General features: G+C 46.1%; 69 protein-coding genes, 1 pseudogene and 1 riboswitch (1 of these 71 only partly in view). Of the genes and pseudogenes, 66 read left to right on the forward strand and 4 right to left on the reverse strand.

Features of this window, described 5'->3' with window-relative positions; translation table 11 throughout:
- The 8 genes from Tfer_RS16820 to Tfer_RS16085 all read left to right on the forward strand — a co-directional run.
- Positions 1–188: hypothetical protein (locus tag Tfer_RS16820; protein WP_207642451.1), on the forward strand; the 188-nt coding region annotated here is incomplete at its 5' end.
- 236 nt (positions 189–424) lie between these two features.
- Entirely contained in the window at positions 425–913 is a 489-nt protein-coding gene (locus Tfer_RS11435; RefSeq protein ID WP_052218525.1) for a hypothetical protein, read from the forward strand.
- Positions 914–1,029: 116 nt separating this feature from the next.
- The gene (locus tag Tfer_RS16600; RefSeq protein ID WP_160315561.1) at positions 1,030–1,179 is read left to right on the forward strand and encodes a hypothetical protein; all 150 of its coding nucleotides are present in this window, start codon (positions 1,030–1,032) and stop codon (positions 1,177–1,179) included.
- Between the two features lie 51 nt (positions 1,180–1,230).
- Positions 1,231–1,965 carry an IS110 family transposase gene (locus Tfer_RS11440; protein ID WP_052218526.1) on the forward strand — a complete coding sequence of 245 codons (735 nt, stop codon included), beginning with the start codon at positions 1,231–1,233 and terminating at the stop codon, positions 1,963–1,965.
- Positions 1,966–1,970: 5 nt separating this feature from the next.
- Positions 1,971–2,333, forward strand: coding sequence for an IS110 family transposase (locus tag Tfer_RS17320; RefSeq protein ID WP_052218527.1), 363 nt, complete (start codon positions 1,971–1,973; stop codon positions 2,331–2,333).
- Between the two features lie 513 nt (positions 2,334–2,846).
- Entirely contained in the window at positions 2,847–3,467 is a 621-nt protein-coding gene (locus tag Tfer_RS11450; RefSeq protein ID WP_052218528.1) for a hypothetical protein, read from the forward strand.
- 127 nt (positions 3,468–3,594) lie between these two features.
- Positions 3,595–4,488 (forward strand): hypothetical protein, encoded by an 894-nt coding sequence (locus tag Tfer_RS11455; protein WP_052218529.1) that lies wholly within the window; start codon positions 3,595–3,597, stop codon positions 4,486–4,488.
- A gap of 40 nt (positions 4,489–4,528) precedes the next feature.
- Positions 4,529–4,657 (forward strand): ATP-binding protein, encoded by a 129-nt coding sequence (locus Tfer_RS16085; RefSeq protein ID WP_200901031.1) that lies wholly within the window; start codon positions 4,529–4,531, stop codon positions 4,655–4,657.
- Between the two features lie 540 nt (positions 4,658–5,197).
- On the opposite strand, the pseudogene Tfer_RS11465 reads toward Tfer_RS16085, so the two are convergent.
- Positions 5,198–5,617, reverse strand: a pseudogene (locus Tfer_RS11465) (integrase core domain-containing protein); the annotation flags it as partial.
- 82 nt (positions 5,618–5,699) lie between these two features.
- Here Tfer_RS11465 and Tfer_RS11470 point away from each other — a divergent pair.
- Together Tfer_RS11470 and Tfer_RS11475 are read left to right on the forward strand one after the other, a co-directional pair.
- The gene (locus tag Tfer_RS11470; RefSeq protein ID WP_052218532.1) at positions 5,700–6,014 is read left to right on the forward strand and encodes a hypothetical protein; all 315 of its coding nucleotides are present in this window, start codon (positions 5,700–5,702) and stop codon (positions 6,012–6,014) included.
- Positions 6,014–6,211: a hypothetical protein gene (locus Tfer_RS11475; protein WP_052218533.1), complete on the forward strand. Its 198-nt coding sequence runs from the start codon at positions 6,014–6,016 to the stop codon at positions 6,209–6,211. Before Tfer_RS11470 ends, Tfer_RS11475 begins: the two co-directional genes overlap by 1 nt.
- A 52-nt stretch (positions 6,212–6,263) precedes the next feature.
- Here Tfer_RS11475 and Tfer_RS11480 read toward each other — a convergent pair whose 3' ends face one another.
- Both Tfer_RS11480 and Tfer_RS11485 read right to left on the reverse strand, forming a co-directional pair.
- A complete protein-coding gene (locus Tfer_RS11480; RefSeq protein WP_052218534.1) occupies positions 6,264–6,683 on the reverse strand; it encodes a VOC family protein in 420 nt (139 codons plus the stop codon).
- A 75-nt stretch (positions 6,684–6,758) separates the two neighbouring features.
- Complete coding sequence (locus Tfer_RS11485) at positions 6,759–8,780, reverse strand: thioredoxin domain-containing protein (RefSeq protein ID WP_052218535.1); 2,022 nt, start codon at positions 8,778–8,780, stop codon at positions 6,759–6,761.
- 220 nt (positions 8,781–9,000) lie between these two features.
- Between Tfer_RS11485 and mntA (Tfer_RS11490) the strand changes: the two genes are divergently transcribed.
- The 6 genes from mntA (Tfer_RS11490) (at position 9,001) to Tfer_RS11520 (ending at position 12,633) form a co-directional block, all read left to right on the forward strand.
- On the forward strand, positions 9,001–9,480 hold the full coding sequence (gene mntA, locus Tfer_RS11490) for a type VII toxin-antitoxin system MntA family adenylyltransferase antitoxin (RefSeq protein ID WP_083436928.1): 480 nt from the start codon (positions 9,001–9,003) through the stop codon (positions 9,478–9,480).
- Complete coding sequence (gene hepT / locus Tfer_RS11495; protein ID WP_152909044.1) at positions 9,470–9,880, forward strand: type VII toxin-antitoxin system HepT family RNase toxin; 411 nt, start codon at positions 9,470–9,472, stop codon at positions 9,878–9,880. Before mntA (Tfer_RS11490) ends, hepT begins: the two co-directional genes overlap by 11 nt.
- Positions 9,881–9,960: 80 nt before the next feature.
- Positions 9,961–11,127: an MFS transporter gene (locus Tfer_RS11500; RefSeq protein WP_052218538.1), complete on the forward strand. Its 1,167-nt coding sequence runs from the start codon at positions 9,961–9,963 to the stop codon at positions 11,125–11,127.
- A 176-nt stretch (positions 11,128–11,303) separates the two neighbouring features.
- Positions 11,304–11,368, forward strand: a riboswitch (Fluoride riboswitch).
- Positions 11,369–11,468: 100 nt separating this feature from the next.
- Complete coding sequence (crcB, locus tag Tfer_RS11510; RefSeq protein ID WP_052218540.1) at positions 11,469–11,858, forward strand: fluoride efflux transporter CrcB; 390 nt, start codon at positions 11,469–11,471, stop codon at positions 11,856–11,858.
- 44 nt (positions 11,859–11,902) lie between these two features.
- Entirely contained in the window at positions 11,903–12,274 is a 372-nt protein-coding gene (gene crcB, locus Tfer_RS11515; RefSeq protein ID WP_052218541.1) for a fluoride efflux transporter CrcB, read from the forward strand.
- Between the two features lie 11 nt (positions 12,275–12,285).
- Positions 12,286–12,633, forward strand: a complete 348-nt coding sequence (locus Tfer_RS11520) for a DUF190 domain-containing protein (RefSeq protein ID WP_013119481.1) — start codon at positions 12,286–12,288, stop codon at positions 12,631–12,633.
- Positions 12,634–12,678: 45 nt separating this feature from the next.
- Here the strand turns inward: Tfer_RS11520 and Tfer_RS11525 are convergent, their stop codons facing one another.
- Positions 12,679–13,173, reverse strand: coding sequence for a Csac_0668 family 2Fe-2S cluster-binding (seleno)protein (locus Tfer_RS11525; protein WP_306729411.1), 495 nt, complete (start codon positions 13,171–13,173; stop codon positions 12,679–12,681).
- Between the two features lie 217 nt (positions 13,174–13,390).
- Between Tfer_RS11525 and clcA the strand changes: the two genes are divergently transcribed.
- From clcA to Tfer_RS11765, 50 genes are all read left to right on the forward strand, one after another.
- The gene (clcA, locus tag Tfer_RS11530; protein WP_052218542.1) at positions 13,391–14,962 is read left to right on the forward strand and encodes a H(+)/Cl(-) exchange transporter ClcA; all 1,572 of its coding nucleotides are present in this window, start codon (positions 13,391–13,393) and stop codon (positions 14,960–14,962) included.
- A 54-nt stretch (positions 14,963–15,016) separates the two neighbouring features.
- Entirely contained in the window at positions 15,017–15,352 is a 336-nt protein-coding gene (locus tag Tfer_RS11535; protein ID WP_052218543.1) for an SWIM zinc finger family protein, read from the forward strand.
- Between the two features lie 64 nt (positions 15,353–15,416).
- Positions 15,417–15,776 (forward strand): type VII toxin-antitoxin system MntA family adenylyltransferase antitoxin, encoded by a 360-nt coding sequence (gene mntA / locus Tfer_RS11540; RefSeq protein WP_052218544.1) that lies wholly within the window; start codon positions 15,417–15,419, stop codon positions 15,774–15,776.
- A 210-nt stretch (positions 15,777–15,986) separates the two neighbouring features.
- A complete protein-coding gene (locus tag Tfer_RS16955) occupies positions 15,987–16,874 on the forward strand; it encodes a Wadjet anti-phage system protein JetA family protein (RefSeq protein ID WP_052218545.1) in 888 nt (295 codons plus the stop codon).
- Entirely contained in the window at positions 16,811–16,963 is a 153-nt protein-coding gene (locus Tfer_RS17325) for a hypothetical protein (RefSeq protein WP_427916565.1), read from the forward strand. Before Tfer_RS16955 ends, Tfer_RS17325 begins: the two co-directional genes overlap by 64 nt.
- 30 nt (positions 16,964–16,993) lie before the next feature.
- Positions 16,994–17,125 carry a DUF6920 family protein gene (locus Tfer_RS17145; RefSeq protein ID WP_282432070.1) on the forward strand — a complete coding sequence of 44 codons (132 nt, stop codon included), beginning with the start codon at positions 16,994–16,996 and terminating at the stop codon, positions 17,123–17,125.
- A 185-nt stretch (positions 17,126–17,310) separates the two neighbouring features.
- On the forward strand, positions 17,311–17,544 hold the full coding sequence (locus tag Tfer_RS11550) for a hypothetical protein (RefSeq protein ID WP_052218546.1): 234 nt from the start codon (positions 17,311–17,313) through the stop codon (positions 17,542–17,544).
- A 46-nt stretch (positions 17,545–17,590) separates the two neighbouring features.
- Entirely contained in the window at positions 17,591–17,764 is a 174-nt protein-coding gene (locus Tfer_RS16605; RefSeq protein ID WP_160315562.1) for a hypothetical protein, read from the forward strand.
- Between the two features lie 1,166 nt (positions 17,765–18,930).
- Positions 18,931–20,190, forward strand: coding sequence for an urea ABC transporter substrate-binding protein (gene urtA, locus Tfer_RS11560; RefSeq protein WP_052218548.1), 1,260 nt, complete (start codon positions 18,931–18,933; stop codon positions 20,188–20,190).
- Between the two features lie 129 nt (positions 20,191–20,319).
- On the forward strand, positions 20,320–21,225 hold the full coding sequence (gene urtB, locus Tfer_RS11565; RefSeq protein ID WP_052218549.1) for an urea ABC transporter permease subunit UrtB: 906 nt from the start codon (positions 20,320–20,322) through the stop codon (positions 21,223–21,225).
- Between the two features lie 39 nt (positions 21,226–21,264).
- Positions 21,265–22,407 carry an urea ABC transporter permease subunit UrtC gene (gene urtC / locus Tfer_RS11570; protein ID WP_052218550.1) on the forward strand — a complete coding sequence of 381 codons (1,143 nt, stop codon included), beginning with the start codon at positions 21,265–21,267 and terminating at the stop codon, positions 22,405–22,407.
- On the forward strand, positions 22,367–23,125 hold the full coding sequence (gene urtD, locus Tfer_RS11575) for an urea ABC transporter ATP-binding protein UrtD (RefSeq protein WP_052218551.1): 759 nt from the start codon (positions 22,367–22,369) through the stop codon (positions 23,123–23,125). The genes urtC and urtD overlap by 41 nt, the downstream gene beginning before the upstream one ends.
- Positions 23,112–23,807: an urea ABC transporter ATP-binding subunit UrtE gene (gene urtE / locus Tfer_RS11580; RefSeq protein WP_052218552.1), complete on the forward strand. Its 696-nt coding sequence runs from the start codon at positions 23,112–23,114 to the stop codon at positions 23,805–23,807. Before urtD ends, urtE begins: the two co-directional genes overlap by 14 nt.
- Positions 23,808–23,935: 128 nt before the next feature.
- Positions 23,936–24,238, forward strand: coding sequence for an urease subunit gamma (gene ureA, locus Tfer_RS11585; protein WP_013119499.1), 303 nt, complete (start codon positions 23,936–23,938; stop codon positions 24,236–24,238).
- A 10-nt stretch (positions 24,239–24,248) separates the two neighbouring features.
- Entirely contained in the window at positions 24,249–24,641 is a 393-nt protein-coding gene (gene ureB, locus Tfer_RS11590) for an urease subunit beta (RefSeq protein ID WP_052218553.1), read from the forward strand.
- A 20-nt stretch (positions 24,642–24,661) separates the two neighbouring features.
- Positions 24,662–26,380, forward strand: coding sequence for an urease subunit alpha (ureC, locus tag Tfer_RS11595; protein ID WP_152909045.1), 1,719 nt, complete (start codon positions 24,662–24,664; stop codon positions 26,378–26,380).
- A 36-nt stretch (positions 26,381–26,416) separates the two neighbouring features.
- Positions 26,417–26,869 (forward strand): urease accessory protein UreE, encoded by a 453-nt coding sequence (locus Tfer_RS11600; RefSeq protein ID WP_427916564.1) that lies wholly within the window; start codon positions 26,417–26,419, stop codon positions 26,867–26,869.
- On the forward strand, positions 26,835–27,551 hold the full coding sequence (locus tag Tfer_RS11605) for an urease accessory protein UreF (protein ID WP_013119503.1): 717 nt from the start codon (positions 26,835–26,837) through the stop codon (positions 27,549–27,551). The genes Tfer_RS11600 and Tfer_RS11605 overlap by 35 nt, the downstream gene beginning before the upstream one ends.
- Positions 27,552–27,658: 107 nt before the next feature.
- Entirely contained in the window at positions 27,659–28,294 is a 636-nt protein-coding gene (gene ureG, locus Tfer_RS11610; protein WP_052218580.1) for an urease accessory protein UreG, read from the forward strand.
- Positions 28,288–29,193, forward strand: coding sequence for an urease accessory protein UreD (locus Tfer_RS11615; protein WP_052218554.1), 906 nt, complete (start codon positions 28,288–28,290; stop codon positions 29,191–29,193). Before ureG ends, Tfer_RS11615 begins: the two co-directional genes overlap by 7 nt.
- Positions 29,194–29,399: 206 nt before the next feature.
- Entirely contained in the window at positions 29,400–29,840 is a 441-nt protein-coding gene (locus tag Tfer_RS11620) for a DUF1097 domain-containing protein (RefSeq protein WP_052218555.1), read from the forward strand.
- Between the two features lie 137 nt (positions 29,841–29,977).
- Positions 29,978–31,192, forward strand: coding sequence for an acetate/propionate family kinase (locus Tfer_RS11625; protein WP_052218556.1), 1,215 nt, complete (start codon positions 29,978–29,980; stop codon positions 31,190–31,192).
- Positions 31,193–31,269: 77 nt separating this feature from the next.
- Positions 31,270–32,523, forward strand: a complete 1,254-nt coding sequence (locus Tfer_RS11630) for a sensor histidine kinase (protein ID WP_052218557.1) — start codon at positions 31,270–31,272, stop codon at positions 32,521–32,523.
- Positions 32,516–34,102, forward strand: a complete 1,587-nt coding sequence (locus Tfer_RS11635) for a response regulator transcription factor (RefSeq protein ID WP_052218558.1) — start codon at positions 32,516–32,518, stop codon at positions 34,100–34,102. Before Tfer_RS11630 ends, Tfer_RS11635 begins: the two co-directional genes overlap by 8 nt.
- 222 nt (positions 34,103–34,324) lie before the next feature.
- Entirely contained in the window at positions 34,325–34,603 is a 279-nt protein-coding gene (eutM, locus tag Tfer_RS11640) for an ethanolamine utilization microcompartment protein EutM (RefSeq protein ID WP_052218559.1), read from the forward strand.
- Between the two features lie 29 nt (positions 34,604–34,632).
- Positions 34,633–35,421: a propanediol utilization microcompartment protein PduB gene (gene pduB, locus Tfer_RS11645; protein WP_052218560.1), complete on the forward strand. Its 789-nt coding sequence runs from the start codon at positions 34,633–34,635 to the stop codon at positions 35,419–35,421.
- Between the two features lie 56 nt (positions 35,422–35,477).
- Positions 35,478–37,148 (forward strand): propanediol/glycerol family dehydratase large subunit, encoded by a 1,671-nt coding sequence (locus Tfer_RS11650; protein WP_052218561.1) that lies wholly within the window; start codon positions 35,478–35,480, stop codon positions 37,146–37,148.
- A gap of 19 nt (positions 37,149–37,167) precedes the next feature.
- Positions 37,168–37,839, forward strand: a complete 672-nt coding sequence (locus Tfer_RS11655) for a propanediol/glycerol family dehydratase medium subunit (protein WP_052218562.1) — start codon at positions 37,168–37,170, stop codon at positions 37,837–37,839.
- Between the two features lie 18 nt (positions 37,840–37,857).
- Positions 37,858–38,415 carry a diol dehydratase small subunit gene (locus Tfer_RS11660; RefSeq protein ID WP_052218563.1) on the forward strand — a complete coding sequence of 186 codons (558 nt, stop codon included), beginning with the start codon at positions 37,858–37,860 and terminating at the stop codon, positions 38,413–38,415.
- Between the two features lie 8 nt (positions 38,416–38,423).
- The gene (locus tag Tfer_RS11665; protein WP_052218564.1) at positions 38,424–40,256 is read left to right on the forward strand and encodes a diol dehydratase reactivase subunit alpha; all 1,833 of its coding nucleotides are present in this window, start codon (positions 38,424–38,426) and stop codon (positions 40,254–40,256) included.
- Between the two features lie 2 nt (positions 40,257–40,258).
- Positions 40,259–40,654, forward strand: coding sequence for a glycerol dehydratase reactivase beta/small subunit family protein (locus tag Tfer_RS11670; protein WP_242843591.1), 396 nt, complete (start codon positions 40,259–40,261; stop codon positions 40,652–40,654).
- Between the two features lie 15 nt (positions 40,655–40,669).
- Positions 40,670–41,293, forward strand: coding sequence for a BMC domain-containing protein (locus Tfer_RS17150; RefSeq protein WP_152909046.1), 624 nt, complete (start codon positions 40,670–40,672; stop codon positions 41,291–41,293).
- A gap of 74 nt (positions 41,294–41,367) precedes the next feature.
- Entirely contained in the window at positions 41,368–41,646 is a 279-nt protein-coding gene (gene pduA, locus Tfer_RS11680) for a propanediol utilization microcompartment protein PduA (protein WP_013119518.1), read from the forward strand.
- Positions 41,647–41,726: 80 nt separating this feature from the next.
- Positions 41,727–42,428 carry a phosphate propanoyltransferase gene (locus Tfer_RS11685; RefSeq protein WP_152909047.1) on the forward strand — a complete coding sequence of 234 codons (702 nt, stop codon included), beginning with the start codon at positions 41,727–41,729 and terminating at the stop codon, positions 42,426–42,428.
- A gap of 31 nt (positions 42,429–42,459) precedes the next feature.
- A complete protein-coding gene (eutJ, locus tag Tfer_RS11690) occupies positions 42,460–43,242 on the forward strand; it encodes an ethanolamine utilization protein EutJ (protein ID WP_242843592.1) in 783 nt (260 codons plus the stop codon).
- Positions 43,243–43,262: 20 nt separating this feature from the next.
- Entirely contained in the window at positions 43,263–44,003 is a 741-nt protein-coding gene (locus Tfer_RS11695) for a flavoprotein (protein WP_242843593.1), read from the forward strand.
- Between the two features lie 20 nt (positions 44,004–44,023).
- The gene (locus tag Tfer_RS11700) at positions 44,024–44,344 is read left to right on the forward strand and encodes a EutN/CcmL family microcompartment protein (RefSeq protein WP_013119522.1); all 321 of its coding nucleotides are present in this window, start codon (positions 44,024–44,026) and stop codon (positions 44,342–44,344) included.
- Positions 44,341–45,336, forward strand: a complete 996-nt coding sequence (locus Tfer_RS11705; protein ID WP_052218567.1) for a cob(I)yrinic acid a,c-diamide adenosyltransferase — start codon at positions 44,341–44,343, stop codon at positions 45,334–45,336. Before Tfer_RS11700 ends, Tfer_RS11705 begins: the two co-directional genes overlap by 4 nt.
- A 22-nt stretch (positions 45,337–45,358) precedes the next feature.
- Positions 45,359–46,807 (forward strand): aldehyde dehydrogenase family protein, encoded by a 1,449-nt coding sequence (locus Tfer_RS11710; protein WP_052218568.1) that lies wholly within the window; start codon positions 45,359–45,361, stop codon positions 46,805–46,807.
- A gap of 18 nt (positions 46,808–46,825) precedes the next feature.
- Positions 46,826–48,148, forward strand: coding sequence for a 4Fe-4S dicluster domain-containing protein (locus Tfer_RS11715; protein WP_052218569.1), 1,323 nt, complete (start codon positions 46,826–46,828; stop codon positions 48,146–48,148).
- Between the two features lie 13 nt (positions 48,149–48,161).
- Complete coding sequence (locus Tfer_RS11720; RefSeq protein WP_052218570.1) at positions 48,162–48,710, forward strand: BMC domain-containing protein; 549 nt, start codon at positions 48,162–48,164, stop codon at positions 48,708–48,710.
- A 41-nt stretch (positions 48,711–48,751) separates the two neighbouring features.
- Complete coding sequence (locus Tfer_RS11725; RefSeq protein ID WP_013119527.1) at positions 48,752–49,852, forward strand: glycerol dehydrogenase; 1,101 nt, start codon at positions 48,752–48,754, stop codon at positions 49,850–49,852.
- On the forward strand, positions 49,827–50,291 hold the full coding sequence (locus Tfer_RS11730) for a CidA/LrgA family protein (protein WP_242843590.1): 465 nt from the start codon (positions 49,827–49,829) through the stop codon (positions 50,289–50,291). Before Tfer_RS11725 ends, Tfer_RS11730 begins: the two co-directional genes overlap by 26 nt.
- Entirely contained in the window at positions 50,288–50,977 is a 690-nt protein-coding gene (locus Tfer_RS11735) for an LrgB family protein (protein ID WP_052218571.1), read from the forward strand. The genes Tfer_RS11730 and Tfer_RS11735 overlap by 4 nt, the downstream gene beginning before the upstream one ends.
- Positions 50,978–51,141: 164 nt before the next feature.
- Positions 51,142–51,837, forward strand: coding sequence for a Crp/Fnr family transcriptional regulator (locus Tfer_RS11740; RefSeq protein WP_083436931.1), 696 nt, complete (start codon positions 51,142–51,144; stop codon positions 51,835–51,837).
- Between the two features lie 177 nt (positions 51,838–52,014).
- The gene (locus Tfer_RS11745) at positions 52,015–52,401 is read left to right on the forward strand and encodes a pyridoxamine 5'-phosphate oxidase family protein (protein ID WP_200901032.1); all 387 of its coding nucleotides are present in this window, start codon (positions 52,015–52,017) and stop codon (positions 52,399–52,401) included.
- A gap of 495 nt (positions 52,402–52,896) precedes the next feature.
- Positions 52,897–53,676, forward strand: coding sequence for a histidinol-phosphatase HisJ family protein (locus Tfer_RS11750; RefSeq protein WP_052218573.1), 780 nt, complete (start codon positions 52,897–52,899; stop codon positions 53,674–53,676).
- A gap of 252 nt (positions 53,677–53,928) precedes the next feature.
- On the forward strand, positions 53,929–54,774 hold the full coding sequence (locus Tfer_RS11755) for an Mrp/NBP35 family ATP-binding protein (RefSeq protein ID WP_052218574.1): 846 nt from the start codon (positions 53,929–53,931) through the stop codon (positions 54,772–54,774).
- Between the two features lie 31 nt (positions 54,775–54,805).
- Positions 54,806–55,195, forward strand: a complete 390-nt coding sequence (locus Tfer_RS11760; RefSeq protein ID WP_052218575.1) for a NifB/NifX family molybdenum-iron cluster-binding protein — start codon at positions 54,806–54,808, stop codon at positions 55,193–55,195.
- A 182-nt stretch (positions 55,196–55,377) separates the two neighbouring features.
- A protein-coding gene (locus tag Tfer_RS11765; RefSeq protein ID WP_013119535.1) for an NAD(P)/FAD-dependent oxidoreductase crosses the window boundary here: on the forward strand, positions 55,378–56,529 show its 5' portion. Its footprint extends 285 nt past the window's final position; the window shows 1,152 of its 1,437 coding nt (coding positions 1–1,152); it begins with the start codon at positions 55,378–55,380; its stop codon lies beyond the right edge, outside the window.

Genomic DNA, 56,529 nt, shown 5'->3' on the forward strand with positions numbered 1-56,529 from the left:
GGTATGACTCAAAAAATGATCGGTCTTATTGGAAGACAGGTTTTAGTTGGTCATGGAGTAGTAAACCTCTTTACTTAAGTACTGACATTATTGGGGCAGGCTGGGCACCTACAATGACTTTACTTACAGCAGAATCTTATAATGTTGTAACATATAAAGCAACAACAATAGGAGAGATATGCAAATGAGAATAGCTTATGGACATACCCAACTAGATATTTCAAATCCTTCCGTGTCTTATCCGTGGGGCATATCTTTTTCATGGATAACTGGTGTTAATGAAGAAGCAAGTGAGACGGTATCATATTCTAATTAAAAGTGATGGGCAGATATTATTCTGCCCATCATTAGCATTTTATTTGATCTTTGGGTGGTCATTGATAATATTATATTATTATACTGTGCATTAGTTTGGGAGGCTACAATGAAAAACAGAAAATTGAAAACTATTATATTGTTGTTATTAATAAGTATCTTATTATTATCAGCGCTTAGTTACGGTTTGTGGAAAAAACGGGAGCAATCGGCAGTTAATGATTATAAAATGTACATGGCTAAACAATATGATATACTTAACTTCTTACAGGATTCTCTTGATGTTAGGAATAATACTTCTGATTTTACAAATAAATTGATGTTAGCTAAAGGAGAGTTTACGTATTTAGATCCAATAATAAAACATGTCTCCATGCCTAAATCATTGATAGAGTTTCATAACGAAGGGAAAAACCTAGTAGACATAATCTTGTTTAAAGCTTCGAATGGTGAAATGGTTGAAAATGACATTTCAAAACTTGAAGATTACACAAAAAAACTTCGTCGAATGGTGCGCACTCTAGGCCCATCTATCGTCGAAGCTGAGTCGGCTGCAGTTATTTTTAAGCGTCTTGATGAGATTGGTAAAACTTTGTGATAAAAAAAGAACCCGGTGGTAACCCATAGCTTTGATTTGTTCGAAGATGCCCTGACAGTTAAGTATTCCATCATTTATCAGAGCGTTAACTTAATTCTTGAAGGGGTCCAGTTTTGATGGCCTACTTGTTCGCGGCGGTGACAAAAATCCTAAATTCCATCAAAGTCAATGAGCTTAAGGACGATTTTTGTTTTGTTCAGATAACTATTGTTCTGATTTTCGAGAGGCTACAGGATTGTATAAGGAGCATTCCTGTAATGAAATAAAATGAGGTTTGAAAAAGAGAATATGAAAGATTTGCGAAGTTTGACCGATGGGTGGCAGAAAATGCACGTTTACATGGTAAAAAAGAAGTTATTGTAGGTATGGAACCAACAGGGCATTATTGGTTTAGCCTGGGTTTTCACCTGTTAGAAGGCCAGGTAAAGATAGCCCTAGTCAATCCGTTCCATGTCAAACGAACCAAGGAACTGGATGACAACAGCCCGACCAAGAATGACCGGAAGGATCCCAAAACTATTGCAATGCTAGTCAAAGATGGCCGGTACCTGGAACCGTATCTACCGGAAGGTGTGTACCGTGAACTGCGGGTGGCCATGGAAGTTTATGACCGGCATGTAAAGCGGTTATCCGAGATAAACAACAAGGTAAGGCGCTGGCTGCATATATATTTTCCAGAGTTTGTTCAGGTATTTAAGGATTGGCGGGGAAAGGCGGCTCTTCTGACACTAAAATCCTTCCCGACGCCGCAAAAGGTTTTAGAAACCGGTTTAGAAGGTATCGTAAGTTGCTGGAAGGCCGAAATTAAGCGGGCCATAGGGTTTAAGCACGCAATTAGGTTACAGGAAGCAGCCAAGCGAACCATTGGGGTAAAAAAAGGCCTGCGGGCAGCAACCAGCGAGTTACAGATGCTTTTGGAAGAATATGAAATGGTTAGCCGCCAGATGGCAACCAATATGGAATTAGTGAAGGAATTGCTGATGCAGGTACCAAACGCCCAGAAAATACTGGCTATTAAGGGCATCGGGGTTGTTGCAGTACCATTTTTATAGCATCAGTGGGAGAAATCAAAAGGTTTGCGCATCTGCGGCAAATTCAGAAACTGGGAAGGCTGAATCTTAATGAAAACAGTTCAGGTAAGCACAAAGGTAAAATAACATTGAGTAAACGTGGCAACAAGAATCTGCGACGGGGCCTATTCCAGGCAGTGATGCCGCTCGTGGCCAAGAATCCAGAATTTCGGGAGTTGCATAAGCACTATACTACTCGGGAGAAAAATCCTTTAACCAAAATGCAATCCCTGATGGCCCTGTGCTGCAAACTAATCCGAATTTTTTATGCACTTTTAACCAAAGGTACAACATATGACCCGCAAAAGATGCTAAGTGATATCCGCAGGCCAAAAATGTTAGTGGCTTAGAATTACACTGCAGCAGTCAATTATACACCGCACTTCCTCGCCTGTTAAGGGCGAAGCGGAGCCGCTGAAGCGGCCCTTGACTGGCTCGTGACCGCGGCGTTAAGGGCAGCCATGTGGTGAGCAGCGGTACATTTATGTAATACCGTAACCAAGATTGATTATAGATTTAGATCTTTGACAATTTAGAGCTGGGATAGTCAGGTTGAATTTTATCCATACGGGCAAAGACCCTGCTTAGGAGCATGACTGACATTCCACCTCTTGGAGAGGCAGAACGAAGGAATTTAGGGCATTGACCCTGTGAGACATGGGAGGGTTCCCACCGGAGACAATGTGGAATCCCAACGGCCGTAAAATACAAACAACCAGCGGTCTGGTTTACTCCACATACGTACATTCAATATTATACTGCTAAGCATTAATTATCCAAGAGACTCTAAATTGAAAAAGTGAAAATCTATGATTAAGCGAGCAAAAAGGAGATATCAAAAGATTATTGAGGGAGATTGTTTTATGAGAGAAAGAAAATTGTTTGTGGTCCTTTGTCTAACGGTGTTTTTAATAACTAATTTGACAGGTTTGGCATATGCAAACGAAAAAATCGTTGATTTTGATCCCATTAAGGAATTTTCAGCAGATGGACCGTTTTATGAGAAAGGAAAAGACCAAAAGAATGTTAAAGTAGCTGATAAAAACAATGTTGAAACAGATGCGATTTATTATACTTATTATTGGAAGATAACCGGTTTATCAGGTCCTACTAAGTACTATGGAGAAAAATATACCTTAGTTTCAGGGGCAGGAGGACCTAATGGTAGTACTTTAGGTGCAAGTATACAAGCTAGTTGGTCTGATAGTATAGGGGGAACACTAAAAGTTCCTATTAATGATGTAGAAGTTCAAATTGGAAGAACCTTAACTAATAGCGGTACAGTAACAGTTAGCTATTCTATTAATGTTCCAGCTAACAAAAATGCTACTATTTATTGGCAGAGAATGTGGGATAGATGGTATGTATATCAGAGTGAATATCGATACATATATTATAATATGCCCCATGAATTTACGGGGAATACTGCTACCGCAAGAGCTTATGACTATCGCGGGATATACTATTCCTATAGCATCTGGTGATATAAGTCAATAACATGGTGTGTCATTTTTATTGATACACCATGTTAAAACTTTTCTTTTACTGTTAATTTTATACCAAGTAATTAATGGTTATATTTGTAACGGATTCTTAAAGGAGTTATAGGCTATGAATACAAGAATTTTAGTGAGGCTAACCTTAGTAGTTTTTTGGTTTGTTTGTTTAATGATGCAGTCAGGCTGTGGTTTGGCTCCACAAAAGGATCAAAAAAATGGTAGTTTATCTGATTTAAAAGGATTTTTATTTTTACAATGGGACGGTTATTTTTCGGGTGAAGTAGGGGAGATAATTAACGTAGAGATACCTTTTTTCGACTTTAATTCGGATAAAGTGAAATCAATAAATATTATCCATCCTCCAATTCCAAACACTCAAATCAGTGTATCTGTTGCTCGGTTTTCCACAACTAAGGCATACGCTCAAAATACTATAAGTTTAGAAATACGCTTTAACAAACCTGGGTTTTATAAATTAAAAAATATCGAATTTGAGGTTAACGGCGCAAAAACTAAATATAAGGCTCCTGTTGGCGAAATCATTTTTGATATAAAACCGAAAACCTTAGAAAAACATTTAACTGCCATGGGAGGAACGGGCATTAACCCGGAAGTAAATGATTATATATATGCAATAACACTGAAAAATATATCTAAACAAAAAATAAAGATAAATGATTTAGAGTTTAAAACAAAGGAAAAAATCAGTGCTAAAAGAATGTATTTTCAAAACGGAAAATTTGAACTCGCAGGAAAATGGTACGAATGGACAGATTCCAGTGTCGTACTTTCTCCCGGAGAAATTAAGACAATAAGAATGGATTTTACCGCAAGAGATTTTGGGGAACCAAAATTTAAACAAATAAAACCAATAATAAAATATATTCCGGATAAAACAATAGTTGAGCAGAATTTCCCAGGGCACGTTACAATCTATTCGCCTAATCTTACCGAAGAACAATTAAAATTATTATATAGAAGATACGGGATAAAATCAAATGAATAACTAAGCTTTCTTGATTACACGGAAAAACGACTTAGAATATTTGAGGCCCAAGATACTCGTAGTAGACGAGGTCTGCTACCTGCCTCTGGACAGCCTGGCCGGTAGCTTGTTCTTCCAGCTTGTCAACTCCTGGTATGAAAAGGGAAGCATCATCCTGAGGCAAATGTAAATAACAATACTGCAGAAATGTCCGCAATTGTTCCGGCTTTATAATAGCTAAGCAAAGATGGTTCTATTTCTTAGGGCTGGCCGGTTTTTCTTGGAAAAGAGAAAAACCGGCTCTTATAATTCATATATTAAAAAATAAAAGGAACATTCAAATTGAACTAGAAGAATAACCCGAAGGGAGGAATTTTAAATGTTTTCTTTAAAGCGGTTTTTGCTTGGATTAGCGATAAGCTTTTTATTTTTGACATGGTTAAGTACGAAGTGGATACCATACGATTATCCTACTGCACCTTTTTGGGTAGTATGGTATTGGAAGGCCAGAGATCAACTATTTAGAGTTCATAATTACGGTCTCATTTTTTTGCCTATTTCAATTATAATTGGCTTATTTCTAGGATACTTATCCAAAATAAAAAGCTTTATATTTAAAAAAAAGTAACAACATAAACTAGGATTCTGTCCGAGAATTAATTTCATACAACAAAGCAGTACGAAATATCGTATTTTATATTGTGTACAGCTAAACTTCTTGCCTAACACTTCAATCTGACTTTGATTCCATTTTTTCCAGATATACGGTTATGGTTTCTATGGGGCCTTTGCCCATATTCCGGTAACCTCTGTGGGGCCTTTTGGTATTGTAATGATGCAGCCAGTTATCCAGATCAGCCTGAAGTGCGTCGATGTTATCAAAGAATTTTTCACGGAATGCTTTGCGGAAAAACTCATCCAATACCGTCCTGTTGAATCTCTCCACGAATCCGTTTGTCAGGGGCCGACGCACTTTAGTTCTGCGGTGTTCTATGTCATTTAAAGCCAGATACAGTTCGTAGGGATGAGTCTCTGTTCCGTTGTACTCCCGCCCATTGTCGGTAATAATTGCAGATATGGAGAGACCACGTTCCCGGTAGAAAGGAATTACATCGTTATACAAAACTGCCACAGCACACTCAGGTAGTTTTTTACACCGAAAAGGCGATAGGAATCATAAGACGGATTAATGGCGCATAATTTTTTCCTGAGAATAAATTTGGAGGGATAAAGTGCAAATCATCATCTGGCGGGTAAATCAAAAAAATTCCCTGTTTTTTCTCACCGGGGCCCTGTTTACAGTACTTTTAAGCCACCTTTGCTGTATCGCCTCGGCTTTGCTGCCCCTGGGTTTGAACGGTTTGACAGTCTTTCTGGAAAAGACCCTTGGCGAACTACAGCCCTGGCTCTCTGTTTTACCGGGAATACTGCTAATCTTCTCCGGTTGGCGGATTTACGGGAACCCCAAGAGCCACCTGATAGAAAAGGTGCTATTCTGGATATCGGCATTAATTGTGGCGGGGATGTTGTACTTGCAAAAACAGTGATGTTCCAGAGGGGTACCAAGGTAGCCGTAGATTCCATGCAGGTTGGTACTACTGAAGTGGAACAGGGAGTCGTTCTGGCCCCGGAGGCAGGAAATTTCGTGAAAGAAATAGTGGATGGTTCGTTCCCGGCAAATGTGCCGGGTGCTGGACCTGTTTTAACAACTGCCTCCAAAGGGCCATTTATACCAAACGGATAAGGGGCAGGGGACATTATCAGGGGCCCATCGAAGCGTATAGAAAAATTTTTTATTATTTAGCTTTACACACCAGTTGCCAGGTCACGCCAAACCGGTCTGTTAATTTGCCGTACAACGGGCTGAAGAAGGTTTCCTGCAGCTCCATTTCCACTTGTCCTCCCTCAGACAGCGCTTCAAATGTTAAGCGTGTTTCATCTTCTGTATCAAATTCCAGTGAAAAAGAAATATTATTTCCTGCTCTGTATGGCGCATCCGGGGAAGTATCCGAAAAACGAATTACATGACCGTCTTTTCTTAACTCAGCGTGAAGAACAAGATTTTTCATATGGTCAGGCACTGGAAATGCCGGATTGGGCGGTGCATCATCAAAACGTAATATTTGCATTTCTCCGCCTAAGACCTTTTGATAAAACTTCACTGCTTCCTCACAGTTGCCTTTGAATGTAAAATACGGGATTATCCAGTCACTCATTAAAAACCCTTCTTTCTCTATTAATTTTGGTATACTGTGTAGATATGGTCCTTATCTTCTTAATAATTTTTGCAGTTACAGCAATTTTTCCAATTCATCTGCATCAGTGACGGGCGGGTGACAGGAATAGTTTTTGCAGACATAGGCCGTGGCTTTTCCGTTAACGGCTTGCCTGTCCCTGAGAAAGGCCACTGCCTGAGCAAGTTTTTCTCCTTCCGGTCCCGGTGGTTTTAGGATCACCGTTGCTTCCGGCATGAATCTGCTGTTTACGGTGGCAAGCAATTTTTCTGTGTCGCCTGCCTTCCGGTTGCCGACTACAGTTATGTCCACAGGCGGTGTCAGGTCCAACCATACAGCCATTAAGAAGTGAGAGTGACCCATGGGCGATTCTGCCACACTTCCCCCAAAGGCTTTGAGTTGTTCCCGGGCCCTTTCTGCAAGTTGCCGGTCACCTGTTAACCTGGCCAGCCTGAAAAGGTTCACGGCTGCTACAGAATTACCGGCAGGCAGAGCGCCGTCATAGATTTCTTTCGGCCGGGTGATAAGATTTTCGGCATCGTTACCATAGAGGAAAAGGCCGCCGTTTTCTTCATCCCAAAAAAGTTTCAGCATATCGTTGTTCAGCTCCAGGGCCTGTTCCAGGTATGCAGGCTCAAATGTAGCTTCATACAGTTCAATTAAACCCCAAACATAGAAAGCGTAGTCATCCAGATAGCCAAGGAATGCCGCCTCGCCGTCTCTAAACCGTGCTAAAAGCCGCCTATCTTCTCTGCGCAGGTTTTTGTTGATAAAGTTCACCGTATTGGCAGCAACTTCGGCATACTTTTTTTCCCCTAAGGCCCGCGCGCCATAGGCCATAGCGGCAATCATTAAACCGTTCCAGGCGGTCAGGATTTTGTCGTCTTTAAAGGGGTGCACCCGCTGCTCACGTCGTGCAAAAAGTTTTTTCCTGGCTTCTTCATAGCCTTCTACGTAACCTGTTTCAATCAGGTTGGGTATACTTTTGCTTTCAAAATTACCCTGTGCAGTAATGTCGTAGTCGCGGCAGAAATACCGCCCAAGATTATCACCCAGCACTTCTTTCACTTCTTCGGGCGTCCAGACGTAAAATTTGCCTTCCTCTCCTTCTGAATCGGCGTCTTCCGCCGAATAAAAACCTCCTTCCGGTGATATCATGTCCCTTTGCACATAAGTAAAAATTTCCTCGGCTGTTTTGGCATATTTACGGTTTCCTGTGGCCTGATAGGCTTCCAGGTATGCGATGGCCAGAAGGGCGTTGTCATAAAGCATTTTTTCGAAATGGGGCACCAGCCATTTCCTGTCGGTGGAGTACCGGGCAAAACCGAAACCTATGTGGTCGTAAATCCCACCGAGGTACATGGCATCGAGGGTCTTTTCCACCATTTCCAGGGCAGCGCCGTTGCCCGACATTTTCCAGTAACGCAGGAGGAAAGTCAGGTTGTGAGGAGTGGGGAACTTGGGCGCTGCACCGAACCCGCCATAAAGGCGATCAAAGTTTTCTTCAAAGTAGGCAAAGGCTTTGTCCAGCATCTCTTTTGAAACATCTCCGCCGGTATGGGAAAATAAATGGCTGTTTACAGCTTCCGTTATTTTTTCTCCTGATTCTGTCAGTTCTTTTTTTCTTTCCCGCCACAAATCGGCTATCTGAATCAGGATGTCTGTCAGGCCAGGCATTCCCCGGGCGCTTTTTTTGGGGAAGTATGTTCCTGCAAAAAAGGGTTTTTTATCAGGAGTCATGATAACGGTCAGCGGCCATCCGCCATGTCCGGTCATAGCCTGGCAGACGGACATGTAGATGGTATCTATATCGGGGCGTTCTTCCCGGTCCACTTTTATTGAGACATAGTGTTTGTTAAGTATGGCTGCTACTTCTTCATCCTCAAAGGATTCCCGTTCCATCACATGGCACCAGTGGCAGGTGCTGTAGCCTATGCTGAGAAAGATGGGCTTATCTTCTTTTTCTGCTTTTCGGAAGGCATCATCGCCCCAGGGGTACCAATCCACTGGATTGTGGGCGTGCTGGAGAAGGTAGGGGGATTTTTCGTTGATAAGACGATTGGTATAGGTTGTCTGCATGTTTGCACTTCCTTTAACTTGTTATATCTGTTATATTATTTCAAAATCAACCCAAAAAAATAGCAGTGCGAAGGGTAGAAATTGCAAAGAGTTCCTTGAATGAACACAGGATGCTGCTTCCATCAGATTTTGAGAAATACCTGATATAAAAAACTCGTGGCGGTTACAGAAAATGGCAGGAAATGACACGTCAAATGAGGTATAATAATTTAAACAGTGTATGGAGGGACTTTTATTGACCACGGATAACATTTTTCCAATAGAAAAACTGAGGTCGAGACTGCAAAAGTTCATAAATACAATCAGAGACAGTGGTCAAATAATTGCCTTTTACCTCTTCGGCTCTTACGCCGTCGGCAGGGCAACACCACAGAGCGATATTGACTTGGCTATCCTGTTTGACAAGTCTGTTGAACGGGAGCGCTACCTTCCCGAGAGACTCAGGTTAATGGGTGAACTGTCAATAGTTCTTGAAACAGACAGGGTTGAACTGGTTGTGCTTAATGAAGCGCCTCCTGCATTGGCATACCGTGTTATTAAAGATGGAGAATTGTTATTTGCCCGGGACGAAAGGAAAGGCCAGTTGGTTGACTTTAAAGTGAAAACAATGGACCTGTATTTTGATTTTTTACCTGCCCAACGGATATTTTCCGAAGGTTTGGCAAGGCGTATAAGGGAGGGGAGTTTTGGTGGTGGATAAAGAGAAAGTGGAACAAAGGCTGATAAAACTTGAGCAGGCCGTACGCAAGTTGAAAGAGATAGCTATGTGTTCATGGGATGAATACAGCAATAATGAGGCGCTCAGGGACAGGGCGGAACGCAATTTGCAGGTTGCAGCTCAAGCCTGTATAGATATTGCCAACCATATTATAGCTGACAGGGGTTATCGCACTCCTCAGGGGTATGCTGATAGCTTTGCAGTATTGTCGGAGGAGGGTCTTATTCCCGTTGAATTGGCCACGAAAATGAAAATGGTGGCAGGATTCAGAAATATTCTTGTGCACGATTACCTGGAAATTGACAACAGGATTGTATATAAAAGTCTCAAGGACCTGAACGACTTTATAGAATTTGCTAAACATATCTATCATTTATTATAGCGAAAATTCCTAAATGTTTTCAAAATCACTTAACCTCCCCTTACCGTGCGGTGTATTTGGGAACTGAAGGTGGGAGAAAATTGTACAATGTAATCATATTGGGGATAGTAAGTTTTCTGACCGACATCAGCAGTGAAATGGTGTATCCACTGGTGCCTATTTATTTAACAACCAAACTGGGGGTTGCACCGGCCATCGTCGGGATTATTGAAGGGATTGCTGAGAGCCTGGCCAGTCTGCTAAAGCTCTTTTCCGGATATATCTCTGATAAATTCAGGCGCAGAAAACTGTTGGCTATTGGAGGTTATGGTTTTTCGGCAGCCGGCAAGGTGCTGCTGGTAGCGGCCAATTCATGGCTTTGGGTCTTATGGGCCAGGGTTGCCGACCGTTTTGGCAAAGGCATAAGGACTGCCCCTAGAGATGCCCTGATTGCGGAAAGTTCTCAACGCGGACGTTCCGGTAAATCTTTTGGGCTGCATAAAGCCCTTGATAATTTGGGCGCTGTAATCGGAATTACTCTTGCTTTTTTCTTTGTTACTTATTATGAGGGGGACTATCAGCCCGTTTTTCTTGTATCAATTGTTCCCGCTGTATTGGGTGTGGCAGCGCTGTTTCTGGTCCGCGAACATAAAGTAAACTCAACCTGTACGACCAGGAATTTAAAATTTCAATGGAATACCCTTGACCGCCGACTGAAACTGTTTTTGATTGTAACGTTTATCTTTACCCTGGGCAATTCATCCAACCAGTTTTTGCTCCTGAGGGCAAAAGACCTGGGTTTCAGCACAGGGATGACCATTCTGTTGTACCTTGCTTTTAATGTTATCTCCACCTTAGTATCTTATCCCGCGGGGAGATTATCCGATAAATTCGGGCGGCGAAACTTTTTGGTTTTTGGATACTTGTTTTACGGGCTTGTCTATTTGGGTTTTGCTCTGGTTACAGAAAGACAGTGGCTGTGGCTCTTGTTTGGGGCTTATGGGATTTATGCCGGATTAACTGAATCGGTGGAAAAGGCATTGGTTTCAGATATCGCCCCGGAAGACCGGCGGGCAACACTGATAGGTCTGCATGCTATGCTGGTAGGCATAGGCTTGTTACCGGCTTCCGCTCTTGCCGGATTTCTGTGGACAAGCTTCGGAGCAGCGGCTCCTTTCTACTTTGGCGGATTTATGGGTATCTTTGCCGGAGTTGCTTTGTTTGCTGTTCTAGCTCCGGGGAATAAAGTTGAATATGATAAAAGTTGAATGTTAATGGATATGGGGGAGGACTCTGGATTTTGCCATTATTATAATTGTTTTGTAAGTTTTCCAAGGGATCTAAGTTCAAGCAATTGTTCATTCTCCAACAGCAATTTTTAGGATTTTGGGAGACCGGCAGGAATTGCTTGTTTTATGTAGAATATGTATCATTTAAAATATATTACAAAAAAGGCGATGGGGCTCGCCTCGAACCGCTGTTTTTACAGATGATGGCTCCTACTGGCTTAACGCCGGTAGGAGTTTTTATTCTGTAACGCAATTTTTGATATTCAGATTTACAATTTTTTACTTTATAATATAGTTTAACCAAGGCAGGTGTTTGGTTTGTGGATTATATTGCCGTAGGTTTGGCCGGGTTTTTGGGTGCCGTTAGCCGGGTATTACTTGGGAAAATAATTAATACATGGCTTGGCTGGTCTTTTCCGGTCAATACCTTAATCATAAATCTGACGGGATGTTTTGCATTAAGCTTTTTTCTCACTTTAACCCTGGAACGGCTGGAAATAAACCCCAGATTGCGTTTAGCGATAGGTACCGGATTTCTGGGGGCCTATACCACCTTTTCCACCTTTGCTGTCGAGTCAATTAATTTAATTCGGAACCAACAGGTTTGGCCGGCACTGGTTTATCTCCTGGCCACGCCACTGGGCTGTGTGATACTGGCCTGGGCCGGTTCCGTTGCAGCGATGGCATTGGCCCAACGGCAGGCTGGTTAGGAAGAACCTTCAGAGTTATAATAATATAGTGAGGGAATCTACTTATGGAATATTTGTTTGTAGGCATAGGAGGAATTTTTGGGGCTGTTTCGAGATACGGGATAAGCAAATGGGTAGGCCGGCGTTGGAAAGGGGATTTCCCCCTGGCCACTTTCTGTATTAATATTACCGGTTCCTTTATGTTGGGCCTGCTCTCTGTCCTGTTGACCAAAGGCGGGGCAACTCCGGCCTGGTTGAAGTCCGTAGCCACCACCGGTTTTATGGGGGCATATACCACTTATTCCACTTTTGCTTTTGAAATTATAAATCTGATTCAGGACGGGGAAAAAGGAATTGCGGTCAGGTACCTTTCAGGCAGTGTTATACTGGGGTTATTAGCGGCATGGCTTGGCCTGACTTTAGGTGAATATGTATAGGAGGATTGGGCATGGATATTACGGGAAAAGGTAAATTATTGAAGATTTATCTCGGGGAAACAGAGAAATGGAAGGGAAAATCGCTGTATCACCAACTGGTACTGAAATTAAAGGAAGAGGGGATAGCCGGCGTAACCGTTTACCGGGGGATAGAAGGTTACGGAGCCGACAAAGTGCTGCATTCGGCCAGAATACTGGACCTGTCTGCCGATCTGCCCATGATTTTGGAGGCAGTGGATTCGGCAGAAAACATAACCAGGGTGCTGCCGATGGTCCAGGAAATGGTGCCCCGGGGTCTTATTATGGTTGTAGATGTTGACATTGTCCGGTACGGACCATTCCGGGTAAAGCAGGCTTAACCGGTAGCAACAGTCTTAAACATAAACCGCGCATTGGGTTCCCTGCTATTTCTGCAACAGGACATTGTCAATTATTTGCTGGATGACGGGGCCACAGCATTTCCCTGTAGGGTTGTTCAGTAAGCATTGACCGTTTTTCATTGCTCCTGTGAGCCTTGCAACATCCTTTACGGTGCGGGCATTACCGTTAATAAGAGCGTTTTCGATTTGCTCCTGAGTAACCCTGTTACAATAGCAAATGTACCTGGGGTTGGCATTATTCTTAAACCAAACAGGGACGGTTAAATCATGCCTGTAAAAGACAATATCGTGTTTGAAATATACCACGTCGCAGTCTTCGGTCATACATAAATTGTAATCATGTGACCCTACGCTTTTTTTCAAATCATTCTTAACCAGGTGCCTGACAGTTTCGTTTTTGACGCCGGCGCCCTGTTTACCGCAAACGGGACACAGATTATCATTTGATATAAGTTTATCTTCAGGAGCCACACGGGCAGGTTCGCCGGAAGCTCAACAGGATTTTTGTTTATCAGGCATAAGCATTCTCCTTTCATCCTTATTTGCTGTTATCTGTAATACAACCATCCATAGCCGTTTGTTTTATTCTCTTATATTCTTGTATATTGGCCCCAAATCCTGCCAGTTTGGGGCAAGATTTTGCAGGATAACCGTGTTTGACGGAAATGACAAGAAGGTTTAAGATAAATATATTGAAAAGTTTTACTTTCTTGTAAAGTCTGTGGAGTGAAGGTTTATGGGAAAAAGTCGTACATACAGGGTATTAAGTCACTGGTGGGATTTTCGCCTCAAGCTTTTTGTGGAAGGTATACTAAGTGGTATTGTGGCTGGACTGTTGGTAGTGTTTTTCCGTTTCATGCTGGAAAAAGCTGAAGTATTACGCGATTACATATACCCTGTCTTACAGAATAACGCTTGGTGGCCCAAAGCAGTATTCTTTCTGACACTCATTGTCATAGCTTTTTTATTAGGCAAAATTGTACGGTATGAGCCAATGGCGGCCGGAAGCGGCATTCCGCAGGTAGAGGGGTACTTATCGGGGCAGTTGACGATGAATTGGTGGAAGGTTATACCGGCCAAGCTGGCAGGTGGGATTATGGCCATTGGAAGTGGACTTTCATTGGGCAGGGAAGGGCCTTCCATTCAGCTTGGCGCTGCCGCCGGGCAGGGAGTCAGTCGTGCCCTGAGAAGATTGAGGGTTGAGGAAAAATATCTTGTTACGAGCGGAGCGAGCGCGGGTTTAGCTGCTGCCTTTAATGCTCCTTTGGCAGGTGTCATTTTTGCTCTTGAGGAAGTACACAAAAATTTTTCCTCGGTGGTTTTAACTGCCGCTATGGCGGCATCGCTTACAGCCGATTTGGTGTCACAAAATTTTTTCGGCCAAAAGCCGATTTTTCATTTTCATGACCTGCAAGTTTTGCCTTTGAAGTATTATTTCCTCCTGGTAGTTCTAGGGGTAATTGCCGGGGTTTTTGGTGTTTTTTTCAACCGTTCGCTGGTATTTACGTTAAACATGTACGGAAAGGTGAAGGTGGTACCGGAAATTGTTAAACCTTTGCTTCCTCTGATGGCAGGGGGCGTGCTCGGGTTTTACCTCCCGGAAACTTTGGGTGGGGGACACAGGTTGATTGATTCATTGGGAAGTGGGCATTATTCCCTGATTATGTTATTTGCGCTTTTGGCGGTGAAGTTTGCTTTTACCATGCTCAGTTACGGTTCGGGCGTGCCCGGTGGTATATTCTTGCCCTTACTTGTGATTGGCGCTTTAACGGGGGATATATTCGGCAGTATTGCAGTGAATTTGTTTCATATAAATCCACAATACTTGAACAATTTTATTGTCCTGGCTATGGCTGCTTATTTTACTGCCATTGTCAAGGCTCCGGTAACGGGCAGTGTATTAATTACGGAGATGACAGGCTCCTTCAGTCACTTGCTGGCGCTGATTACTGTTTCCATGACATCATACATGGTTGTTACTTTATTGCGGTCTGAACCTGTATATGAGCTTTTACTGAAAAGGATTTTACAGAACCGTGATAATGCACCTCATCAGGACAGGGGCACAAAGATCATCCTTGAAATACCGGTGTGCCTGGGTGCGCTTGTTGCCGGCCGCATGGTCAAAGAAGTTGAATGGCCCCAAAACTGCCTTTTGGTGGGCTTAAAAAGAGGAGAAACGGAGATCATTCCCCGGGGCCATGTAGAGATACTCCCGGGAGATTACCTGATTGTTCTTACCGAAGGCGACCGGACGGTCGAAGTTAAGGCAGCCCTGGAAAAACTTGCCGGAGAAACGGAAATGTAGCCACCTTTTCTCAACTGCCAATCTTATTTATCAAAGGCTGGGAGGAATCCTGGAATGAAGGACATCTCCCTGGCTGACAGCGAAATGAGGAATTATGCTCGCAGTTCGTCTGTTTATCTGCGGGGATACACTTACTATGTGGAAAACAGGGTGAAGGGGCTCCCGTTTGATGTGGAAGACCTTGCGGTTTATGCGACGGTTCTGGGGAAAGAACCCTATGATGTGGAAATTACTTTATCTCCGGAGGGCGACTTATACAGTTGTTGGTGTGACTGCCCCGCTTTTGCCGGTTATGACGGTATTTGCAAACATATTGTGGCAGTATTGATAGCCTTCCAGCGTAACCTTCGGAAAAATGGCTTAATTATCCCAATGGAGGGCAATATTTGAGATATAAGTACCTGATAGCTTCGACAATTTCCAGACATTGACATGAAGGCAACTCACTGATAGAATGGGGGTAAAATCAGGGAGGCTTTCATACGGCACAGAATATCAGACTGCCTTAAGCGACATAGACTTTGCTGTTTTGTTTGACAAAAAACTTGGTATTGCGGAGGAAGCGGCATTTTTAAGCCGCCTTTCCGAAATTCTCGGCACCGACCGGGTTGATCTGGTCAATCTGAACAAGGCCCCTCTGAACCTGCAGTTCCGGGCAATTTCGGAGGGGAAAATCATTTACGAGCGGGATTATATAACTACCTGTGATTACATGGAAAAAGTCATGGACCTCTACCAGGATTATGCCATAGACCTGCATTATTTTTACAGGGAGTATGATAAAGCCCTCAAGGAGGCTTATACCGATGGTTGATAAGGAAAAAACAGCCGGAGCAACCATAGCTCACGCGGAGGTTTTTGCAGGATAGAGCCTAGACGGCTCTTTCTTCTTTTGAGGTTGATAGTGCCAATGTTTTTATTTCCATGCGGGGTTTGAACCGGCGCTTTATCTGCAAAACGTTTTACAGGATTCGGCCGTAAAATGTCGAAGTATACAATAACAAAGATGAACCGGGGATAAACCATGCAGTTGTTTAAGATTATTCGCAATCCTCACTTTTTTTCCCTGCTGGCCTCTCCCAACAGGGAGATATACGTGGAGGCTCTGTTTGTCGTTTACAGGTGTTATAAGCAGGAATTTATGATCAAAAAAGAAGAGCTGGTCAACATGCTTATCGCCACTCTGGAAAACCGCATGTTTGAACTGGCTGCGGAGGAAGGCGAAGAGCTGGATGATTACTCCCTGTCCGGCCGGGCCCACTGGCTTGTCCGCCGGCTCCTGGCCACCGGCTGGATAGAGCTGGACCCGCTGGTTCATTCCGTTGATGAATATATAGCGGTGCCCGACTACAGCGTGAAAATCCTGCAGGTACTTTATGAAATCAGCGAGGACAGGCCCAAAGAATACAATTCCCTGGTATATTCCACCTATTCCAATCTGAGCAAAGCCCAGGAGGAAAGAGGAGACTACGTGGCGGAGGCGCTGATGGCCGCCTACAGCTTAACCGACCGCCTGGTGGATAGCCTGAAAAGCCTGCTCAACAACATGCGCAGCTATTACCTTACTCTCCAGGAACAGGAGGAGGTTAGAGAGGTATTGCGGGAGCATTTTGACCGCTACCAGGTGTTAATCTCCGATAAGATATATCACCCGCTCAAAACCTTTGACAGCGTGCCCCGGTTCCGCACCAGGATTCTCTCGATTTTACGCCAGTGGCTGGTTGACGGGGAGCTTATTGAAAAAATTACTGCACAACTGGTCCGCAAGGGGCGGTTTGCCGATGCGCCGCCCGGGGGGACTATAAATACAACTCCGACATCGACCTGGCTGTTTACTGTGAGGGAAAACTGCCCGCCGGGCTATGGCTGGATTTGGATGAGGCGGCGGGAATATATAAAATCGATGTTATAGACATGAACAGCGCTGTGGATGAAAAGCTACGTCAAAGGATTGAGGAGCAGGGTGTGGAAGATATACCGGAGGGAATAAAAACCTATTAACATTGACGCTGCGTAATGGTTTATAGTGAATTGAAACAGCAAGGCTTGATGCGCATAAAGGAAGATGGTCTATGGATGCAGGCTCAGGCTGAGCAGTATTTCACTGCTGATGAACCGGGATTTATCTGGAAAGCCAGGGTCAATATGAACCCGTTTCTGTAGTTTGCAGGAATGGATAAATATCAAAGAAGGCAAAGGACATATGAATATAAAGATACTTTCCACCGATGTTGAATATAATAACCCAACTATTTATCCGGAAGTGTAGAATGCCCTGTTATTTTATTAATGAAAAACCGTAAAGGGAGACATATTAGAAAGGGAAACGAAAGGAGGGGTGATAGCCAATGGTTCGGAAAGCGCCTGCTACTACCAAGCATAAAGGTAGCCAGAAAAATGAGACATATATGCCCGGCATCACCGAGGCCACCGATATGATTCAGCAAATGGGAGATTTGCAGGGAATAGCCCTTGATGAAGGAATAGCGAAAGCTGTAAGAGAAAAGAGCGTTTCTGAGGTAATGGATACCCCCATTGGAGGTTTAAACAATGATATTGCGGCTCCCGTAAATACGGAATAGGGTGTGAGCGGGTTAGGGGCCTAATACTTTTAAGGAGTGTTTTTGTTTGAAGGACAGGAAACAAAAAGAAAAAAAGAATTATGATCACGGAAAATATATCGGGAAAACCAATATCCCTGATTACGGTGTACCCTCAGGTGTGCAACTGACGGAAAAACTGAATGAAGAAATAGCGGAAGCAGCTCAAAAGAAGACTCCGGAGTTACTACCGGAAAGATAGGAAGTAATCCGATAACAAATTCCGGGTCCCTAAAAAAGGGAGCCGGCATTTTTAAAAATGTCTGTCAGGGCCAGGATTGTGCCCCAGTTTTGAATTCGGGTTGTCAGATTTCCTAGCAGAGGACGGTTCTGCCATTCACGAACGACCGGTGAAAGTTTATCAGTGACATCGAAAATTAAGGTTGGTGAAAAACCAGGAAAGTTTAGTAAAAATCATTTTATAATAAATTTTGAAAGCCAAATCTCTCGTAGCCCGGCGGGTGAGACTACCAGTAAAACATACAAGAATAAAGACGGAATTGTGGCTTACTTTTTTCCAGGTTAAGAAATGCAACCACTGTACGCTAAGAGAGCAATGTACCAAACACAGTAAATGACGAATAGCAAATGTTAATTCCGAGGTAGACACACGAAGGCAAATCTTCAAAGAAATCTCCACCCACGAATTTTGTTAGTTTTACCGTAGATGCCTTTTGGTAAAACGGAAATGCGCATCTGATTCGGCACGGCAAGCTGAAGGCGCGGTATATTGGATTAGCGAAAACAGGTTTGCAGGTAGCTTTTACAGCGGTCGTTAATGGAGATTATTTAAGCGGTTTTGCAACGGATTTCTAGATGATATTAAAGACTTGTATTTGTATTGTCAGTTATTGGGAAAAATTACTTGATTTCTGGGTTGACAATACCAGCATTGTACTGTATTATGAAATTACATAGTTTGACGCCGACTATATTATTTTTCAAAAATTATACCCAGGGTATATTGACTATTATAATTTTGCATATTATTATCAATTCCTATTATTACTATCAATTATTGATAAGGTTTATCAAAGTAAAAGTCGGAGGTCATGCTACCTTCGGTTTTTCTATTCCCCATAATTTTTCTATTCCCCATAATAAGTGTGCAACGTTGCATACCAGGCATTGCGGCCTTTTCGACATTAATATTGTCGAAAAGGCCTTTAATTTTTTAACAAACTTAGCCGGGGATTTTTCAAAACAAAATAGATAACACCAAAGAAGATGCCGAGCAAAGACGCTTTTAGTAGGGTGTAATAACCTTGCTTTAAGTGTCTTTTTTAATTTGAAGGGAGGTGGTAGATTAACCAGGAAACAATATCAATTTCGTTGAAAGCAAAATCAATTAACAGGAGGAGAAATAATATGAAAAGGAAGTTTTTTTACCAGTTGTTACCCATTATGGTTCTTTTGCTGACATTAGGCCTGTTGGTAACGGGTTGTGGGGCCAGTAAAACGAAAGAGAATAAAGAGGGTGAAAAGTCTACCCGGAGTTCGGAAGACACGATTAAAGTTGGCATTCTGCACTCTTTGAGTGGGACGATGGCTATCAGTGAAGTTTCTGTCAAGGATGCTACATTAATGGCTATTGAGGAGATCAACGCGTCGGGCGGCCTGTTAGGCAAGAAAATAGAGCCTATAATTGAAGACGGTGCTTCCGATTGGCCCACTTTTGCAGAAAAAGCAAAAAAACTTTTGCAGCAGGATAAAGTGGCCGCCATTTTCGGTTGTTGGACTTCCGCCAGCCGAAAGGCAGTTCTGCCTGTTGTTGAAGAATATAACGGATTGTTATGGTACCCCGTTCAATACGAAGGACTGGAAGCATCCAAGAACATTTTCTATACCGGGGCTGAGCCTACTCAGCAAATTGTACCTGCAGTAAGCTGGCTGATTAAAAACAGGGGCAAAGACTTCTTTCTTTTGGGTTCCGATTATGTTTTTCCCCGTACAGCCAATAAAATCATAAAGGCCCAGCTCAAGGCTGAAGGCGGTAACCTGGTAGGCGAAGAATACACTCCACTGGGCCATACTGATTACAGTACTATTATCAATAAGATTAAAACCGCCAGACCCAAAGTTATCTTCAATACCTTAAACGGGGATAGCAACGTGGCATTCTTTAAGCAGTTGCGTGATGCAGGCATTACTTCCAAAGATATCACTGTCATGTCCGTAAGCGCTGCTGAGGAAGAAATAAGGGGAATTGGCGCTCAAAATATGGCCGGTCATTTGGCTGTATGGAACTACTTCCAGTCAACCGATACTCCCGAAAACAAGGCTTTTGTTGAAAAGTATAAGGCTAAGTATGGTCAGGACCGCGTAACCGACGATCCTATAGAAGCAGGATACTTTGGGGTATACCTTTGGGCTGAAGCAGTGAAAAAAGCGGGTTCCACCGATGTAGACAAGGTCAGGGAAGCTGCCAAGAGCGGTATTGAATTCAAAGCTCCCGAAGGATTAGTAAAAATTGAGCCTGAAAACCAGCACACTTGGAAGACGGTCCGGATCGGAGAAGTTCAGGCCGACGGCCAGTTCAAGGAATTATGGAGTACAGGCCGGCCTATCAAGCCAGACCCGTTCTTGAAAGGCTACGATTGGGCTAAGGGTTTGAGCGCTGGGCAGTAGTAATATCACCGGTGGTGCTGCCCCTGCTCCTTTAGAAACTTGGCTGAAAAGTACAGGTTAATTTAAGGAGTGGCGGGGCAGTACCCCTTTTCAATCCCGGTCCATCGAACCATAAGGGAGGGAGAACAGTTGGATACGTTGTTACTGCAGATCTTTAATGGTATAAGCGTAAGTTCAATTCTTCTATTGATAGCTCTTGGCCTTTCCATTACTTTCGGATTAATGAATGTCATCAACATGGCCCATGGGGAATTAATCATGATTGGAGCTTATGTGGCCTATGTCACCCAATTGGTATTTAGCAGATACCTGCCGAAAGAGTTATTTGGACTTTATTTTATTGTAGCCATCCCGTTAGCTTTCGCAGTCACTGGACTATTAGGGCTACTTTTGGAAAATGTGCTGATCAGGTTTTTGTACGGCCGGCCTCTTGACAGCTTGCTGGCCACATGGGGAGTCAGCATGATACTCCAGCAGTTAGCCCGCAATATTTTTGGCGCGCCTAATGTGGATGTGGTCAGCCCCCAGTGGCTTAACGGAGGGCTCCAGGTAACAGCGGGCCTTCAGCTACCTTATAAACGTTTATTTATTATTGGGCTGGTACTAATATGTGTGGCTGGTATATATCTGTTTTTTTACCGGTCGGGATACGGGCGAAAAATTCGTGCCGTTATGCAGAACCGCAACATGGCATCCTGCCTTGGCGTACCCACCCGCAAAGTGGACTCATATACCTTTGCCCTGGGGTCTGGGCTGGCGGGTATTGCTGGTTGCACATTGACATTGCTTGGGTCTATTGGGCCAACTCTAGGTACATACTATATTGTTGATGCATTTATGGTTGTTGTTCTTGGCGGTGTAGGAAAAATCATTGGCACTGTAGCCGGTGCGTTGGCAATAGGTATCCTAAATACCGCGTTGGAGTATAGCACAACGGCGTCAATTGGAAAGGTCCTGGTCTTTGCCATTGTGATAGCTTTTCTGCAGTTGAGGCCGGCAGGGTTATTTTCAATCCGGACGCGGGCTCTTGATTAAACGGGGAAATCCCTTAACAGTTAAAAGGGAGGGGAGATTATGGGAAAAATAAGTAAGCATCTCATATCCTGGGAAAATTGGTTATTTGTATTTACGGCATTTCTGTTGCTTGCTGTAGCGCCATTGACCCTTTCGGAGTTCAGACTTAACCTACTAGGAAAATTTCTGGCTTATGCCATCTTGGCCCTGGGAATTGACCTCATCTGGGGATACACAGGAATCCTCAGCCTTGGCCACGGAGTCTATTTCGGGCTAGGAGCTTACAGTATGGCCATGTATTTAAAATTAGAAGCATCGGGCGGGCAGCTTCCGGACTTCATGTCCTGGAGCGGCCTGACAGAGCTTCCCTGGTTCTGGAAGCCATTTCAACATGCCTGGTTTGCTGTTCCCATGACGATAATTTTGCCAGTTACTCTGGCCGTTATCTTAGGGTTCCTGACCTTTCGAAACAGGATTAAGGGAGTGTATTTTTCAATTTTATCCCAGGCTCTGGCCATTATTTTTGTTACCCTCTTCATCGGACAGCAGCCCTATACCGGTGGAACCAACGGCCTGACCAGCTACAAGACCATATTTGGTTTTTCGCTGGCCAGTTCCAAGACTCAGATGACACTTTACACAGTTACCGTATTGGTTCTTGGGTTAGCTTTCCTGTTTTGCCGCGGACTTACCAGGGCTAGGTTCGGCCGAATTTTAATGGCCATTCGGGATGGGGAGAATAGGGTACGCTTTACAGGTTATGATCCTACAGTGTATAAGGTTTTCGTTTATGCTGTTTCAGCTGCCCTGGCCGGGATTGCAGGCGCGCTTTTTGTAACCCAGGTTGGTATTATCTCCCCGGCCATGATGGGTATAGTACCATCAATTGAAATGGCTGTCTGGGTCGCCGTCGGCGGGCGCGGTACTCTGGTGGGGGCTGTTGTGGGAGCAATCCTGGTTAATGCGGCCAAAAGCAGTTTCAGCGAAACCTTTCCTGATGCCTGGTCATATTTCATAGGGGCTTTGTTTGTTGGAGTAGTTTTACTATTCCCCGATGGGATGATGGGACTGCTTAAAAAGATCAGGGGAAGATTTGAAGCGAGCGGGACGCACACAAATACGGTTCAGACAGGGACAATAAATACAAAGGAGGGAAGGTTATATGGCGGGTACGATACTGTACTTGGAAAACGTTACCGTTGATTTTGACGGGTTCAAAGCCATCCAAAATCTGAATTCCTATATTGAGTATGGCGAGCTTCGTTTTCTTATAGGGCCCAATGGAGCAGGCAAGACAACCCTGCTGGACGTGATTTGCGGAAAAACAAAGCTCACCGAGGGGCGGGTAATTTTCGACAATACCGAAATCACCAGGAAGAGTGAGCATGAAATCGTAAAAATGGGCATCTGCAGAAAATTTCAAACCCCCTCCGTTTTCAACAACCTCACTGTTTTTGAAAACCTTGAGTTAGCCGTACAAAAACACCGGGGGATTTTGGCATCGTTATTTCGCAACCTGACTGCTGAACAGGCCGAAAAGATTAATGCTACTCTGGAAAACATCGGTCTTGCCGATCAAGCTGGTGTCAAAGCGGGCTCCTTGTCCCATGGGCAAAAACAATGGCTGGAAATTGGCATGCAACTGGTACAGGATCCGGAACTCCTGCTTTTGGATGAGCCCGTTGCCGGAATGACCAAAAAAGAGACTGAAAAAACCGGACAACTACTCCGGGAAATTGCCAAAAACCGGTCTGTGCTGGTAGTCGAACATGATATGGAATTTGTGAGGAATTTTGCCCAAAAGGTCACAGTTATGCACGAAGGTAAAATTCTTTGCGAGGGGACCGTTGATAAAGTGCAGAGCGACCCTAAAGTGATTGAGGTCTACTTGGGACGGGGGCGGGAAAATGTTAAACATTGAAAATTTGAATGTTTACTATGATGAAAGCATTATCCTTCGCGATGTTGACCTGCGGGTTCCGGCCGGACAGGTAGTTTGCCTGATGGGCAGAAACGGTGTGGGTAAAACAACGTTGCTTAAGACAGTAATGGGCCTGCTGCGGCCGAAAACGGGAAAGATTGAGTTCAGCGGGAAAGACATTACCAGAAAGACCCCTGATAAAAGGGCTAAAGCAGGCATAGGTTACGTACCCCAGGGACGGGATATTTTTCCCCTTTTGACAGTTGAAGAAAACCTTTTGCTGGGCCTGGAAGCAGGAACTGAAAAAAAGAAGGGCATCCCGGATGACGTTTTTGAAATGTTTCCGGCTTTAAAAGAAATGCTGAACCGAAAAGGCGGAGACTTAAGCGGCGGGCAGCAGCAGCAGTTGGCAATTGCCAGGGCCCTGGTTTCCCGCCCAAAGATGCTGATTCTGGATGAACCGACGGAAGGTATTCAGCCTTCTATCATTCTAGATATTGCCAAGGCAATCAAGGTCATTCGCGAAAAAAGCGACGTTTCCATCCTGCTGGTGGAACAATACCTAGAGTTTGTGTTGGAACTGGCAGATTACTACTATGTAATGGAAAAAGGGTCCATTGTAACCCAGGGACCTGTAAAGGAAATGAACGAGGACATGGTCAAGAATTACCTGACCGTTTGACCCGAATAATACATTGACTTTTAAAAAAATGGTATTCTTTTTGACTGAGTTATTCTGTTGAATACGGCAATCTTTTTGGTTATACCTGAACAATACGTGCAATCTTATCTGGTTAGGAGTGACAAGTTATGCGTTTGACTCCCCGTGAGCAGGAAAAACTGTTGGTTTACTTGGCTGCCCAACTGGCCTGGGAGCGGAAAGCAAGGGGACTCAAGCTGAACTACCCCGAGGCGGTGGCAATTATTACATCGGCTATTCAGGAAGGGGCCAGGGACGGCAGAACCGTTGCCGAACTTATGCAGTATGGCGCCCAGATTTTAACCAGCGAAGACGTTATGCCAGGCGTCAGTGAAATGATTCATGAAATACAGGTGGAAGCTACTTTTCCTGACGGCACAAAACTGGTAACAGTACATAATCCGATAAGGTAGGTGAGGATCTATGATACCTGGAGAGTATATTTTGGGTGAAGGTGAGATTGAAGCAAACAAGGGCAGGAAAACGGTGCAGATTACCGTTGCCAATACGGGTGACAGGCCGGTACAGGTAGGTTCACATTTTCATTTCTTTGAGGTGAATAAGTTCCTGGAATTTGACAGGGCCAAGGCTTTGGGGATGCGGCTCAACATTCCGGCGGGGACTGCCGTGAGGTTTGAACCCGGAGAAGAAAAGGATGTTACACTGGTGGAAATTGGCGGTAAAAAAACAATCTACGGGCTTAACGGCCTGACTGAGGGGGCGGTCCGTTCCGCGGCGACGGCGGACTGCGCCATTGAAAAGGCGGTTAGAGGGAAATTTAAGGGTGCGCAAAAACCCTGCCTTGGCAAAAAGTAGCTTGAAGAGGTGAGAAAATAATGAGTTTGAAAATGACGCGCCGGGAGTATGCCGATATGTTTGGACCTACGGTGGGAGACAGGGTGCGCCTGGCTGATACTGATATTATCATTGAAGTTGAACGCGATTTTACGGTTTACGGAGACGAGTGCAAATTCGGCGGGGGTAAGGTACTGCGGGACGGGATGGGCCAGTCCCCGAACGCCACCAGGGAAGAGGGGGTTTTGGACCTGGTCATCACTAATGCACTGATCCTCGACCACTGGGGTATTGTTAAGGCCGATATCGGTATCCGTGACGGAAGAATTGTCGGTATAGGCAAGGCTGGGAACCCTAACCTGATGGACGGGGTTGACCCCGGTATGGTTGTGGGGGCTGCTACGGAAGTTATTGCCGGGGAAGGGATGATTGTAACACCCGGGGGGATAGATACCCACATTCACTTTATTTCCCCGCAGCAGGTAGAAACGGCCATTGCCTCCGGAATCACAACCATGATTGGCGGGGGCACAGGTCCGGCAACAGGGACCAATGCCACTACCTGCACCCCGGGAGCCTGGAATATTCATAAGATGCTGGAAGCCGCGGAAGAGTTTCCGGTGAACATGGGTTTTCTGGGCAAAGGCAACTGTTCTTTTGCAGCCCCTTTGATCGAACAGGTTATGTCCGGGGCTATGGGCTTAAAACTTCATGAAGACTGGGGGTCCACACCCGCAGCCATTGACAAGTGCCTGCGTGTTGCCGATGAATACGATGTACAGGTAGCCATCCATACCGACACCCTGAACGAAGCCGGGTTTGTGGAAGATACAATTGCCGCTATCAACGGGCGGACCATTCACACTTACCATACTGAAGGCGCGGGTGGCGGCCACGCCCCCGATATCATCAGGATTGCCGCCGAACCGAACGTGTTGCCTTCATCCACAAACCCTACGCGCCCTTTTACAATTAACACTGTCGACGAGCACCTGGATATGCTGATGGTCTGCCATCACCTGGACAGCAAAGTACCTGAGGATGTTGCCTTTGCAGATTCGCGGATAAGGGCCGAAACCATTGCCGCCGAAGACATTCTTCATGACCTGGGCGTTTTCAGTATGTTCAGCTCTGATTCTCAGGCTATGGGCCGGGTAGGTGAGGTTATTATCCGGACCTGGCAGACAGCGGACAAGATGAAAAAACAGCGCGGGCCTTTACCTGAAGATAGCAGCAGGAATGATAATTTCCGGGCCAAGCGTTATATTGCCAAATACACCATCAATCCGGCCGTTACTCACGGGATCAGCAGGTATGTGGGTTCTATTGAAACCGGGAAACTGGCTGACATTGTCCTGTGGCAGCCCAGGTTTTTCGGCGTAAAGCCGGAAATAGTGATCAAGGGTGGTATGATAGCCTACAGCCAGATGGGCGATGCCAATGCCTCTATCCCTACGCCGCAGCCCGTCTTTTCCAGGCCTATGTTCGGTGCCCTGGGCAAAGCAAAGTTCCGGACCTGTTTGACCTTTGTATCGGAATACGCTTTTGTCCATGGTGTTAAATCTCTGCTGGGCTTGGAAAAAGAGGTTGTGCCGGTGAAGAACTGCCGGAGCATATCTAAAAAGCAGATGCTCCACAACGATGCGCTGCCGGATATTACCGTTGACCCGGAAACCTATGAAGTAAGGGTCAACGGGGAGCTTTTAACCTGCGAGCCGGCGAAGGAACTGCCGCTTGCCCAGAGATACTTTCTGTTTTAATCTCCACTTTAATCTCCACACCCGGTTAGAGAGGTGATGACTGTGATATTTAAAGAAGTACTTGGTAACTTACATGACCTGGACATACCGGATCATCGTATTGAAAAAGTGGCCCTTGAATGGTTTGAACTGGATAAAAGGCTGCTATGCAAAACCACTGATAAGGGCAACGACATCGGGATTGCCGTGGAAGGGAGACGGCGGTTGCGGCATGGCGATATCCTTTTCCTTACGCCCGAAAGGGTCATCGCTGTTGAAGTACTGCCCACGAAAGCCATTGTGCTGGAACCCAGAAATATGCCGGAGATGGCTCAGGTTTGCTACCAGTTGGGGAACCGGCATGCTCCCTTGTATATGAGCGGGGAACAGATCCTGGTCCCTTTTGACCAGACAATAGTGGAATTGTTCGAACGCCTGAATATCCCTGTCAAAATTGAAAGGAGGAGGTTGGAACATGGCCTCCGGCCTGAATCACCTCACCATCACTGAACAAAGCTTACTGTCATTACTACAAATCAGTGACAGTTTTTTTCCCACCGGCGCCTTTTCGCATTCCTATGGGTTAGAGACTTATGTGCAGGAGGGCCAGGTGGCATCCAAAGAAACATTGGCCCGCTTCCTTACTGCTTACCTGCTGGAATCCACCGCCACTTCAGACTGCCTGGCCATGGTTTTGGCTTACGGATATGTCGAAAATGAGGAGTGGGAAAAGGTCCTGAAACTGGACTACCTACTTTCAGCACAAAAACTGGCCAGGGAGAGCCGTGAAGCAAGTGTTAAAACGGGTACCCGGATGCTGCGGGCAGTTATGAAGCTAATTGAGGACTCAAGGTTAGTCCGGTTGAGTGATTTGATAGATTCCGGACAAGCTTTTGGCAATCATGCGGTAGTCTATGGCATAGTAGCGAAGGTTTATGGATTTGGGATAAAAGAGGCGGCACTGGCTTATGTATATGCTGTGACCGCAAGTATGATAAACAATGCCGTCCGATTAATACCTTTGGGACAAAATGACGGCCAGTGGGTCCTGGCCCAACTACAGGATTTAATGGCTGAAACAGCTAAGAAGGCCATGCAGTTTTCACTTGAGGATATAGGGTCGTCGGCCCCCGCCCTGGAGATCAGGTCAATGCAGCACGAGAGGTTGTATTCGCGGCTTTTTATGTCATAGGCCTAAAATTCAGATTTTCTACATGGCTACAAATTAAGGGCCTTATATATTTGTCGGTTATCAATTGGTTGAACAATTTTAAATTTTTTGTAGAGGAAGTGGTTAATTTGAGTCAGCTAGCACATCATTTAAAGCCTGTAAGAATAGGCATCGGGGGGCCTGTTGGTTCGGGAAAAACCGCCTTAATAGAAAAACTGACCCGCCGCCTCCACAAGGAGTACAGCCTGGCTGTAGTGACCAACGATATATATACAAAGGAAGACGCTGAATTTCTTACTCGCAACGGGGTTCTGCCGGCGGACAGGATCATCGGCGTGGAAACCGGGGGATGCCCCCATACTGCTATCCGCGAAGATGCTTCCATGAACCTGGAGGCAATCGACAAACTTTCAAACAGGTTTCCCGACCTTGACATTATCTTTGTGGAAAGCGGCGGTGACAACCTTTCTGGCACTTTCAGCCCCGAACTGGTGGACTTGTTCATTTTTGTCATTGACGTATCCGAGGGTGACAAAATCCCGCGGAAAGGCGGGCCGGCCATATCAAGATCAGACCTGCTGGTAATCAATAAGATTGACCTGGCCCCATACGTAGGGGCCGACCTGGGAGTAATGGAACGGGATTCGCGGAAGATGAGGGGGCAGCGTCCCTTCATATTTACCAATTTGTTTACAGAAGAGGGCCTCAATGAGGTAATATCTTGGATCAAAAAGCACGCTTTACTGGAGGACCTGGCATGTTAAAACCCAATTTACAAACGCCCGGAACAGATTCTGTCATACCCGGGGTGACCAGGCAGAGCAATATTGTGAAACTGCAATACGGCGACAAGGGTGAACTGATGCTGCGTCTTGGCGTAAAAAACGGGAGAACAGTGATATTAGACGCGTACAACAAGGCGCCTCTGAAGATAGCCAAACCTTTCTATCTGGAGCCGGAGTCGGGTGAAATCTTTATTTACCAGATGAACCCCTCTGGCGGCATGCTCCAGGGGGACGTATATCGCCAGGAAGTAGAAATCGAACCCGGCGGGCGGCTGTTCATGTCGACCCAGTCGGCCACCAGGATATACCGTACACCTCAATATTGTGCTGCACAATACAATTTATTCAGCCTTGGCAGAGATGCCCTTTTCGAGTATTTTCCCGACCCGTCAATCCCCTTTGCTGGATCAAAGTTTGTAGGGGATACGGAAGTCCATTTGACAAAAGGCTGTACGGCCTTCCTGTCCGAAATAGTGACCCCGGGCAGAATCAAGCGCAACGAGGTTTTTCAATATGAGTATTACCGTTCAAAAACCAGGGTTTACTGGGATGGGGAGCCGGTACTGTGGGATAACTGGTGCCTGAGTCCCAGGCAGAACGATATTGCTTCGCTTGGCATTTGCGACGGCTTTACTCACCAGGGGAGCCTCTTTATATTTTCTGAAAAAGTATGTCAGGGCCTGGCTGACAATTTACATGAGAGGCTGCTCGAACAAAAGGATGTTATGGGCAGCGCTTCACTTACAGTTAAAAACGGTATTGTGGTACGGCTGCTGGGAAGAAGAGCAGACCAGGTTGAAGAGGCCGTTAAATCCTGTTGGGACATTGCTCGCCGTGCGATTATTGGTTTGCCAAGGCCCCATGTCAGGAAGTATTAAGTAACTTTATACGCAAGGGTATTAAGGGAAAAAGCAGCGTACTCTATTCACAAGTCAAATTACTCCAGATGATAACTGAAAAAATCCAGAAGAAACCTTGAAATTGCGGAGAATTAAGCAGCTAAAAGGAATAGGGCCGCCTGGAAGAAAGGAGGTTGCAGTCTGCTCAGGGCGTTCCCGCATCTATTTCAAGGGAGGTTTTAAATATGTTGCCGCTTGCATTAAGTATCGGAATTTTAGCCGGCATTTGGACTTTTGTTTCTGGGAGTTTTCAAATTCTAACCTGGCCGGCGTTTGTGGGTTGGGCTCTGTTTTTTGCGGCAGGAGGAGACAATGAGTCAGTGAAAAAAGTCCTTGGCCCCGGTTTACTGGGTATGGTTCTTGGTCTGGCCGTTGTCAAAGGCGCTGCCCTGATTCCCGGAGCCTGGTTTGTGGCTGTTGGTGTAACTGTTATCGCTATCATCATGGTTATGGTCATGCCTGTTAAATTATTTTCCTTTACACCTGCGGCTTTTGCCGGTTGTGCAGTCTATTTTGGTGCCAATGGGGATATTGTGGCGGCGGTGATTCCTTTTGTTTTCGGAACAGTACTTGGCTGGGTATCGGCGGTGCTGCCAAAGTATTTCCAAAAGCCTAACTTAGAATAATCCATAATTAATTAGGGCCAAAAGGGCGCTGCGCAATCCAGTGCCCTTTACTAATTTATGTCGGTTGGCAGAAGGTGAAGTTAATATCAAAAGAGAAATATTGAGTAAAATAAAAATGAGCAAAGGAGTTAATGGGAATGGTTGTTTTAGTAGTAAATTGTGGCAGTTCTTCGTTAAAATTTCAGTTATTTGACATGCGTTCAGAAGAGGTTTTGGCCAGGGGCCTTGTAGAGCGTATTGGGTTAAGCGGCGGGAAGTTTAAATACTACCGGGGAACCGAAGAACCTATTGAATTTACTGACAGCCAGGTTTATGCTTCCCATGCCAATGCCCTGGAGGCTGTTTTAAAGGCCTTAACCCAACGGGATTACGGGGTTATTTCCGATATTAGTACCATTAATGCTGTGGGACACCGGGTCGCCCACGGGGGCGAACTCTTCACAGCCGCGACCCTTATTACCGAAGAAGTATTAAGGGGAATTAAAGATTGTATTTCGCTGGCCCCCCTGCATAATCCGGCGAATGTAACAGGTATAGAGGAATGTATGCGGTTGATGCCGGGTACGCCTCAGGTGGCCGTATTCGATACGGCCTTTCACCAGACTATGCCGGAAGAGGCTTACCTTTATGCTATACCATATGCATACTACCAAAAGCATAAAATCCGCCGTTACGGGTTTCATGGCAGTTCACATCGCTATGTGGCAGAGCAGGCCGCTGAGCTTTTAAATAAGCCTCTTGACCGGTTAAAGCTTATTTCCTGCCATCTGGGGAACGGGTCCAGTATATGCGCCATTAAAGAAGGTCGTTCCATTGACACCAGTATGGGCTTTACACCGCTGGAAGGCCTTCCGATGGGCAGCCGGAGCGGCACTATTGACCCCGCCATTATTGAATTTTTAGTGAAAAAAGAAAACATGTCTCTTGACGGGGTTATGGAAGTATTAAACAAGAAGAGTGGCGTTTACGGCATTTCCGGGGTCAGCAGTGATTTCCGGGATTTGGAGCAGGCGGCTGCCGGAGGAAATCACCTATGTGATGTGGCCATCCAGGTATTCTGCAGGTCTGTTAAAAAGTATATCGGTTCTTATTATGCTTTGCTTGAAGGGTTGGATGCCTTGATTTTCACGGCAGGTATCGGAGAAAACTCTGCCTTGGTAAGAGAGAAAATTTGCACCGGGTTGGAGCATATGGGAATAAAATTAGATCGGCGCAGAAACTTAACTCCCGATGCCATAACTGTTTCCGCTGAAGATTCAAAAGTAAAAATAATGGTCATTTCCACTAATGAAGAACTGCTGATAGCCCGGGATGCACAAAAAATAATTCTCCAGAGAATTATTCCCTCATAAATTTCCACAAGGATTTTTCAGGACCGGGGCCAAAATTATAATTAAAGCCACAGTTCATTTTATCTGGGGGGGTCCCTGTGCAGGAATACGGGGTGGAAAGTCTTACTGAAATCATTGACATAGAGGTGCTGCAGGAAGTTCAGGATAAATTTGCCCAGGCAACGGGCCTGGCCGCGGTTATAGCCGACAAAGACGGTAATCCCCTTACCAGGCCGAGTTGTTTTACCAGGTTTTGTGAGTTAATCAGGTCTACACCGGGCGGTTTGGTGAAATGCCAGCAGTCCGACGCAAAGCTCGGCCTTATGGCCAGCCAGTCGCAAAAACCCGTAATGGCTTACTGCCATGCCGGTTTAATGGATTTGGCAGCTCCCATAATAGTTAACGGAAAACACCTGGGGTCTGTACTATGCGGTCAGGTCCTGCCGGAAAAGTCACCGTCCAAAAACCGAGAACTGGCCGCCTACTTGTTTAACTGTCTCGGGAACTTGCCGGACGGTGATAAGTTGGTAGAGGAACTGCCGGTTATGTCTACTGTTAGGTTTGAGGCTGCAGCCGGATTACTCCAGATAATGGCCCAGTATATTGTGCAGATAGGCATTAACTCGTTGAATGAAAAACTGGTTAATCAAAAAAACATGGAACTGATGCAGGAGGAAGCTTCCCGAATCCGTCTGGAAAACGACTTAAAAACCATGGAATTGAAAGCCCTCCAGTCACAGGTGAATCCTCATTTTTTGTTTAACACGTTAAATACTATTGTAAGACTGGCTATGATAGAAGGGGCCGAAGAAACTGAAAAGGTGTCTTATGCCCTGGCCCACCTGCTCCGGTATACCCTGCGCAGGATAGAACAGGAAGTTACTCTGCTGGATGAAGTAAAACATGTAGAAGAGTATTTGATGATACAACAGTACCGGTATGGAGACCGGCTGAAATCAGAAATTGACATTTCAGAGAAAGCGGCACGACTGAAGCTGCCAATCCTGACTTTGCAGCCTCTGGTCGAAAATGCTATAGTCCATGGCCTGGAACCTAAGATTGAAGGAGGGAATATCAGAATTGCCGCAGCGGAAGAAGGCTCCATAGTCAGGATTACAGTAGAGGATAATGGCATGGGGATGACCGAACAGCGATTGCAGGAAATCTGTCACTCATTGGCCGCTCAAACAGGGCGCGGCCATACCACGGGAATAGGTTTCACCAATGTTATAAAAAGGTTGTCCCATTATTTTGGCGAAAAATTTTCTTATGAAATACACAGCGAAATAGCAAAGGGAACCAGGATTTTGCTGAAATGCCCTTTACCGGAAGAGGTCGAAAACGATGTATAGTTTCATGGTAGTTGACGATGAACAGTTGGAACGAAAAGCTATTCAGGTAATAATGGAGCGGCGCAGTTTGCCCTTTAAATGTGTTGCTGAAGCAGGACATGGTGCGGAAGCGGTGAGTAAAGCCGCTGAACAAAAGCCGGACCTGATATTTATGGATATCCAGATGCCTGGAATGAATGGCCTGGAGGCAGCAAAAAAAATTCTTGAGACAAACCCCAAGTGCCGGGTTGTATTTCTTACAGCGTATGACCAGTTCGAGTACGCCCGGAAAGGCTTACAGATGGGAGCTGCTGATTATCTGTTGAAACCTGTCAGGCCCGATATACTGGAAGAAACATGCCGTAAAGTAATGGAGAGCCTGGAGTACGAACGGCGGAAAATGACTGAACATGAACAACTGCAGCAGGAACTCCGGCAATCCAGGCCGATGATTCAGACCGCCCTGGTTTATGACCTGCTTTACGGTAATTTTTATAATAAAGAAGGATTCCGGGACAAGAACGAATATCTGAATTTTGAATTTAAGAGCGCTCTGGTAATGGTCATTTCTATTAAAAGCCCAAATAACCCCAGGCCTATCCAACAGGCATGTAAATCCATCAAAGATTTTTTGGCAGATATTCCTTTTGCCTTTGTAGTACCCGTAGGAATGGACCGTATCGCATTCCTGTGGGGTCATAACATGGAACAGGTTGAATTAACCCTGCAGGATATGAAGGAAATGGCTTATAATTTACAGCAGCAGGTTGCCCAGGAAACAGGGTTGGATAGCTGTATTGGTATCGGATGGGTTTATCATGACTTTGCTGATTTATATAAGTCATACCGGGAAGCCTGCAGCGCCGTAAACCTGGCCAACCTCCTGCAAGGCAAAAATTCGGTGTTGCATATAAGTGAGTGTGTCAGGTATTACAACAACATTCCTGAATATTCCCTGGGGGCAGAAAAGAAATTGGCCGAACTGGTCCTCCAGGGAAACTGTGAGGGGATTGGTGAATGTGTTCAGGAACTTTACCAGGCAATTTTCCGCTCTTGTAGCGGCAATCTGATCTGGGCAAAAGCGCGGTGCCTCCAACTGCTTGGGGTCCTGTGCAGGGTGGCCGCAGATGCAAGGGCTGATGCCGAGGAGTTAGTCAGAATAAATTCAAACCTGGTAAACGAACTATTGGAACTCAACCAGTTAGAGGAGCTAAAGGGATGGATGCAGAAGGGTTTTGCTGAAGTTACCATGCTGGTTAAAAAGACCTGGGAGCTGTCATCCAACAGGGTAATTAAACAGGTGCAGGACTATGTTGAACAAAACCTGCACAAAAACATAACCCTGGAAGACATATGCGGGGTGGTTTACCTGAATCCCCAGTATTTTAGCAGGCTGTTTAAAAAGGAAACAGGGATAACCTTTATTGAATATTTAACCAGGAGACGTATTGAGCGGGCCAAGATTTTATTGAAAGAAGAAGGTTTGTCTGTTTCACTTACAGCCAGGAAGGTAGGTTTTGCTGATGCCAATTACTTTAGCCGGGTCTTTTGCAGGTTGGAAGGCATACCACCCAGTGAATACGCCAGGAAAAGGCCCTGAATTTCATAAAAAGTCAAGAAAAGATAGTAGAAGGACAAAATAGTCCAGTTTGCATAAAGCAGGCTGGATTATTTTTTTTGCCCTGTTTGGAAGAGTCAAACCTGTCCAGACGCACTCTCGGATAATCCAGAAGAGAATGGCCCAGAGCAGAGAAATCTAATCACGTGATCATCTCCGTTGATTAAATTTTTGATAGAACATGTGGGAACAGGGGGTGAAATAATGTCCTATGAAGCGCTGGGGATGGTGGAGACAAAGGGTCTGGTGGCGGCCATTGAAGCTGCGGATGCTATGAGCAAAGCAGCCAATGTTGTATTAATCGGTTACGAAAAAATCGGGTCCGGTCTGGTAACCGTTATGGTCAGGGGTGATGTAGGCGCTGTTAAAGCGGCTACTGATGCGGGAGCGGCCAGCGCCCAGAAAGTCGGGGAACTGGTATCTGTGCATGTAATACCCAGACCCCATACTGATGTTGAAAAAATCTTACCGAAACTGGAGTAATCACATAACGCTTTGGAGGTGTACAAACTGTGAGTGATCAACTGGTGGAAAAAGTGTTGAACGAAGTTATGAAAAAAGTAGCTCAGGATATGGCCAAACCTGAGGCTCCGGTGTTGGAAAAAGTAACTGAAAACTGCAAACTGACTGAGTTTGTGGGTACTGCAATAGGCAATACCATCGGCCTGGTAATCGCTAATGTAGACAGTGAACTGCATGAAAAAATGGGCCTGGACAAAAAATACCGGTCTATCGGTATTTTTGGCGGTCGGACCGGAGCCGGCCCGCAAATAATGGCTGCTGACGAAGCGGTTAAGGCTACCAATACCGAGGTTGTAGCCATTGAACTGCCCAGGGATACTGAAGGTGGAGCGGGCCACGGCTCTTTGATCATTTTTGGCGCCGAGGAAGTATCTGATGCCCGGAGGGCTGTGGAAGTGGCGTTAAAAGATTTGAACCGGACCATGGGAGACGTTTATGTCAACAGCGCCGGACATCTGGAATTCCAATATACGGCCAGGGCCAGTTACGCTATTCAAAAAGCCTTTAATGCTCCTGTTGGGCAGGCTTTCGGTTTGCTGGTCGGCGCCCCCGCGGCAATAGGCGTGCTTTTATGTGATACGGCGGTAAAAGCGGCCGAAATTGAAGTGATCTCCTACCTTAGCCCCAGTACAACCAGCCATACTAACGAATCTATCCTCGCCTTCAGTGGTGATTCCGGCGCCGTAAGACAGGCGCTGATAGCTGCGCGTGAAGTAGGACTGCAATTGTTATCAGCGTTGGGCGGCCCCTGCAAGTCCCTTACGCAACCTTATATATAAATGCAAACCGTAACAGGCGTTTAAAAAAGTAACTAGTAAAAAGGAGGCATTGACAGATGCGCCGTTCAAAGAGATTTGAAGTTCTCGAAGCCAGGCCTGTTAACCAGGACGGTCTTGTTCAGGAATGGCCGGAGGTTGGTTTAATTGCCATGAACAGTCCCAATGACCCTAAACCGGGAATTAAAATAAGGGATGGCGTTGTCGTTGAACTGGATGGCAAGCCGGCGGAAGAATTTGATATGATAGACCAATTTATTGCTGATTACGCTATTGATGTATCTGTGGCAGAAAAGGTAATGAACATGGATTCTACGGAAATTGCCCGGTTGCTGGTGGATATCAACTGTTCGCGGGAAGAGATAATTAAGCTCACCAGAGGCATGACCCCAGCTAAAATTGTGGAAGTAGTCAGCCAGCTTAACGTGGTTGAAATGATGATGGCTCTGCAAAAGATGCGGGCCCGGAAAACTCCTTCTAACCAGTGTCATGTTACCAACCTGCAAGACAACCCCGTACTCCTGGCTGCCGACGCGGCAGAAGCTGCTGCCAGAGGCTTTGATGAAATGGAGACTACTGTTGCTGTAGTGCGTTACGCGCCTTTAAACGCCCTGGCCATATTAGTAGGTTCCCAGACCGGCAGGGGGGGCGTTATTACCCAATGCGCCGTTGAAGAAGCAACTGAGCTGATGCTGGGCATGAAAGGTTTTACCAGCTATGCCGAAACGGTTTCGGTATACGGAACAGAGCAGGTTTTTGTAGACGGTGACGACACTCCCTGGTCCAAAGCCTTTTTGGCGTCCGCTTACGCATCCCGGGGTCTGAAAATGAGATTTACTTCCGGTACCGGTTCCGAAGTGCAAATGGGCTACGCCGAGGGTAAGTCAATGCTTTACCTGGAGACCAGGTGTATCATGATTACCAAAGGGGCCGGCGTCCAGGGATTACAGAACGGTTCTATCAGTTGTATCGGCATCCCGGGCGCTGTTCCGTCGGGCATCAGGGCTGTTTTGGCGGAAAACCTGATTACCACTATGCTGGACCTGGAAGTAGCTTCCGGCAACGACCAGACATTCTCCCATTCGGACATCAGGAGAACGGCCCGGATGTTGATGCAGATGCTGCCGGGAACAGACTTTATCTTTTCGGGTTACAGCGCAGTACCAAATTATGACAATATGTTTGCCGGGTCTAACTTTGACTGTGAAGACTTCGATGATTACCTGCTCCTGCAGAGGGACCTAATGGTAGATGGGGGTCTCCGGCCGGTAAAAGAAGAGGAAATTATTGCGGTAAGAAACAAGGCCGCCAGGGCTCTGCAGGCAGTATTCAGGGAACTGGGGTTACCCCTTATCACCGACGAAGAGGTGGAAGCTGCTACCTATGCCCACGGTAGCAAAGACATTATCAAACGCAATATTCCTGAAGACCTGAAGGCCGCTGAAGCGCTGATGCGGGGCAATATTACCGGTCTGGATGTGGTTAAAGCCCTGGCCAAGCATAACTTCCATGATGTGGCTGAAAACCTGCTGAACCTCTTGAAACAAAGGGTATCAGGGGACTATTTGCATACATCGGCAATTTTTGATAAGAATTTTAACGTGTTAAGCGCCGTAAATAATCCTAACGATTACCGCGGCCCGGGAACAGGTTACCGGCTGAGCCCCGAGCGTTGGGAAGAAATCAAAAACATTGAAAGGGCCCTCAGTCCGGAAAAACTCGGTATTTAAATTAAAGGGGGTGTCATTAGTGCATCTAAACGAAAATTATTTAAAAGAATTGATTACTCAGGTTGTAGCGGAAATTAGTCAAAATGCTTTACAACAGGTGGAGAATAAGAAAGAGGAACTGACAGGTAAGGGAGAGGCTGACACAGGTGCCGCGTTGCTGAAAGTAAAAGGGCCGGCCCGGCAAGGGGTTAAGGCGGATGAGGTTGTAATCGGCGTGGGACCTGCCTTCGGGCTGGGCCAGCATAAGACCATAGTAGATATTCCTCATGCTACAGTTTTACGGGAAGTTATTGCCGGGATAGAGGAAGAGGGAGTATCTGCCCGGGTTGTCCGCGTGAAACATACCAGCGACCTGGCTTACATCGGCCTTACGGCCGCCAAGCTGAGCGGTTCGGGGATAGGTATCGGCATCCAGTCCCGGGGCACCACAATCATTCATCAGAGAGATTTACTTCCGTTGAACAACCTGGAACTATTCCCCCAGGCGCCGCTTCTTACCCCTGAAACCTTCCGAAAAATCGGTAAGAACGCAGCAAAATATGTCAAGGGAGAATCTCCGGACCCTGTGCCCACTTTGAACGACCAGATGGCCAGGCCCAAATATCAGGCGAAGGCAGCCCTTCTGCACATCAAGGAAACGGAGTTTATCCAGCCGGACAGCCAGCCTGAAGAGTTGGAATTCAGTATATAACGGAAAGGGGTGGGATAAATGTCTGACTTTAATAGGAAAGATCTCGAAACACTGGTTCGTGAAGTGGTAAAGACATTTTTAGCCAAGGAAACGGGCATTGGTGAAGTAGGAAACGGAGAAAAAGACAATTGCCCGACTTCAGTGACAGGCAGTTCCGACAGTTGTCAGGAAGTCGGCTTGCAGGACTATCCCCTGGGAACCAAGCGGCCTGAACTGATTAAAACGCCTGCCGGAAACAGGCTTACCGACATAACCTTAGCCAAAGTAGTTGAAGGTGAAATTAAATCGGACGACTTGAGGATTACGCCGGAAACCCTGCTGCTGCAGGCGCGCATTGCGGAAAAGGTAAACAGGCCCCAGTTTGCCCAAAACCTCAGGAGAGCTGCGGAGCTTACAAAAATTCCGGACCAAAGGGTCCTTGAAATATATAATGCCTTGAGACCGTACCGTTCAACGAAAGAAGAACTCCTGGCCATTGCAGATGAACTGGAGAACCGTTACCAGGCTAAAATTAACGCCGCTATGGTCCGTCAGGCTGCAGAAGTATACGAAAAAAGGAACCGCTTGCGGAAGTAGCATGGAAAATGGGCGCTAAAATAATTGCCGGAGTTGATGTGGGCAACTCAACTACCGAAGTGGCCATAGCGGAGTATTTTAACGGCTTTAGGTTTTTGGGCGGCGGGTTAACAAAGACTACCGGGATTAAGGGTACCGTTGATAACGTGGTAGGTATTATTAAAGTTCTTAAGGAAACAACGGCTTCTATTGGTATCAGCTTAAATGACATTGATTTAATAAGGCTCAACGAAGCTACGCCGGTCATTGGCGATGTGGCCATGGAAACTATCACCGAAACTGTTATTACAGAGTCTACCATGATTGGCCATAATCCCGCCACTCCCGGTGGAGCAGGCTTAGGGATTGGGACAACTGTAAGGTTAAGTAACCTGGACGGATGCCCGCCCGGTAAACAAGTAATTGTGGTGGCTGACCAGGATGTGGATTTCCGTACTGTGGCTGAGCAGTTGAATAGGGCCGTTGCGCGGGGCGTGGATGTACAGGGGGCTATCCTGAAAAATGATGACGGGGTTTTGGTTGCTAACCGGCTGAATAAAATCATCCCTGTCATAGATGAAGTGGAATACATTGACCGCATCCCTTTAAATATGGAGGCGGCCGTGGAAGTTACGGCGCCGGGGGAAACAATCAAGGTCCTGGCCGACCCTTATGGGATAGCTACTGTATTTAAGTTAACGCCCGAAGAAACCAAGCTGATTGTACCGGTAGCCAGGGCGCTGATCGGTAACCGTTCAGCAGTGGTTATCAGAACCCCGCGGGGTGATGTGAAAACGAGGCGCATTCCTGCCGGCAAACTATCTATTCTGGGTGCACGACAGAGATTTGAAGTGGATATCCAGGCGGGTGCGGAAAAAGTCCAGGAAGTAATTGAGAGTGCCGGCAAACTGGAAGATGTCAGGGGAGAGCCCGGAACCAATGTCGGCGGTATGATCGAACGTATCAGGCATGTAATGAGCGACCTAACCAACCAACCGGTGCACAACATGAAGATTCAGGATATTTTGGCCGTAGATACCTTTATACCTCAGAAAGTCCAGGGTGCTCTGGCAGGCGAGTTTTCTCTGGAAAATGCCGTGGGACTGGCAGCCATGGTGAAAACCAACAAACTGCAGATGCAGGAAATCGCCGAAAAACTGGCCGGGGAATTAGGTATTAAAGTGGAAATTGCCGGCGTGGAGGCAGAGATGGCTGTACGTGGCGCCCTGACCACTCCGGGTTCGGACAGGCCCCTGGCCATTCTCGATATGGGGGGCGGTTCTACCGATGCAGCTATCATCGACAGAGAAGGCCACATCAATTCTGTGCATCTGGCCGGCGCCGGAGATATGGTCACTCTGCTGATTAATTCCGAACTTGGCCTGGACAATCCCGGGCTGGCGGAGGAAATCAAGCGGTATCCCTTAGCTAAGGTCGAGTCCTTGTATCATATCCGGACAGAAGACGGGAGCGTACAGTTTTTTGACAAGGCCCTCGACCCCAGGCTTTTTGCCAGGGTAGTAATCTTAAAAGAAAAGGGAGTTATGGAGCCTATTCCGGTCAAGGATTCCCTAGAAAAGATAAAACTGATCCGTCAGGAAGCCAAGAAAAAGGTGTTTGTGACCAATGCAGTCAGGGCATTACAGCGGGTGGCGCCCCACGGAAATATCCGTAATGTGGAATTTGTGGTTATGGTTGGCGGTTCAGCGCTGGACTTCGAAATTCCGGGATTTATCTCCGACCGTTTGGCTGAATACGGAGTAGTGGCGGGCCGCGGTAATATCAGGGGGCAGGCAGGACCGCGGAACGCGGTTGCCACCGGCTTGGTGCTCTCCTATGAAGAGGCAGGTGGCATAAATTGAATATGGAGCAGGAACTGGAACGCCGGCCTGTTATAAGTTTACTGCGCCCGCGTGGGTTGGACGCGGACAGGAAATTTTCGAAATTGGTTTCTGCCATAAAAGCCGGTATGGAAGAGGAATCAGTGCCGTGGCTGGAAGGAGAGGAAGACGGTACCTTAAGCGCCGCAGAACTGGCTTTGCGGGGAGCCCGCCAATCCAAACTGGGAGTAGGAATAGGGATAGACCCTGCCTGTTCCATAGCTGTTTATTTTAACCGTGGTGAAAATTCGGAGCCCCTGTTCCTGTTATCGGCGGATTGGGCTTCTGAAAAAGTGGCCAGGTTAGTGGGCACAAATGCGGCACGATTGGTGAAAAAAATACCTTTTAAAGATCTGGCCGGGTTAGGCCATAAACAGTAATGAAGGAGGGTAGTTATGATCAGACAAGCCCTCGGACTAATTGAGGCTGTGGGAATGCCGGCAGCAATTGCTGCGGCGGACGCTGCTGCCAAGGCCGCCAACATAAGGCTGCTGGGATATGAACTGACCAAGGGTGGCGGCCTGGTAACCGTAAAACTTGAGGGGGACGTTGCTGCTGTAAAAGCGGCTGTTGAAGCCGGAGCAGCGGAAGCCCGGCGGGTGCACGACGTCCGTTCGGTCCATGTAATACCGCGGCCTGCCGGAGATACCGGAAAAATGGTGCTGGCAGAGGGAGCGCTCCGGGAAGCAACAGCAGAATCTGAAACAGTAGATACAGAAACAAAAGACCCAATAAAAAGAGAAACAGGAGCAAGAGAACCTGAAGTGAGGCAAACGGGTAATGTGGAAGGCAATGCAATAAAAGCCAATGCTAACCCAACCGGGAGTGAGGAAAACGATTCAGGGACGAATGCAACAACTGCGCCCGGAGGTCCCGGCGAAAAGGGTGTAAAAACTACGGAGACAACAAGGGCCAGTATTCCTGATAAGACCGGTACGGGCGAGGAAACGGGCGGTCGGGATGAACCCGACGATGGGCCCAAAAACAGGGGCGCCAAGAAGAAAAATAAAAAGGGTTAAAGGTTGACATCTCTGACCCAATACGCAAATTAACAAGGACTTAAATCAAAAAAACTGCTTAAGGAGGGTTTTAAATGAAAGGCGAAGCTCTGGGAATGGTTGAAACAAAAGGGCTGGTTGGCGCCATTGAGGCTGCTGACGCCATGGTGAAAGCCGCTAATGTGACACTTATCGGTTATGAAAAAATAGGTTCAGGTCTGGTTACTGTGATGGTCAGGGGCGACGTAGGCGCTACCAAGGCAGCAACAGATGCCGGAGCAGCTGCTGCGGCAAAAGTTGGCGAACTGGTATCGGTGCACGTAATTCCAAGACCTCATACCGACGTAGAAAAGATTTTACCCAAGATTGGCTAAAGACGAAAAAATTCAATAAGGTCCCTGACAGGCGCCGTTGGCAGGCGCCTGTCACGGACCGGTAATTTGCAGGTGGTGCTATGATAACAGATGAAAACCAACTGGTACAGCAGGTTTTAGAAGAACTGACCAAAAAATTGCAGGGATTCAACTACAACCCCGCCGGCCCGGAGGAGGGCAGCCACGAGGAAGGTCTGGTGCCGATAGGAATCTCCAACCGGCATGTTCACCTGGCCAGCCAGGATGTCGATCTGTTGTTCGGACCCGGGTATGAACTGTCAGTGTTAAAGGAATTGCAGCCGGGGCAGTATGCGGCAAGAGAGACAGTTACTCTGGCCGGCCCCAAAGGTATTATTGAAAAAGTCAGGGTGCTGGGGCCTGTGCGCAAGAAAACCCAGGTTGAGATTTCCCGGGCCGACGGTTTCAAACTTGGGGTCAATCCGCCCGTGCGGGATTCAGGTGACCTGGAAGGTACGCCGGGGCTGATTATAATAGGGCCCCGGGGAGCTGTTACCCTGGAGAACGGTGTAATTATAGCCAGGCGGCATATTCACATGAGTCCCGGCGACGCAGAGCGTTTTGGCGTTCAGGACGGGTCCAGGGTCGATGTGGAAGTGCCCGGCCTCAGGGGGGTTATTTTTAAGAACGTTCTGGTGCGTGTCCACAAAGACTTCGAATTGGAGATGCATATTGACGTGGAAGAAGGCAATGCGGCCGGGTTAAACAACCAGGACAGGGTCAGGATTATCGGACCAAGCAGAGGAACTGATGATGATGATTGATTTTGAAAAGCCCAATGAATTGATTGCCCGGATGGAACAAAAAATTTTCTGCCCGGAAAGACCGGACTGTAAGGGCAAGCTTTATACCGGAATTGATTTGGGTACCGCCAATATCGTCGTTACCGTGCTGGATGAAAATAAACAACCCGTTGCAGGGGCCTTGCAGGAAGCCAGGGTGGTTAAAGACGGACTGGTAGTTGACTTCATAGGCGCCATCAACATTGTCAGGAAGCTGGTACAGCAGGTGGAAGAAAAACTCAGTAGGAGCCTGGAAGAAGCTGCTGTGGCCATTCCGCCGGGAACCAGGGCGGAAGATACCAGGGCTATCGTCAATGTGGTCCAGGCTGTCGGCCTCGAGGTGACCAATGTTGTTGATGAACCTACGGCTGCTGCAACTGTCCTGGGCATAAAAGATGGCGCCGTCGTGGATATCGGTGGAGGGACGACGGGAATTTCCATTCTGCGGGACGGCCATGTTATTTATGTGGCTGATGAACCGACGGGCGGCACTCATTTCAGCCTGGTCCTGGCCGGCGCTTACAATATAGGTTTTGAAGAAGCTGAACGGCTGAAGAGAGATCCTGACAAGTACGACCAGGTATTTCCTCTGGTAATTCCCGTTATAGAAAAAGTAGCTGATATAATCAATACCCATATTGCCGGAAGAGATGCCGGGCCCATTTTTCTGGTAGGCGGGACGGCCTGTTTGGAGGGCATTGAAAAAGTAATTTCACGGTACACCGGCTTACCGACAGTCAAGCCTTACAACCCCTTGCTGGTAACTCCGCTGGGTATCGCCATGCACTGTGCATAAGGGAGGTGGCGGCAGTGGAAATGCGAGAGTTAGTAAAATTAATTACCTCCGAAGTATTGAAACAATTAAACTGCCCTGCTCAGCAGGAAGTGCTGGTCCTGTTAACGGGGGGCAGAGCCATATGGCCCAGGGTTAAATTTAAACTGGAGGAAATGAAAAACCGCGGGATTGTTTTAAGGCCGGTCTTGTCAGAGGCGGCCAGCCGGATTTTTGACCCCCAGGAATTAAGCAGGATTTTCGGGGTAACCGAAAATCTTGAAAAAAACGAATTACTTGCCGCAGTAAAAAAATCGTCTCTGGTGATGCTGCCAACCCTGACTGTCAATACAGCCGCCAAGCTGGCCGGCGGGATTCAGGACACGGAGGTTACCTGTCTGGCCGGATGGGCTTTGATGATGGGAAAACCCGTAATAGCCGTCACCAATTCGGCTGATCCAGATTCTCCTGAACTGCAAAGATTAGGGCTCGCCGGCGGTAAACCTGAACATAAAGCCAGGCTCCGGGAAAATCTGAAATCGCTGGCCCGGTTTGGTGTCAAACTGGTGGAGGCAGATTACCTTCTACCAGGTGTCATGCAGGCCCTCGGTTGTGATCCCATTAACAATTCACGAAGGTTTAGAGTTGAAGGCGTGCTGACTTCGGCAAAAGTACAGGCTGCTGCCGCCGAAAACTATAAAATAATTGTTGCGAAAAATACCGTGGTTACCCCGTTAGCTAAAGAAACGGCAGCCGAGGCAGGCATCGAGATCTGCTATGAGTGATGATAGAAAGAGGTGCGGTGATGTATCTAGCAAAAGTTGTCGGAACGGTGGTTTCCACCAGTAAAGACCCTCGGCTCACCGGATGTAAACTGCTTCTGGTTGTGCCGGTAGCGCTCTATCCTCAAAAAGTAGAGTACCCACTGGTGGCTGTGGATTCTGTTGGTGCCGGTATTGGGGAAATGGTTCTTTGCGTTGACGGAAGTACTGCCAGGCGCGCTGTGACAGAAGAAAATGCCCCTATTGATTGCGCTATTGTCGGCATAATTGATGAAGTAGAGACTTGCGGTGATTTGCTGCAGCCGGAAAAACTGTCTCTTTTGGATGGTGAAAAGCAATTATGAAAATTTATACCAAAAAAGGAGACGGAGGAGAAACAACCTTATACAATGGGGACAAGGTTAGCAAGTGCAACCGGCGGGTGGATACTTATGGCACGGTGGATGAAGCCAATTCTTTTCTGGGCGCGGCAAAATCGCTTATTAAATACGAGGACATAAAAAAAATAATTCATCAAATACAGCAGGAGCTGTTTGTGGTAAGCGCTGAGCTGGCCACTCCTGATTCTGCCATGCAGCTTCCTGCCAGAATCCATTATGAACATGTAGAGCGTCTGGAAACATTGATTGACCAATTTACCAAAGAATGTGGCGGGGTCAGAGGTTTTGTAACGCCGGGAGAAAGTCTGGCGGCTTCCTTCCTTGATATAAGCCGAACCGTGGTAAGGCGGATGGAGAGGCTCTTAACCGGTCTTGCCGTTAAGGACCAGATAAATGCCAATTTGTTAGCATATATAAACCGACTTTCAGACCTGTTATTTATAATGGCCAGGGTTGTTGGCCGGCGGGAAACAAAAGAACTCGTAACCAGGTTAGTACTTCGCGAGCTGGAAAGGTACAGCCCTTTACCAAACACCGGCAAAGGGGGGGAGGAAATGAAACTGACTTTGGAACAGGCCCAAAAAGTGATAGCGAAGGCGCAGGAAGAGGCTGAAAAAATAGGTATACCAATGGTCATTGCTGTAGTAGACGACGGCGGGAACCTAAAAAGCTTTCAACGCATGGATGAAGCTTTGTTGGCCAGTGTGGACATAGCAATTAACAAGGCTTATACAGCGCTTGCCCTTAAGATGCCTACCCATCAACTGGCGGAGATTGCTCAACCGGGCCAGGAACTGTACGGCATTGAAGTTACTAATAGGGGCCGCATAGTCACCTTTGGCGGTGGATACCCCATTTATCTGGATGGTTCTCTGGTTGGGGCCATCGGTGTGAGCGGCGGGAGCGTCGAACAGGACAAGCAGGTGGCCGAGGCAGGCATCAAGGCTTTAAATTAACGACTGAGAGGTGAAATAATACATGGCCATTGAAGCGTATCAAATAGAAAAGATTGTTGAGGAAGTTATGAAAAAGATGGTTTCCGGAGGTTCCGGGGACAGCTTTGCCGGCAAAGCCAAGGGAATTTTTGAGTCCGTTGACGAGGCTGTAAAAGCAGCTAAAGCGGCCCAAAAAGAACTGGTCGCTATGCGGATTGAAAAACGGGAAATGCTTTTAAAGGCAATGCGGGAAGCCGCTATAGCCCATGCCGAAGAACTGGCCCGGCTGGCAGTTGAAGAAACGGGGATGGGGAGAGTAACGGATAAGATTATTAAAAACCGTGTTGCTGCAGAGAAAACACCCGGTACAGAAAACCTGCAGCCAAGCGCCGTCACCGGTGACAGGGGATTGACCCTCATCGAAAGGGCTCCCTACGGTGTTATTGGGGCCATCACTCCTTCCACTAACCCTTGTGCAACAGTTATAAACAACAGTATCAGCATGGTAGCTGCCGGTAATTCTGTTGTTTTCAGTGTTCATCCGGGGGCCAAAAAGGCTTCGCTTTTAACAGTAGAGATTCTTAACGAAGCTATTGAAAAGGCGGGTGGGCCGGCTAATGTTCTGACAGCAGTTGCCAGTCCGTCCCTTGAAAACACAAATGCTTTGATGAAACATCCGGATATCAAACTTCTTGTGGCTACCGGCGGTCCGGGGCTGGTGAAGGCGGTCTTATCATCAGGTAAAAAGGCCATTGGGGCAGGAGCAGGCAACCCGCCGGCGCTGGTAGACGAGACAGCCGACCTGGAGAGGGCAGCCAAAAGCATTGTAGCCGGTGCTTCGTTTGATAATAATTTGCCTTGTATAGCTGAAAAAGAAGTAATTGTGGTGGACTATGTGGCCAACCAGTTGATCTCCTACATGAAACAGAACGGTGCATACCTGGCTAATGACAGGGAAATTAAAGCCTTGATGGATTTGGTACTGACTAAGAACGAGAACCTAAAGGCAGAAGGATGCACTGTAAAGCCGGAAAAGCTTTATGGAGGTATTAACAAAGAATATGTCGGGAAAGACGCCGCTTACATCATGAAGAAAATTGGAGTTGATATTCCCGAAGACACCAAATTAATTATTTGTGAAGTGGATGAAGACCACCCCTTTGTCCTGGAAGAACTGATGATGCCTATTCTCCCGATTGTGCGGGTGCCTAACGTGCAAAAGGCCATAGAAGTCGGTGTTCGGGTTGAGCACGGCAACCGCCATACAGCGGTAATGCATTCGCAAAATATTGATAACCTGAGCGCTTTCGCCAGGGCAATACAAACCACAATTTTTGTGAAAAACGGGCCATCCTATGCCGGTATCGGTATAGGCGGTGAAGGGTATACCACCTTCACCATTGCAGGCCCTACAGGCGAAGGACTTACCGCCGCCAGCAGCTTTACCAGGCAGCGCCGCTGTGTATTAGTTGACGGTTTCTCCATTGTTTAGATGGGCAGGTGAAGTGAGATGTCTAAAGAAGCCATTGCGGCGATTCAGAAAGCCGGAGTAGTGGGAGCAGGTGGCGCCGGGTTCCCGGCTTATAAGAAACTGGATGCGAAAGTAGATGTAGTTGTCGTCAACGGCGCTGAGTGTGAGCCTTTACTGCGGGTTGACCAGCAGTTAATGGAAAAAGAGGCCCGTTTCCTGACGGACAGCCTGTTAAAGGTTTTGGAGATAACAGGAGCTTCCAAAGGTATATTTGCTCTCAAAGCCAAGTACACGGCAGCGGTCGAGGCCCTCGAAAAAGCCATTAAAGGTTCCGGCAAAATTGAATTAAAGCTGTTAGGGGATTTTTACCCGGCAGGAGACGAGCAGGTTTTGCTCTATGAAGCTACGGGGAGGATAGTACCTGAGGGTGGCATTCCAGTGCACGTGGGAGCAGTTGTTACCAATGTGGAAACCTTGTTAAATGTCGGACATGCTTTGGCCGGCAAACCTGTAACGGAGAAATATGTTACTGTTACAGGCGCCGTGGAGAAGCCCCTGACGGTGAAGGTGCCTGTTGGTATCAGTGTACGGGAATTAGTTGAAACAGCTAATCCTGTGCCGGAAAAGTACAAGGTGATTGAGGGCGGTCCTATGATGGGCACCGTCCTGGAGAACCCAGACAAACCGGTGACAAAAATCACCAAAGGTTTGATTGTACTGCCGGAAAACCACTCACTACTTGCCAGAAAAGAAATAACCATGACCCATACTCTAAACCGGGCCAGGTCCGTTTGCTGCCAGTGCAACAAATGCACGGAAATTTGCCCCAGATACCTCTTAGGCCACAGGATGAAACCCCACCGGGTCATGCGGGCCGTGGGACAGGGTATCGGTGGTCTGGCCGGTGATTTGGCCATGGCATTCCTTTGCTGCCAGTGCGGGGCCTGTGAGATTTACGGTTGTGATATGGGCCTGGCGCCTAACCGAATAAACGCGGAACTGAAGAAGCAGTTGCAGGCGGCAGGACTTAAGAATCCTTACAGTAACGCCACACTGCAGGCTAATGCTGACCGGGAAATGAAGAAAATTCCTGTAAAAAGGCTGATAATAAGGTTAAATTTGGAATCCTATAACCTGCCGGCTCCTCTTAGCCCGAAAAGCTTCAGTACAAATAGGGTGACCCTTCCGCTGTCACAGCATATTGGCGCTCCCGCCAAACCGGTAGTAAGGCCCGGTGATTCGGTCAAATGCGGAGACCTGATAGCTGAAGCCCCGGAAGGCGCTTTGAGTGTTCCCCTTCATGCAAGTATAAATGGCCGGGTAGCCATGGTCACAGAAAAAGAAATTGTAATAGAGAACTAAAGGAGGTGGAACAATGAAAGCGGCAATAGGTTTACTGGAAATGAAGAGCATTGCCCGGGGTATTACTGCCGCCGATGAGATGGTAAAGGCGGCTGACGTTAAATTACTGCAGGCCATGCCTGTCTGTCCGGGTAAGTTTATAGCCCTGGTGGCAGGAGATGTGGGAGCTGTACAGAGCTCTATAAAAGCAGGGATGGCCCGTGCCGCTGACCAGGTGATAGATACCCTGATTTTGCCCAATGTACACAGGTCAGTTTTCCCCGCCTTATCGGGAACCAACGCCATTGAGAAGATTCGGTCCCTTGGCATTGTGGAGACTTATTCGGTCGCTTCAGCCATTACCGCCGCTGACGTTGCCGCCAAAGCAGCCAGTGTGGATTTGCTGGAAGTGAGGCTGGCCCGGGGGCTGGGAGGCAAGAGTTTTTTTCTCCTGAGCGGAGAAGTAAGCGCTATAAAGTCAAGTATCAATGCAGCGGTGCAAAAGCTGCGGGAGGACGGGTTTTATGCCGGAGCGGAATTTATTGCGGCGCCGCATAAAGATCTGCTCGCCGCATTAAATTAAATTCATTTTATCAAATTCAAAAAGTTAAGGAGGTAATTCAAATGGCTCAGAAAATCATGATTTCTCCAGGTCGTTATGTACAGGGTGAGGGTGCTATCAGGCAGATCGGTGAACAAGTGAAAAGCCTTGGTAAATTTGCTCTGGTTATAGGGGACAAGATTGCCCTGCCCCTCACTAGGGAAGATGTCCAGAAAAGCCTGCAGGACAATGGGATCAATTTTAAGTTCGAAGAGTTCGGCGGCGAGTGCTCAATGCAGGAAATCAACCGCCTAAAGGCCATTGGTGAAGAGGTAAAAGCAGATGTAATAATTGGCATCGGTGGAGGAAAAACCCTCGACACTGCCAAGGCAGTGGCTTACTACATGAACCTCCCTGTGGTGATCGTCCCGACCATTGCCTCCACTGACGCTCCCTGCAGCGCTCTGTCGGTAATTTATACTCCCGAGGGGATATTTGAGAGTTACCTGATTTTACCCGCTAACCCCAATTTGGTACTGGTTGATACCGGCATAGTGGCTAAGGCGCCTGTACGCCTCCTGGTTGCCGGAATGGGTGATGCCCTGGCTACCTGGTTTGAAGCTGACGCCTGTGCCAAGGCTGCGGCCAAAAATATGCCCGGTGGTGCTGCTACCCAGTCGGCCCTTGCCCTGGCCAGGTTATGCTACCAGTTGTTAATTGATTATGGTTACAGGGCCAAGTTGGCAGTAGAAAAGGGTGTGGCTACTGAAGATGTTGAAAAAGTGGTCGAGGCCAATACCCTGTTAAGCGGCCTTGGTTTTGAAAGCGGCGGCCTGGCCGCAGCCCACGCCGTACACAACGGCCTTACCGCGCTGGAAGAAACTCATCATTATTTCCATGGTGAGAAGGTTGCTTTTGGAACCCTGGTGCAAATGATTATGGAAAACCGCAGCAATGAGGAATTGCATGAGGTTCTGGAGTTCTGCGTTTCTGTGGGACTGCCTGTAACATTAAGACAAATTGGTGTAACGGAAGTTACTCCCGAGAAAATCAGGAAAGTTGCTGAAATGTCCTGTGCAGAGGGGGAAACAATCTATAACATGCCGTTCCCCGTAACTCCTGATTTGGTATACAACGCCATTTTAGCGGCCGATGCCATTGGCGAAGCTTTTCTGGCTGAATAATCTTACTGAAAATATTGTTGCATACATTACTGAAGCTTCCGGGTTTGCCCGGAAGCTTCTTTCTAAAAAAACAAAGGGTTGGTTTAAATTGAAACTATTGAGCCAGATTGCCATTATTTTAATTATTTCTTATATCGGAGATACAGTTAGCAAGTTGCTTTCTCTTCCCATACCGGGGAATGTGCTGGGAATGGCCATTCTCCTGGCCTGCCTTGGTGCGGGAGTCATTAAAGTGGAAATGGTAGACCGAGTAAGTAAGTTAATGTTGGATAACTTAAGCTTTTTTTTCATTCCGGTCACTGTCGGCCTGATAACTTTAATGGATTTGCTGCATGGCAAATGGCTGGCAATTGTAATTATATGTTTGTTTTCTACCGTCGTTACTATGGTCTCCACAGGTCTTACTGTCCAGTTATTAGGGAGGAAACTAAATAAATGACTGCACTGTTAAATTCACCGTTATTTGGTATTGGCATTTCAGTATTGGCCTTTCAATGCGCCCTGATTATATACCGGAGATTCAGGATTGCTCTTTGCAATCCATTGCTGGTTAGTGTAATTATCATTACGGTTTTCCTTTCGATATTCCATATTTCTTTTGCAACTTATAATAAGGGAGGTCGTTTTATCTCATATTTTCTAGGTCCCACTACCGTTATTTTAGCCGTTCCGCTGTATCAGCAATTATCCCTCCTGAAGGATCACTTTATTCCCATAATTGTGGGCATAACTGTCGGCAGCGTCGTCAGTATAACAAGCGTATTTTTTTTGACTAAGTTATTCGGCATTACAGGAGATTTAGCTGTTTCCTTGCTGCCCAAATCGATAACTACCCCTATTGGTATTGAAGTCGCCAAGCAAATCGGCGGCATTCCTTCCGTCACGGCGGGGGCGATAATAGTTACCGGTATGATAGGCGCTGTTATAGGGCCGTTGATTTGTAAGTTATTTGGTATCAGGGATGAAGTTGCCGTGGGGATAGCTATGGGTACTTCTGCTCATGCAATTGGAACCACAAAGGCCATTGAACTTGGGCCGGTCCAGGGGGCTATGAGCGGCCTGGCCATAGGTTTGGCGGGGTTTATTACAGTAATTTTAGTTCCTTTTTTACTAAAGATACTTTAAAAATTATCTGTTGGCCCCATTATCGGTTAATTAAAGCTTATGTCCGGTTAAACCGTTTTGCCCCGGGTTGATAGCCTTTACTCCTTTTGTTATACTTTACTTAACATGTTTTTCTTGCAGTTTGAAGTAAAGATTAATAAATTGCAGGAACGGTTGGTGAGTATATGCCTCGTCATCTCCTTTGTTTAAGGGAATTACCGCTATTTCAAGGGCTAAGTGACACCGATTTTTACAGTATTTGCCCGGGGGTGATAAACAGGTCAGTTGCTAAAGGGCAGTTCTTGTTCAGGCAAGGAGAAGACCACCGTACTGTCTATTTAATAAAATCTGGGAAATTTAAACTTATTCAAAATACAGAGGATGGAAGGGAAATAATTATTTCTATCGTCGGTCCTGGGGAAGTGCTGGGGGAAACAGCTTTATTTCAGGATCACGAGTTGCATTTTAGCGCAGTTGCTTTAGAAAATGCACGATTGTGCGGTTTTAGTAGACAGGATTTGGAAATGGTCATTCAACGCAATCCTGGTTTTGCCGTAAAGATAATAAGTCACTTGGCTCGCAAATTGAATACAATTATGCAGCAAGTTAGTGAGACTTCAGGGGTATCTGTTAAAGAAAAGCTGCTAAGGTTGTTAATTCGGCTGGCCAACGAATATGGGAAAGTGGCATCCGATATGACAATAATTGAGTTAAATATAACGCAGCAGGAAATGGGCAACTTAATTGGAGCTTCCCGCGTCAAGGTGTCCCAGGTTTTATCAGGGTTAAGGGACGCGGGAATTGTCAGCAAACATGGTAAATATTATACAATAAAAACAGATTTTTGTCTTAAAAATGCCGTTTTTTCTGAAAAACAATAGTTGGCTTAATTAGTGTTAACCTCCTTTTGGAGGTTTTTTTTTAAATGTTAAGGAATTTACAGCGATGATAGTGTTAAAGGGTTAATATGTAAAGGAGGAGGTGATAAAAGTAGTATTGGGTTTAATATCAGGCAGAGTTAATTAGTTAAATAGAGAAAAGTCTTGGAGGTGCTTGACGTGGGTAAGTTAACGGCTGAAATGAAAAAATTTATTGAGGACGTTAAATTATGTGTTGCTGCCACGGCTGACAGCAACGGGATGCCTAATGCATCATTCAAAGGAACGATTCAGGTTCTGGACGACGAAAATTTAGTTTTTGCTGACATTTTTTCAGCCAAAACCAGAAAAAACTTACAGGAAAATAATAAAATATGTATCGTCGTGGCAGACCACAAGAAAATGGTCGGGTACCAGTTTAAAGGGGAAGCTGAACTCCTGGATCAGGGTGAACTCTACGATAAGGTTTGTTCTGCGGTGGAAGGGTTAAATTTAAATCTTCCAAAACCTACATATGTGGTAAAAATAAAAGTAACTGAGATTTACCCTGCGCCTGCAGCCAGTTAATGGGGTAAATGACGGCTTACATTGACCGGTATCGCCGCATCTCCGACTACCACCCAGGCCATGATCCACTATTTTTGGCATACCTTTGTAGCCGCCTTCCGGAATTAGATGGGCCATATATTCTTTAGGCTCAGTTCTCTCGACCAGGGGTTTGACCGAAGGGTGTTTTTTCAGGGCCTCCAATAGTTCGTTCTGGTTGATGTGGCGGTCTATCAGGGAAGAAACCAGGGCGCCAACGCCGATTGATTACCGGTGCCAGATCTTCGGGCGGAACGTGTTTTTGCAGTTCCGCCTGTTGAATAAGTAGACGAAAAAGCAAACGGATAAATTAATGAACCGAAACAACGGGTGATAAACCAAATAGCAAGAAAAATAGCGCTAGTTCGCAAAAAAATGGGATTGCTTCGCAAGCTTGTTCATTGCTAAACGCTTCAAAACATGTTATAACATAATAAGTTAGGATTATCGTTGTTGTAACAGTTGGAGGCGAGCCAGTTGAATGTTCTTGCAGATTTACATACCCATACCAATTTCTCGGCAGATGGAAAAGACCATATGGCAGATATGTGCCGGGCGGCTATCAGTAAAGGACTAAGCTATATTTGTTTTACTGATCACATTGATAACAACCCGAGTGATAATGGGTATAAATATTTCAATTACGCGAAGTATTCTGAGACTATAGAACGCATGCGGGAAGAGTTCGGGGACAAAATCCAGGTTCTCAAAGGGATAGAGTTTGCCGAACCCCATTTATATCCCAGGGAATTTGAAGATGTTTTAAAAAAAGATTTTGATATTGTAATGGTTGGCATACACTATCTGGGTGAAACTTATGTCGGAGATAAAGTTATATCAGGAAACTATTCCAAGCAGCAGATATTTCGTGAATACTACAGAGAAGTACTTAAAGCCGTAAAATTTGGCGGGTTTGATGTACTGGCCCATTTCGACCTGCCTAAAAGATACTTTAAAGGATCCTATTCAGAAAAAGAAATGACCCTTGAAATCGTGCAGGAAATGGTAAATAAGGGAATTGTCCTGGAAATAAACACTTCGCCTTTAAGAAGGGGTTTTACGGAATGCACACCTGATTCGGAAATACTTAAACAATATATTGAAGCCGGCGGAACAAAAGTTACCACCGGTTCCGACGCCCATTCATGCGGAGATATTGCGGCAGACTTTGATTATGCACATAAGCTGATAAAAGATTTTCAGGGGATTCCCGGGATATTTAGAGGGCGCCGTTTTATTCCCATTGATTCTTTGTAAATGTTGACAAAGGTTATTTCAAAAAATTCGGGGAGGTTAAATGTTGCAACAATCATTTAACCTCCCCTTGTCGCGTTATGCAATTTGTCTTCAATCTGGGAGGACAGAAAAGGTATAACGGGCACACTGACAGGGAATGATTATTAAAATTTAATGGGTAATATTGGTTTTGAATATTTGACAAGAAATAGAAATAGGATTATAATAATAAATGGGCATATGCCCGTAATAACCTGAAGGAGGAACGCTATAATGTCCAGTGCTTGCAGTACCTGTAGTCAAAAGGAAGGATGCAGTGGAGAAAGTTGTCCCGGCATGCCTGAAAACAAACATAATATCCGCAACGTCATTGCCGTTATGAGTGGGAAAGGCGGTGTCGGTAAAAGCTCTGTTACGGCTATGCTGGCGGTAGCTTTAAGGAATGAGGGTTTTAAGGTGGGTATCATGGATGCTGACGTTACCGGCCCCAGTATACCCAGGCTTTTTGGTTTACACGGTAGGCTGAAAAATGGAGAAAAGGGCATTCAGCCGGCTAAGACTAGATCAGGAATCGAAGTTATTTCCCTGAACCTTCTTCTTCCCAACGAAGATGAACCTGTAATCTGGCGAGGACCCGTTATTTCAGGGGTGGTGAAACAGTTTTGGACAGATGTTGAGTGGGGCGAACTTGATTACATGTTGGTGGACCTTCCACCTGGGACCGGTGACGTTCCTTTGACTGTTATGCAGACACTGCCCCTAAACGGAATTATAGTTGTTACAACGCCGCAAAGCTTGGTGACCATGATTGTCAAAAAAGCTATTCACATGGCTGACCGGATGCACATTCCTGTCATTGGATTGGTGGAAAATTATACTTATGTTCACTGTCCGGACTGTGACAAACGGATTGAATTATTTGGCCACGATAATACTGAGGAAGCAACGGGGAAGATGGGTGTACCCTTATTAGGTCAGTTACCTTTGGATCCAGAGTTTGCTGCGTATTCTGACCGAGGTGAAATTGAAAACTACTTTGAGGAAAAAACAGACGTGAATGAAACCGTTGCTAATGTGGCACGGTTAATCAGCAAAAAATATAGAGATGAAGTTCAATAATATATAAAAAATTAATTGGAGGGATTTTTTAATGAAGGTTGCCATTCCGAATAACGACGGCGAGGTCAACCAGCATTTTGGCCGAAGCACCGGTTTTGCCATTGTGGAAATTAACAGCGAGAACCGAATTGTGGACATTGAGGAAATTTCAGCAGAAGGGCTTCAACACAGGCATGAAGGATTGGCCGGTTTATTGAAAAATAAGGGGGTAGAGGTGGTAATAGTCGGAGGGATTGGGCCAGGCGCCCTGGAAGCCCTTGAATCCCAAGGCTTTAAAGTCCTTTTTGGCGCCTCCGGTCCAATTAAAGAAGTAGCTGAAGCCTTTGCACGGGGACAATTTATATCGAGAAGAACGGTCTGCAATCACCATGGAGAACACCACCATCATCATGAACATCACCCTGGCAATTGTGCTCACTAAAAGTTACAAGTCTTTCATATGAAAAAATTACAGGTCATTTTCAGCAAGGCCGCAGGTAACAGCCTGCGGTTTTATTTGTTTAACAGGTACTGGAAACCATTCCAATAATTAATATTGAAATATTTCGTCAAATGATACATAATTAATCTGTTTGGGAATTGTCGAAAAACAGGGGTGGTACTGTGAAAAAATATGACGTTATTGTAGTAGGTGCAGGTCCGGCCGGTATTTTTACCTGTTATGAGTTGGCTTTAAAAGCCCCTCATATGAAGGTATTATTAATTGATAAGGGCCAGGACATTTATAAACGGACCTGTCCGATTCTGCAAAAGAAACTGACCAAGTGCCCGCCTCCGACAGAGAAGAAAAAATCCGGCGGCTGCTTACCCGCCTGTTCGATAACAAACGGTTTTGGCGGCGCCGGCGCTTATTCGGACGGAAAATTTAACATTACCACCGAATTTGGGGGTTGGATGACTGATTATCTGCCACCTTCTGAAGTATTAAATTTAATTAAATATGTTGATGCAATTAATATCAAACACGGCGCCAATTCAGTGGCCACAGACCCCAATAATCCGGCGGTAAAAGACATTGAAAAGCGCGGGCTTGCCGCCGGGCTGAAATTGCTGCGGGCCCAGGTAAGGCATTTGGGAACGGAACAAAACCTGGAAATTTTAAAAAGTATTTTTGAGTTTCTCAACGGGTACATTGATATGACATTTGCGACAGAGGTGGCCGATTTAATTACTGAAAAAACCGGCGAAAAATACAGGGTTAAGGGTGTTATTACAAAATCTGCAGAAAAATTCTATGCCGACAAAGTGGTCATTGCGCCCGGGCGGGACGGCTCGGAATGGTTTTCCGAAATTCTGAAACGGCACGGCCTGGAAATGGTCAATAACCAGGTGGATATAGGGGTTCGTGTGGAAACCCTGGACATCATTATGGAAGAAATCAATGAACATTTATATGAAGGTAAGTTTATTTACAGGACTTCCGTTGGCACAACAGTCCGGAGTTTCTGTAACAACCCGTCCGGTCACGTGGTCATTGAAAACCATTCCGGTGTGATGCTGGCTAACGGCCATGCTTACAAAGATAAGAATTTAGGCAGTAACAATACAAACTTTGCCTTACTGGTTTCCCACAAATTCTCTTATCCTTTTGATAAGCCCATAGAGTATGCCAAGTCTATTTCCAGACTGGCTAATGATTTATCCAATGGCAGTGTTTTGATTCAGAAATTCGGTGATATACTGAACGGCCGTAGATCAACAGAGAAAAGAATTAAGGAAGGTTTTGTGGAACCAACCCTAAAAGAGGCCGTACCC

This window comes from Thermincola ferriacetica (genome assembly GCF_001263415.1).
GTDB classification, from domain to species: Bacteria; Bacillota; Thermincolia; order Thermincolales; family Thermincolaceae; genus Thermincola; species Thermincola ferriacetica.

Coding starts and splice junctions, on each gene's coding strand:
- Tfer_RS11735 (WP_052218571.1), top strand. CDS start 50,288: ATGACTGCACTGTTAAATTCACCGTTATTTGGTATTGGCATTTCAGTA.
- ureC (WP_152909045.1), top strand. CDS start 24,662: ATGAGTTTGAAAATGACGCGCCGGGAGTATGCCGATATGTTTGGACCT.
- Tfer_RS11435 (WP_052218525.1), top strand. CDS start 425: ATGAAAAACAGAAAATTGAAAACTATTATATTGTTGTTATTAATAAGT.
- mntA (WP_052218544.1), top strand. CDS start 15,417: ATGGGGGTAAAATCAGGGAGGCTTTCATACGGCACAGAATATCAGACT.
- urtE (WP_052218552.1), top strand. CDS start 23,112: ATGTTAAACATTGAAAATTTGAATGTTTACTATGATGAAAGCATTATC.
- eutM (WP_052218559.1), top strand. CDS start 34,325: ATGTCCTATGAAGCGCTGGGGATGGTGGAGACAAAGGGTCTGGTGGCG.
- urtC (WP_052218550.1), top strand. CDS start 21,265: ATGGGAAAAATAAGTAAGCATCTCATATCCTGGGAAAATTGGTTATTT.
- eutJ (WP_242843592.1), top strand. CDS start 42,460: ATGGAACAAAAAATTTTCTGCCCGGAAAGACCGGACTGTAAGGGCAAG.
- Tfer_RS11600 (WP_427916564.1), top strand. CDS start 26,417: ATGACTGTGATATTTAAAGAAGTACTTGGTAACTTACATGACCTGGAC.
- Tfer_RS11615 (WP_052218554.1), top strand. CDS start 28,288: ATGTTAAAACCCAATTTACAAACGCCCGGAACAGATTCTGTCATACCC.
- Tfer_RS17150 (WP_152909046.1), top strand. CDS start 40,670: ATGATCAGACAAGCCCTCGGACTAATTGAGGCTGTGGGAATGCCGGCA.
- Tfer_RS11660 (WP_052218563.1), top strand. CDS start 37,858: ATGTCTGACTTTAATAGGAAAGATCTCGAAACACTGGTTCGTGAAGTG.
- Tfer_RS11760 (WP_052218575.1), top strand. CDS start 54,806: ATGAAGGTTGCCATTCCGAATAACGACGGCGAGGTCAACCAGCATTTT.
- Tfer_RS11705 (WP_052218567.1), top strand. CDS start 44,341: ATGAAAATTTATACCAAAAAAGGAGACGGAGGAGAAACAACCTTATAC.
- ureB (WP_052218553.1), top strand. CDS start 24,249: ATGATACCTGGAGAGTATATTTTGGGTGAAGGTGAGATTGAAGCAAAC.
- Tfer_RS11455 (WP_052218529.1), top strand. CDS start 3,595: ATGAATACAAGAATTTTAGTGAGGCTAACCTTAGTAGTTTTTTGGTTT.
- Tfer_RS11740 (WP_083436931.1), top strand. CDS start 51,142: ATGCCTCGTCATCTCCTTTGTTTAAGGGAATTACCGCTATTTCAAGGG.
- Tfer_RS11720 (WP_052218570.1), top strand. CDS start 48,162: ATGAAAGCGGCAATAGGTTTACTGGAAATGAAGAGCATTGCCCGGGGT.
- Tfer_RS11480 (WP_052218534.1), bottom strand. CDS start 6,683: ATGAGTGACTGGATAATCCCGTATTTTACATTCAAAGGCAACTGTGAG.
- Tfer_RS11700 (WP_013119522.1), top strand. CDS start 44,024: ATGTATCTAGCAAAAGTTGTCGGAACGGTGGTTTCCACCAGTAAAGAC.
- Tfer_RS11535 (WP_052218543.1), top strand. CDS start 15,017: ATGAAGGACATCTCCCTGGCTGACAGCGAAATGAGGAATTATGCTCGC.
- clcA (WP_052218542.1), top strand. CDS start 13,391: ATGGGAAAAAGTCGTACATACAGGGTATTAAGTCACTGGTGGGATTTT.
- Tfer_RS11485 (WP_052218535.1), bottom strand. CDS start 8,780: ATGCAGACAACCTATACCAATCGTCTTATCAACGAAAAATCCCCCTAC.
- Tfer_RS11650 (WP_052218561.1), top strand. CDS start 35,478: ATGCGCCGTTCAAAGAGATTTGAAGTTCTCGAAGCCAGGCCTGTTAAC.
- Tfer_RS11625 (WP_052218556.1), top strand. CDS start 29,978: ATGGTTGTTTTAGTAGTAAATTGTGGCAGTTCTTCGTTAAAATTTCAG.
- Tfer_RS11710 (WP_052218568.1), top strand. CDS start 45,359: ATGGCCATTGAAGCGTATCAAATAGAAAAGATTGTTGAGGAAGTTATG.
- crcB (WP_052218541.1), top strand. CDS start 11,903: ATGGAATATTTGTTTGTAGGCATAGGAGGAATTTTTGGGGCTGTTTCG.
- Tfer_RS11475 (WP_052218533.1), top strand. CDS start 6,014: ATGTTCCAGAGGGGTACCAAGGTAGCCGTAGATTCCATGCAGGTTGGT.
- Tfer_RS11665 (WP_052218564.1), top strand. CDS start 38,424: ATGGGCGCTAAAATAATTGCCGGAGTTGATGTGGGCAACTCAACTACC.
- Tfer_RS11715 (WP_052218569.1), top strand. CDS start 46,826: ATGTCTAAAGAAGCCATTGCGGCGATTCAGAAAGCCGGAGTAGTGGGA.
- Tfer_RS11670 (WP_242843591.1), top strand. CDS start 40,259: ATGGAGCAGGAACTGGAACGCCGGCCTGTTATAAGTTTACTGCGCCCG.
- Tfer_RS11550 (WP_052218546.1), top strand. CDS start 17,311: ATGGTTCGGAAAGCGCCTGCTACTACCAAGCATAAAGGTAGCCAGAAA.
- Tfer_RS11755 (WP_052218574.1), top strand. CDS start 53,929: ATGTCCAGTGCTTGCAGTACCTGTAGTCAAAAGGAAGGATGCAGTGGA.
- ureA (WP_013119499.1), top strand. CDS start 23,936: ATGCGTTTGACTCCCCGTGAGCAGGAAAAACTGTTGGTTTACTTGGCT.
- pduA (WP_013119518.1), top strand. CDS start 41,368: ATGAAAGGCGAAGCTCTGGGAATGGTTGAAACAAAAGGGCTGGTTGGC.
- urtA (WP_052218548.1), top strand. CDS start 18,931: ATGAAAAGGAAGTTTTTTTACCAGTTGTTACCCATTATGGTTCTTTTG.
- urtD (WP_052218551.1), top strand. CDS start 22,367: ATGGCGGGTACGATACTGTACTTGGAAAACGTTACCGTTGATTTTGAC.
- Tfer_RS11620 (WP_052218555.1), top strand. CDS start 29,400: ATGTTGCCGCTTGCATTAAGTATCGGAATTTTAGCCGGCATTTGGACT.
- Tfer_RS11725 (WP_013119527.1), top strand. CDS start 48,752: ATGGCTCAGAAAATCATGATTTCTCCAGGTCGTTATGTACAGGGTGAG.
- Tfer_RS16600 (WP_160315561.1), top strand. CDS start 1,030: ATGGCCTACTTGTTCGCGGCGGTGACAAAAATCCTAAATTCCATCAAA.
- Tfer_RS11450 (WP_052218528.1), top strand. CDS start 2,847: ATGAGAGAAAGAAAATTGTTTGTGGTCCTTTGTCTAACGGTGTTTTTA.
- Tfer_RS11520 (WP_013119481.1), top strand. CDS start 12,286: ATGGATATTACGGGAAAAGGTAAATTATTGAAGATTTATCTCGGGGAA.
- Tfer_RS11605 (WP_013119503.1), top strand. CDS start 26,835: ATGGCCTCCGGCCTGAATCACCTCACCATCACTGAACAAAGCTTACTG.
- Tfer_RS16955 (WP_052218545.1), top strand. CDS start 15,987: ATGCAGTTGTTTAAGATTATTCGCAATCCTCACTTTTTTTCCCTGCTG.
- Tfer_RS11695 (WP_242843593.1), top strand. CDS start 43,263: ATGCGAGAGTTAGTAAAATTAATTACCTCCGAAGTATTGAAACAATTA.
- Tfer_RS11685 (WP_152909047.1), top strand. CDS start 41,727: ATGATAACAGATGAAAACCAACTGGTACAGCAGGTTTTAGAAGAACTG.
- mntA (WP_083436928.1), top strand. CDS start 9,001: ATGGAGGGACTTTTATTGACCACGGATAACATTTTTCCAATAGAAAAA.
- Tfer_RS11635 (WP_052218558.1), top strand. CDS start 32,516: ATGTATAGTTTCATGGTAGTTGACGATGAACAGTTGGAACGAAAAGCT.